The organism is Helicobacter sp. (assembly GCF_022511165.1).
Lineage (GTDB): Bacteria > Campylobacterota > Campylobacteria > Campylobacterales > Helicobacteraceae > Helicobacter_C.
In genome coordinates this window covers 1-44377 of sequence record NZ_JAFLSB010000012.1, presented here as the reverse complement: position 1 = coordinate 44377, position 44377 = coordinate 1, and the positions used below count along the sequence as shown (strand labels likewise).

Here is a 44377-nt window from a genome sequence, read left to right as displayed (position 1 = left end):
TTTGCTTCATATTTTCAAAACATAAATTATGTAAATTTGTGCTATTTACTTGCTTGAGGATACTTAGGATTTGTGATATTAAAATGCACATTGATTTTATCTTGTGGCATTACAAAGTCTTGAATGATAGTGGGTTTTTGCCCTTTTCATCCATAAAAAATTCATATATGTTGCCTTTTCTCTCTTTGATTTTAATGATAGCATTTAATTATCTTACTCCTTATTTTGCTATAAATATTATTTGTAATGCAATATCTTTATTTTATATTTACCTGATTCTAGGGCAATAGATTATCCCTCTAAAATAAATTTGCGCTACAGATTCTAAAACAATATTTTATATGCTATGGCATAATATGCCATTTTTACCAAAGGAGCATTATGAATCCCCTGCTTCGTGCTTATGGGCTTTCTCATAGCTTTGAAACCACACTTTATACAAATGTCAATCTCCAAATCAATGAAGGAGAAAGCATAGCGATTTTAGGTGTAAGTGGCAGTGGCAAATCTAGCCTTCTTAATAATCTCTCTACACTCCTCCCCCCCAAAAGTGGGCGCGTGGGGCTAATGGATAAAGACAATATCTATGCTCTAAGCAGTAAAGAGCAGCTTTTACTGCGGAGATTGCATATTGGCATTGTGTTTCAAGCGCATTATCTTTTTCGAGGATTTAGCGGTATAGAAAATCTCAAAGTTGCTTCAATACTCTCTGGTGAGCGCATAGACAAAGCCCTTTTAGAATCTTTTGGGATTGATAAAGTCATTCATCAGCCTATTGGCTCATTGAGTGGCGGACAGCAACAAAGGCTCTCAATCGCGCGTGTATTAACTAAAAAGCCAAAAATTATTTTTGCCGATGAGCCAACAGGGAATCTTGACAAGCAAACTGCCTTGCAGGTAATGGAGATTCTCTTTTCCTATATCCATACCAATAAAGCCGCACTTATTCTTGCCACACACGACCAAGATATTGCCGCTTCTTGTAATAGAATCTATAATCTTTATGACAAAGCCTTGCACGAAGTGCGCAGATAGTATGACAATATCACAAAATATTTTGAGATTTATTATTATAATTATGCTAGAATCTCTCATATAATCACACACGACACAACATAAAGGAATATTTATGCAAGAAGTTGTCAATTCACTTGAGCAGTGGGGCTATATCCTTTTGTTTGCCTACTCATTAGGAGGCGGATATGTGGGATTGCTTACGGCAGGAGTGATGAGTGCATTAGACAAAATGGATCTTTTGACATCAATTTTTGTCGCAGGAGCAGGAAATATCGTAGGTAGCTCGATTTTAGCCTATCTTGCGCGTTATCAAAAAAATGAGCTTATAGGGTATTTGCGCAATCATAAACGCAAAATCGCCCTCTCTCAAATATGGCTCAAAAAATATGGCTCGTGGCTGATTTTTTTTAGCAAATATCTCTATGGTATCAAAACCATCGTGCCTCTTGCTATTGGTTTTAGTCGTTTGAATCTAAAAACATTTTTTGTGCTTAATGGCATTGCTTGTGTTTTATGGGCGATTCTTGTGGGCATAGGTGGATATTATGCAAGCAGTGGTGTGATTGCATTACTTGAAAAAATCAATGCACATTCTTATATGATGCCTATTGTTTTACTCTGCCTTGGTGCAATCATATACCTTATCATTGCTCAAGTTTCTAAAAGAGTAAAAAAGAGTTTATAAGAATCTGCTTTTCATCTTTATGCTACAATTTACGCTCATATTTCGCATAAATAGAATAAGCGAAGGGAGATAATGAGCTTTTTTAGCATTGAATTTAGTATCATATTGCTTATATTTTTTATATTTTATTGGCTGATTCAATCGCTTATATTGCGCAATCTTGCCCTTTTGGGATTTAATTATCTCATTATCTCTCTTTTTAGTCCATATTTTGCACTCATTGTCTTTATCTATACTTGTCTTGTATATTTTCTCGCCCTTTTCATTGATACTATTCGCATACGTTTTGTATTTCTTGTGTGCGTATGTTTTGCGCTTTTATTTTTATGTTTTTTCAAATATTATGCACATATCAAAGATGAATTTGATGCCCTCCTTAGCCTTTTTGGATTTGATTTTCTTGAGGTTGATATTATCTTTCCTCTAGGTATTAGCTTTTATACCTTTGCGTCAATCACTTATTTGCGTTCAGTATATGAGGAGGGCAAGAATCTTGTGCGAGAGGGTGATTATGAAGAAGGTAATCCTGCACTAGAGAGTTTTGTAGCCCTAGCAACTTATCTTTCTTTTTTTGCGACTTTTGTTGCTGGTCCTATTATGAGAAGTCAAAATTTTTTTACACAATACCACACAAAGCGCACTTTTGGCTCAATAGATCTCATCATCGCCCTCTTGCTTTTTGGGCTTATTAAAAAAACGCTCATTGCAAATTATTTAGGCATCTACTCCGAGCCAATTTTAAGCGCACCTTTTGAATACCACGCGCTTGAACTTTTAAATGCGATTTTTGCTTACAGCATAGAATTATATTGTGATTTTAGTGGATATGTGAATCTCGTGTGTGCCTTTGGGCTTATGCTTGGATTCACATTGCCACCAAATTTTAATATGCCCTATGCGGCAAAAAATCTTAAAGATTTTTGGAATAGGTGGCATATTAGTCTCTCTACTTTCATACGTGATTATATTTATATCCCGCTTGGTGGGAACAAAAAGGGCGTGCTTTGTACACAACTTTTTGTGCTTATTGCTTTTTCTCTTTCTGGCTTATGGCACGGCAATACTTTGACATTTTTGCTTTGGGGAATCTTACACGGCTTAGGCATTGTATGGCTTAATATCCTAAAAATTGTTGAAATTGATTTGCAAGAGTTGCCCTTTTTTGGCTCATTTTGCACTTTTTTATATGTAAGTTTTTGTTGGATTTTCTTTTATTATCACTCGCTTGATGAAGTGCGTAGTTTCTTTGTAGCCTTTTCTCAAGGCTTTAATACACCTGCACCTTTATATGCGTGGCTCTCTCTTGGCGGATTCTTTGTGTGGTTTTTATGCTATCCGCTTATGAAGGGAAGCCTAGAGCTTACACAAAAAGCCCTAAGCCTTATCCCGTGGCTTCTTAAGCCCTTTGTGCTTGCCATAATACTCACTTTACTTATGGTGATAATGCCTTCAGGCATACCTCATTTTATTTATGCGAGTTTTTAATGCAGCAGGCGAAATTTGCTTTCATCATCTTTGCTACACTTTTGCAGCTTGTCGTGATTTTGCATAGCTCAATTCTTACTTATGTGGAGCAGCAATACCATAACTTCATAGAATCTAGCCACCCTCTCATACGAATGTTTAGCCGCATTTACCAAGCAAGTATGCTCCAAAATAATATGGTGTTTGCTTATACTGATAGCACTATGGAATATTTGCAGAATCTTTTTGATGATACTTTTACTCAAGCGCAAAAATTCCTCCATATCGCCCAAGAAGCCCCACTTCCTACACCCACAAAGCCAAAAACGCCAGAATCTCCAAAAAAAACACATCTTAAGCCCACGCGCAAACCCCCTCATACAGGCATAGATTCTACACCCCCAAATGCAGATAAAATCCAAGAATCCCACATTAAAATGCTTACAGAGCAAAAGAATGCACAAGAAAATAAAATATCTTTAGAAGCAAATAAAGATAATAAAACTGCATCTCAAAGCACACAAGAGCAAAATACAAGTTCTTTTTTTACGCACAATATCCCCACAGTACAAATACCACAAAATCAAAGCCCTACGCAAGCATCACCACAGGAGCTACCCAAAAGCGCTCAAACACAGACAAAAGAGACAGAGCAAGAGCTCATAGTAGAGAGCTACACGCCTATTAAAGAAGTGAGTAATCCACGCATACATATTGATGAATATTCATCTGTTTTGCTTGTAGGAGATTCAATGATGCAAGGCGTTGCTCCCTATATTCTTAAAACATTTAAAAAGGTGCATTTACAGGGTATAAACCTTAGCAAACACAGCACCGGCTTAACTCACAAACATTATTTTGATTGGGCGAATGCCATTGAGGAAGCTTTTAATAAAAATGATAATATTGCTCTTGTAGTGGTGCTTTTGGGCGCAAATGATCCTTGGACGATGAAGAAAAATATTGCTTTTAAAAGTAAAAAATGGGAAGAAATCTATACACAACGTATAGAGGAGATTCTCCAAATCGCCCAATATCACGGCGCACGCGTGGCGTGGTATGAAGTGCCATCTGTGCGTGAAAAATCACTGAATGATAAAATTATGTATCTTAATAGCCTCTATGAACGTGAAGTGAGCAATAATAGCGAATTTTTCCTCCAAAGCAATGGCATTGTTACGCAGGGAGGGAAATATTCAGCTTTTATCAAAAATGAAAATGGCAAGAGTGTGCAAGTGCGTATTGATGATGGTGTGCATTTTACACCACTTGGCTATCAAATAATGGCAAATATTTTTCTTAACGCACTTGTTGTGCGCCCACAAGATCTTGTATTAGAGGAAGCACAATGAAGCATTTTGTTATATGGCTCTGTATAGGATTTGTGAGTATGCAGGGAGCAGATTATCCGCTTAAAGCCATCGGCATTGCTTTAAGTAATCCTGGTCAAAGCTCAAGTATCCCAAATGAGAGTAAAAAACTTTTAGAATCCACAAGCGGGATTAAAAATTATGGCAAGCCCCTCTCTCCTGCCTTTCAAGCAAAGCTTCGCTCAAAACAACATCTTGTGATACGCATCTTAGGAGATTCTCACATTGCCGGAGATTTTCTCTCGCATCGATTGCGAGGGTTATTTTTTCAAAACTATACTTTTGGCTTAGTCTATCCTCTCTATCCTAGCTATCATCAACACATCGGGCTTAAGTATGAAAGTGAAAATTTTGAGATTCTAAACTCCCGCTTAAATGAAATTAATGAATATCCGCTAGGAGGTATCATAGCCAAGCCCACCGCACTCCCTGCGCATATCACACTTACACCTAGAAACAACGCATTTGGAGCCTTAACTAAAATCATTTTTAAAGCCCCAAATAAAGAAAAGGCAATAATGATTGAAGATCATACAAAACAAAAATTTATCATTAATGCCAAACGTCCAAATTCGTGGCAGATTCTCACACTTAAGCTCCAATATCCTATTAGCATTGAAGCACTTAATGAAAAAGTGCTTTTTGGTGGATTTTTTATCACACAAGAAGAAAATCATCATAATATTATTGAGAATCTTGGCATCAATGGAGCGCGTTCTGATTTATGGCTCAAATGGGATAAGGAGCTTTTTATGCAGCAAATGCGCATACTTCCTGCGGATTTGTATGTGCTATGCTATGGCTCAAATGATGCTCTTTATGATAATTTTGATGAAGAGGCGTTCATAAAAAATTATGGCAAATTGATTGATAGCATAAGAAAGGCTAACCCACAAGCGCATATTTTGCTTCTTTCTCCTCCGCCTGTGGTTAAAAAAGTTGCAAATGCCACAAAGCGCAGAAAAGCCGCGTATAAGGGCGCTAAAAATGCCAAAGCCACACAAGAAGCGATTATTAAACTTGCCAAACAAAAGCATATTTTGCTTTTTAGTATGGAGGATTTTATACAAGAGAGCGGGGGAAAAGCCAAATGGGAGAAAGCAAATCTTGCTAAACCTGATGTGCATTTGCTTCCAAATGGTTATAAACTCATTGCCGATAAGCTCTATTATGAGCTAGGAAAGCTTGAATAGATGAACTATTATCTTACTATCGCTTTAAATTATTCACGGTTTGAAGCATAGAATCTGCTGTTTGGATACTCTTAGAATTTGCCTCATATGCTCTTTGTCCGGTAATAAGATCTGTCATTTCTTCCACCAATTTTACATTGCTTAATTCTAAGAATCCTTGTCGTAACTGCCCAAAACCATCAAGTCCGGGTACTCCTGCTACCGGATCACCTGAAGCATTGGTATTAATAAATAAATTATCACCTAAAGAATGCAAGCCCGCGGGATTAATAAAGGTTACAATTTCAATTTGCCCAAGCACATTCGCTTCTGTTTGATTGCCCTCTATCACACTCACCGTGCCATCTGTGCCAATATTTATTTGCGTAGTCCCCTCTGGAATAGTAAGCTCTGGTATCAGGCGATAGCCCTCTGCATTCACTACATTACCATCATTATCAAGCTTGAAACTTCCTGCGCGCGTGTAGGCGATATTGCCATCGGGTAATTCAATTTGAAAGAATCCATTGCCTGTAATAGCAATATCGAGGTTATTTTCAGTCTCCTTTGGATGTCCTTGAGAAAACATCTTTTGTATCGCCACAGGGCGCACACCAATACCCACCTCAATACCTGTGGGAGAGATAGTCGTCTCACTTGTGCTTGTTCCTGCATATTGCAACACTTGATAAAATAAATCTGCAAATTCCGCCCTTTGCTTCTTATAGCCTGTTGTATTGACATTGGCGATATTATTTGATGTGTTGTCAATCTGGAGTTGCTGCCCTAACATACCTGTGGTAGCAGTGTAAAGAGACCTCATCATAATGCTATCCTTTGAAATAAAATGTGCAAACCTGTGCGTTTTTATGCACAAAATTAAGCAAAAGTAATTCCATAAATAAATGATAAGATTTTCTAAGCTCATTCAAGCTACAATGTGTTTGTATGATTTGAGAATCTTTAAAGGGAGAGAATGCTTCTTACTACACTTTATATTATCGCCATTACTGCTGAAGGAATGACTGGCGCACTTGCAGCAGGGAAGCATAAAATGGATCTCTTTGGCGTAATGTTTATCGCACTTGTTACGGCTATTGGTGGTGGTTCAATCCGCGATATTTTGCTTGAGCATTATCCGCTTACTTGGGTGGCTCACCCTTATTATGTTGTGCTTATTTGTGTAGCGGCTCTGCTTACGACAAAAATGCCTCGCGTAGTTGCACGAAGTGAAATGGTATTTTTAACACTTGATGCGATTGGACTTGTAACTTTTAGTATTTTAGGCGCACAAGTAGCAATCGATAAGGAATATGGATTTATCATTGCAGTGAGCGCAGCCGTAATCACAGGCGTATTTGGTGGAATCTTGCGCGATATTTTATGTATGCGCATTCCTCTTGTGTTTCAAAAAGAGATTTATGCGGGCATCGCACTCCTTGCAGGGGCAATTTATTATATACTCATAGAATATGCACATTTAGATATAACACTTGTAACGCTTATTACTTTAGTTATTGGTGTGAGTATGAGACTTTTGGCGATTTTTTATAAGCTATCTTTGCCCGTTTTTGATTATGAAGATGAAAAGAAAGGATAGCTTGTATGCACATTTTTAGATTCTTTTTATACAATGGCAATTTTAGTTTGTTTGATAAGGATAAGCGATGAGTTCCATAGCCCTAGCCTTAAAGTATCGACCTACCTGCTTTAGCGACTTAGTGGGGCAAAATGCTATATCTCAAACACTCTCTCTTGCACTTGATAATAAGCATCTCTCCCACGCTTATCTTTTTAGTGGTTTGCGTGGAAGCGGGAAAACAAGCTCTGCTCGCATTTTTGCACGCGCTTTGCAATGTGAGAGCGGACCTACAAGCACGCCTTGTGGGAATTGTGCGAGTTGCGTAGCGGCATTGCAGAATAAACATATGGACATTATCGAAATGGACGCAGCAAGCTCAAGAGGAATCGATGATATTAAGCGCGTCATTGAGCAGACAAAATACAGCCCAAGCTTTGCGCGATATAAGATTTTTATTATTGATGAGGTGCATATGTTAAGCAAAGAGGCTTTTAATGCACTGCTTAAAACCCTCGAAGAGCCGCCAGAATTTGTGAAGTTTATCCTCGCTACGACTGATCCGCTTAAGCTCCCTGCAACAATTCTAAGTCGCACACAGCATTTTAGATTTAAGCAAATCTCCCATAGGCTTGTTGTAGAACATATTAGTAATATTTTAAATAAAGAGGGCGTGAGCTATGAGGCAGAGGCTCTTAATATTATTGCGCGAAGCGGAGCGGGAAGTTTGCGCGATACACTTACTTTGCTTGATCAAGCGATTATTTTTTGTAAGAATCATATCGAGGTTGCGGGGGTAAGTGATATGCTTGGCATAGTTGATCCCCAAGTATTGAGTGATTATTTTTATAGCATTGTGCATAAAGATTCACAAAAAACACAGCAGATTTTGAATCTTTTTTTTGAATATGAATGTGAGATGATTCTTGATGAGATGATGTTGTTTTTAAAAGATAAGCTCTTGCAAAAAAATATAGATTTTCCTCCTTTGCTGCTTGATCGCTTTGCGCGCATTCTTACAGAATCTAAAACCCTCCTTAACCTCAATACCGAGGGGAGCTTTGTGCTGCTGCTTTGTGCGCTTAAAATGCAAGAGGCAATGAAAGTTAAAGACATACAATCAATGATAGAGGAGCTTGAAAATGAGCTTTTTACTTCTCAAGGGGCAACGCCTCATAGCACGCAGCACCAACAACCTTTGAATCCACATACCTCTTCTCACGCACCAAATGCCAATGTAAATATGCCACATACACAAAGCGCATCATCACAAGAAAAAAATCCACCCACACAAACGCTCAATGCAAAAATTCAATTTAGCAATCTCATCGCTAAAATCAAAGACCGCAATGCCGAGCTTGGGGTGATTTTTGAGCGCAATGTGCATTTTGTGAGTTTTACACAAGAAGATTGTACTTTGCGTTGGCAGAGTATCGCTCAAGGCAAGGATAAAGAATTTTTAAAAGAATATGGCAAAATCATTCGCCCTTTAGTTGCCTCTGTCTTTGGTGAAAATGTGCATATTGAGCAGGTGAGCAAAGAGGACACGACAAGCCCTGCACAAGAGGAAGCACAAGATTCTCCACTTCACACACAAGAAAATTTACAACCCGATGTATATGCTCATAAACCATCTATACAAGCATCTATAAACCCTGAATCTAGCTCATCTAGCGCAACATTGAATACACAATCAAGCACTCAAGATTCTCCATTGCAACCTCTGCAATCAAATCTAGATTCTTCCCCACAAGATAAACAAAACTTTCTAGCGCAAAATCGTGATTTGATTAAGGCAATCAATGAGAGCGTGGGGATTAAAGAAGTGCGCCAAAGGATTAGTGATGAGTGAATTTAAGCTCAAAGAAAATGAGCTAGAGAGCTTATGTCGTCTCCTTAAGGATTCATTGCATAATGGAGATATTGTGCTTTTACAAGGCAGTATAGGGAGCGGTAAGACTACATTTGTGCGTTATTTTGTAGAATCTTTTGGGCAAGAAGCGCAAGTATCTTCTCCTACCTTTAGCCTTGCTCTCTCCTATGAAAATGCGCAATATGGGAGTATTCATCATTATGATATATACCGCAAAGATGTGCAAGAAATGCTTGAATTGGGTTTGCTTGATATGCTTATGCGTGAGGGGGTGCATTTCATAGAATGGGGTGAAGAGAAGCTCAAAAATCTTTTAGCACATAATGGCTTTAAGGTTGCCACTATTACCATTACGCCTACTCCCACACATCATAGAATCTATGAGGTTTGTTTATGAATAAACTCAAAGCTGAACATTTAAGCAAACATATCAAAAAAACAAAAATCGTGCAAGATATTTCCCTTGAAGTCAATAGCGGTGAGGTCGTGGGGCTTTTAGGACCAAATGGTGCAGGAAAAACAACTACATTTTATATGATATGTGGCTTATTGCACCCAAGTGATGGCAAAGTAATACTTAATCATACTGATATTACTCATCTTCCCTTGCATCAACGCTCAAACTTAGGTATCGGCTACCTCCCCCAAGAATCAAGTATTTTTAAAGATTTGAGTGTGGAAGAAAACCTAATGTTAGCTGCAGAAATTAGCATTAAAAATGTCAAGGATAGGCATATTAAAGTCGAAAATATGCTTTTAGAATTTAATATCGAGCCAATCCGTGCTAGAAAAGGGATTAGTCTAAGTGGTGGGGAGCGCAGACGCGTAGAGATTGCAAGAGCATTAGTCAAAGATCCAAAATTTGTGCTGCTTGATGAACCTTTTGCGGGGGTAGATCCGCGTGCAGTCAATGATATACAAAATATTATTTTAAAGCTTACCGAGCTTGATATTGGCGTGCTTATTACTGACCACAATGTGCGCGAAACACTTTCTGTATGCTCACGCACCTATGTGATTAAAAGCGGCTCACTCCTTGCGAGTGGTAATGCGGAGGAGATTTATGCCAATGAGCTTGTTAAAAAATATTACTTGGGGGAACATTTTAAAGTATGAGTGTGGGTGGTAAATTAAAAAGTAATCTCAATGTCAAAGCGCGGCTTTCTACCACGCTTAAGAGTTGGCTACCTATCTTGCAAAGTGGGCTTACCGAGCTTGAAGAAACGCTTAATACCATAGCAGAGGAGAATCCTTATGCTAATGTGCAAAGTCAAATGCTAGGCGCTCTCCCTAGTAAAACACAAACCTATAAAAAGGGTATGCGTGGCACTCAAAATGAGAGTTTTGAATCCCAGCATATCAGTGAGCAGAGCCTCTATGAGGTACTTGAAGAACAAATTGATTCTCGGCTTTTCCCCACTGAATCTTCTCGTCAAATTGCTTTTAAAATTGTAGAGAATCTCAATGATGAGGGCTTCTTAGATGTAGCTGTGGGAGAGATTGCCCTAGAATTGGGTATTGATGAAAGTGAGGTTGAGCGCGTAAGAAAAAGATTCGCGTATTTAGAGCCTTATGGTGTGGGAGCAAAAGATATTGGGGAATCTTTTCTTTTTCAGCTTGATAATACCGAGCTAGAGGGGCAAAGCTATGAACTTGCTGTGCGTATTATCCACGATTTGCATCGCCATAGCAAATACAAAAATCACCCTGCTTATAATGAAGTGATGAAAACAATTAAGACTTTTAAAAATCCCCCAGCGATTGATTTTAGCGCAAGAGAAAGTGAAGTTATACCTGATATTTTTATTTTTGAGCGCGCCAAGAGCGATAGTCTTAAAAATGGCACTTATGAGCTTGAAGTCTCTATTAATGATAGCTATTATCCTAAGATTCTTATTCAAGAGCAGCTTAAAAACATCACAGACAAAGACGGGGCAGAGTTTCTTAAAACAAAGCTCAAGGAGGCAAAAGACCTTGTTGATGCCCTTGATATGCGTAAGGCAACGATTCTAAAAATCGCCATTGCTTTGCGCGAAAATCAATATGATTTTTTTATGGGCGGGGAGATTCGCCCAATGAAACTTAAAGACATCGCCCAAGATTTAGGCTATGCCCCAAGCACTATCTCACGCGCAATCGCAAATAAATACCTTGAATGCGATAGGGGTATTTTCCCTATAAAAAGTTTCTTTACCGCTGCCATTGATGGAGATACATCAAATGCTTCAATTAAAGATTTTATTTTAAACCTTGTAAAAAATGAGGATAGAAAGAAGCCTTTGAGTGATTTAAAGATTCTAAAAATCGTGGAGGAAAAATTTGAGCTTAAAATGGTGCGCCGCACTATTACTAAATACCGCCAACAACTGCATATTGCAAGCTCTAATGAACGCAAAAGGCTCTATGAAATCAGTGTGTGAATCTTTAACATTTTTAAGTTTAAAAGACATTTTGTAATATACATTTCACACATAACTCACGCTTTTTATGTAAAATTATGATAATTAATATTGTTTTATGAAAGGATACTTGCAATGAAACTTCATCGTAAATTATGGATGCAAATTCATCTTTATTTAAGCCTCTTTTTTCTCCCTGCTGCGCTCATTTATGCTATTACCGGCGCACTTTATATCTTTGAAATTCGTCAAAATGCCGGTGCAACTATCACAGAAATAGCTCTTGATTCTATGCCACAAAAAGGGGAGGAGCAAGCATTTATCATTCAAACCCTGCAAGAGCATCAACTCAAGGTGCCAAGCGATATAACCTTGCGCACAATAAAGGGCACTTTGAATATGGGAAATATCAAATATAGTGTAATGCTCACAAAAGATAGGAATGATAAGCCCATTTTGCGTGCAGTGGATAGAAGTCTTTATGGAGTGCTAATGATGATGCACAAAAGCGGGGGGAATAAATTTGAGCTAGGGGGATTTAAATTTACATTTTTTGATTTTATTGCTGTATGCTTTGGTTTTTCAATGCTTATTTTTTATCTCTCTGGCTTAATCATCACCTCATTTTGCAAGGGCAAACGCAAAAGTGGCTTTGGCGTAATGGCTGCAGGGTTTATTGTTACAATCGTAGCGATATATTTTAGTGTGTAGGGGGTTTAAGAGCGATAAAAGAGTTTGCGGCTAGGCTAGAAATTTAAAAAGGCAAAAAAGTTTTAAGGTATCTAAAAATCTCAAAAATAAAAAAGATTCTATAATCGCATTTTGCAAAAGCATCGCTTTTTTGCTTTTATCATTCTAAAGAGCATTATCTTAATGTTTTTTGTTACAGATAAGCAGCACATAGTTTAAACAGGTTTGTTTCTGCTTTAATTTATAGAATCTTGTAAATATTTAAAGTCCCTCAAAAATCTCTTCTAAACTTTGGCGCACATAGCGCACTTCATCTTGGCTAATCACATAAGGGGGCATAAAGTAAAGTGTATTGCCAAGTGGGCGTAGAAGCAAACCTTTTTGCAATGCCTTTTGAAATACAAAAAGCCCTGCACGAGGGATTTTTGTATCTTTTATATCAAAGGCATAAATCATACCCTTTTGCCTAAAATTCCCCAAAAATGTAAATGCTTTTAACGATTCAAATTCTTTTGCAATATACTCGCTCAAATGCTTGTTTTTTACTATGATATGCTCTTTTTCAAAAATATCAAGCACCGCATTTGCCGCCGCACACGCAAGAGCGTTGCCAGTGTAGGAATGAGAGTGCAAAAAGGCTTTTTGGGATTCATAGGGTGCATAAAAAGCATTATAAATCTCATCACTTGTTGCCACCACAGATAGCGGTAAGAATCCACCCGTGATACCTTTAGAAAGGCAGATAAAATCCGGCTTTTGCTTGCATTGCTCCATCGCAAAAAGGCTACCGCTGCGTCCAAAACCCACGGCAATTTCATCAAAAATTACCTGCACCCCAAAATGATGACAGAGTGCGATTGCCTCATCAATAAATGCTGCACTATACATATTCATATTGCCCGCACATTGCACAAGTGGCTCGAGGATAAAAGCACAAATGCGCTCCCCTTGTGAGTGAAGAATCTGCCTTAAAGATTCTATTTCTTTGCTATAGTCTGCTTTCTCATAATCTCTTATGCTCGTGTGTGTATTTGCTAGAGGCACAGCAGTGGTGAGGCAATGTAAAAGTAGCGGCTCATAGGTGTGCTTATATAATGCCACATCGCCCACACTCAAAGCCCCTAGAGTCTCGCCGTGATAGGCATTATTGAGAGCAAGAAAAGTATCACGTTTTTGTCCATTATTAAGATGATAATGAAAGCTCATTTTGAGGGCTACTTCGATAGCACTTGAGCCATTATCTGCATAGAAGCATTTATTAAAATGCCCTCCTAAAAGCGCACAAAGCCTTTGTGAGAGTTTGATAATTGGCTCGTGTGAGAATCCTGCTAAAATAATATGAGCTAACTCATCGACTTGTTTTTTTATCGCATTGGCAATATATTCATTGCAATGTCCAAAGAGATTGACCCACCACGAGCTTACACAATCCATATATTTTGCGCCATCAAAATCATAAAGATACATTCCATTTGCTTTTTGGATAGGGATTAAAGGCACACTCTCGTGGTCTTTCATTTGTGTGCAAGGGTGCCAAATATGCTCTAAATCAAGTTTTTTTAAATCATTTGCTTTCATTATTTGGCTCACTTTCTTTTAAGAGGTGGCTAATGATACTTTAAGTTTTTATAAATAATGATAAAATACCCCAAAGAAGTTGAGCTATAAAAAAATAAAAAAGAATGGATAAAAACAAGTGGATATTGATTCTCTATTAGAGCATTTAAAAAGCCAAAATAATTTTCGCACACTCTTGCCTTTGCACCATAGTGGCGTGTTTGTGTATGAGAAGAACACAAAGCTTTTAAATCTTGCGAGCAATGATTATTTGGGCTTAAATGTCAATAGTGCATTAAAAGAGCAGTTTTTACATTCTTTACAATCACAAGATATATTTTTTTCAAGTAGCTCTTCGCGACTTTTAAGTGGGAATTTTGAAATATATGAGCAGTGTGAGCTTACTTTAAGCAATCTCTATCACAAATCCGCCCTGCTCTTTAATAGCGGCTACCACGCAAATATTTCTTGTATCCAAGCCCTTTGCAGTATTCCTCACACATTTTTTGTGATTGATCGCCTTATTCACGCAAGTGTGATTGATGGATTGAGATTAGGCAAGGCGCGTTTTAAAAGCTTTAGCCATAATAATATGCAGGAGTTAGAGCAGATTTTAAGCCAAAATGCTGCGCGTTTTAGGCATATCATCGTTGTGAGTGAGGGAGTATTTAGTATGGAGGGGGATTTTGCGCCCCTAAAAAAGCTTGTATCACTCAAAAATCAATTTAAAAATATGCAAATTTACCTTGATGAGGCTCATAGTGTGGGCATTATAGGAGAGAATGGTTTAGGTTTGGCTGCACATTTAGATGTATTAGAATCAATTGATTTTTTGATTCTTACCTTTGGCAAGGCAATCGCCTCTATGGGTGCGTGTATGCTCTGCAATGCACAAATGAGGCATTTTTTTATTAATGTTGCGCGTGGGTTTATATTTTCTACTGCCTTGCCTCCAATCAATGTCGCCTTTAGCCATTTTATTTTCACACAACTTAGCAGATTCCACAAAGAGCGTGAATATGTGCAAAACTTATCGCGCTCCATCAAAGAGCATTTACAGAAAAAGGGCTATGAGGTGCTTGGGGAAAATCATATCCTCTCTCTTATTTGTGGAGAAAATGCACAGGCTTTAGATTTGAGTGCAAGGCTTAAAAAGCGCGGTATTTTTGCCCCTGCAATTAAAGAGCCAAGTGTGCCAAAACACACTGCGCGAGTGAGATTCTCCCTCCATAGCGCATTAAAGCAGGAGCATATAGAATCTCTGCTTGGGGCATTGGTATGAAATATGTGTTTTTGCATACACATAAGCAAAGCCAAAAGTGCATTCTCTTTTTTGGTGGATTTGGGAGCAGAGCAGAGCAGTTTGCGCATTTAGATGCCCAATGCAATGTGATACTTGTGTATGATTATAGGGATTTTAAACTTCCCCAAAGTTTTTATCGCGCTATGAGTGCATTTAGCGAGGTTATACTTATTGCTTTTTCAATGGGCGTGAGTATCGCCCCCTTTTTTGTCTCTTCTTTATCTTTATCAAAAAAAATTGCCATTAATGGCACAAATGTGGGAATTGATAGAGTGTTTGGTATCCACCCTGCGATTTTTAAAAAGAGCATAGCACATTTTGATTGGCTTACTTTTCAAAAAGCTCTTGTGGGGGGAGAGGAGAAAAAACTTGCCCATTTTTTGACAAAACAGCCCAAAAATGAGGAGTTACAAGAGGAATTGCAAAGTATTTTTGATTTTCTCTTCCTTGCTCATACCAAAACAAATAATGCGCATTTTATCTATGATGATGCGCTTTTATCAAGCAATGATACTATTTTTCCCTTGAATGCCGCGCAGCAATTTTTTGCTTCTTTTAGTCCTTCAACGCGCATTCACATTATACAAGGGGCGCATTTTGTCTTTTTTGATTTTTGCTCGTGGGAAGAGCTATGCTGTATTTAGAGAGTTTTTATAAAGCAAGAAAAACTTATGCGCAAAATGCTATTGTACAAAAGCATATGCGCCATAAACTGATTGAGATTCTGCATTTAAACCATCGTGTGCATTTTGGGCATATTTTTGAATTTGGTGCAGGGGGTGGCGAATTTACTACGCTTCTTTGTAAGATGCTTCAATTTGAATCTTATATCAGCAATGACATTCATAATTATGGCTCAAGTGATGAACGCGTGGAGTTTATGTGCTTTGATATGAATACGCTTTTAGAGCAGCATATAGCTAAAAAAAGCTTTGATTTGATTGTTTCAAATGCAACATTGCAATGGTTAGACTTTGAGCGCACACTTTGCGCACTCAAGCAGATTCTCGCTCCCAATGGACTTTGTTTATTAAGCAGCTTTGGGGAGCAAAATTGTTATGAGGCTAAAGCTATCACACATTATGGGTTAGAGTATTTTAGTCTAGGTGCTATGCGCGAAATTATTACAAAGCATTTTGAGATTATTCTCTTGCAAGAAGAGCTTTTTCCCTTGCAATTTAAAAGCGCACTTGATGTGTTTAGGCATTTTCAATTAAGCGGTGTCAATGCACTAAGCAAGAAAGGGTATATGGGTAAAAGAATATTGCGTGAGTATGAGCAAACATTTAATAACAGACTTACCTATCACCCTATATATATGCTTTTATGCCATAAATAATCTACCACCGCAGGGTTTTTTTATAAATCACAAGCACACTCGCTCCTATATAGAGCACACATAAAAAGCATAAACTCATAAAGTAGCCCCACACACTTCCAAAGCTTGCTCCCATTTGATTAAGCTGCAAAAGCCCATTGATGCCGTGATAAGCAGGCAAAAAACTAATAAGATAATTTGCCCAAGGCGCAATTTGAGCTGGAGGCCACATAAAGCCAAGTAAAAATACAAGCGGCATAGAAGCAAGCATAATAATTTGCGTAGAAAGGGCGCGTTTGGGTAAAATAGAGCCAAAAAACACGCCAAATGCAGCAGTTGATAAAATAAAGGCTATGCTAAAAAGCCAAAAATCAAGGATAGAAGCCCCCACATACACTCCATAAAATTCATAAGCAAAACCAAAATAAAACGCATAAAGCAGCACATAAATGCTAAAAAAGACTAATATTTTAGAGCAAACTAAAAGCAAGGGATTTGCGCTTGAGTAGTGATTGCGCACTCCTTGTGTAAATTGCTGATTCTGTGTGCCACCAATAATTCCTGCCCCCGCAACAAGTGTTTGATGAAGGATAAAAATAAGTATAGGAGCGAGAGTATAATTAATATAGCCCATTGAGGGATTAAAAAGTGGAATAAGATGAGGTTGCAAGATTTCTTTTTCGTGTGTTTGAAACTTTGTTTTGAGATGATCATTAAAGGCTTCAAGGCATTCTGTTGCTGCATTGGCAATTGCTCCATAAATAAGCAGATATGAAGCATTTGCCATAATGGCTACAACAGGAGGCACGCGTTGGTAGAGATGTTTTTCAAAATCATAGGGAATAGTGATAATGCCATAGATTTGATGTGATTCTATAAGCTCTTGCGCCTTTTTGGGGCTATGAAGAACCTCTATAATCTCTAAGTGTGGCGAAGAGCGTATAAATGAGATAAGCTCCCTCGAAGAATATGTATTATCATAATCAATAATAGCGATTTTTTGCGCACTGACGACATCAGCATAATAAGGTGTGGGGTATAAAAAAAGATAAAAAAGCGATCCCCCAAAGATAATAATCATTGCTGATACGGAGGTAAAAATATTTTTTGCTTCAAGCACAAAAGTAGCATAAAAGGCTTTCACAATGCAATATCCTTAATATCACCGATACGCAAAAATTCATTATAAATGCCAAGAATGAGCATTTGGCGATTGATTTTAAGCGCGGGGTTTGCATCATTAACAAGCACTGATTCAAAAAATGCTTCAAGTGGATTTTTGAGCGCAAAAAGGGCTTGTATATGCTCTTGCGCATCTTTAAAACTCTGTGTTTTGAGATTTTTAAGCGCAGCATAAAGTGTTTTTTCTTCTTTAGCTTGAAGTAAGCTTTCATTAATGGGTGTGGGGCTAAGGGTATCTTCTAAAATATTTGCCACCCTTTTAAAGAGGCGCACAAGTGCTTCTTTATCGCTTTTTTCAAAAAAGACACTTAGGCTTTGAGCATTGGAGATAATGCTATAAAGATTGCGTATCTTTTGGTTATCTACACGAGCATTAAGCACACAAGTGATAAGTGAGGGATTGACTTTTAAAAATCCCTCAAGTCGTTCCAAAAAGAAAGATTCTATTTGTCCCAAATCGCTTGGCTTATATCCTGCTGCTTGGTAGATTCTAGGCAAATGTGTGCTTAAATCAAAGCATAATCCATAATGGGCGATGATTTTTAACACCCCATTTGCTGCACGTCTTAGCGCAAAAGGATCTTTTGAACCTGTGGGGATTTTATTGATACTAAAGAGGGCGCAAATATTATCAAGTTTTATGCTTAGAGCCACAATCGCACTTAAAATATCGCTTGGCAAGGCAGAATCTTCGCCTGTGGGGAGATACTGCTCTTTGATACTTAAAGCCACAAGTGGGTGCATACCAAATTTTTGCGCATAGTAATAGCCCATAATGCCTTGTAGTTCTGTAAATTCATATACCATTTGCGTGAGCAAGTCCGCCTTTGCATAAGTAATAGCATTGTCTAAAATGCTTTGGGATTGGCTCAAAGGCAAAGTGAGCTTAGAGGCAAAAGATTCTAAAAGAATATGCGCGATAATGCCCTCTCGTTTAGATTTATCAAGCAAAGAACCCAGTCCTTCAACAAAAAGAATCTGCGAGAGATTCTGGGGTTTAAAGCCTTCTTTTATATCATTTTCATAGAAAAATACCGCATCGCTTAATCGCGCCTTAAGCACTTTTTGATTGCCTTGCACGATAGGGGCAAGATTTTGAGTTGTGCTATTTGCCACGAGTATAAAGCCATTATGTAATGCCTCGTGTGTATAAGTAGCAAAATATCGTTGGTTTTCTTTCATCGAGGTAATAATCACCTCCGGGGGCAGATGTAAAAATGCTTTATCAAAGCTCCCATAGGCGGCGCGTGGGTATTCGGTAATGGCTACAATTTCTTCAAGCAAAGCCTTATCGATTTCTACTTTGATATGATGTGTGGATTCTATATCTGTGATTTGAGAGAGAATCATCGCCTTACGCTCTTCTTGGTCTAAAATTACCTTGCCATTTTTGAGAATCTCAAAGTAATCTTTGGGAGATTTAATCATCACAGGCGCAAAACTCACATCTCTATGAACAAAAGTTTGAGCCTTGCTTTGCACATTAAATGCACTTACTTTCACATCTTCTTCCCCCAAAAGCACACAAATATTGCGCACCGGGCGGATAAAAGGCTCTCTCACATCGCCCCAAAACATACTTTTACCAAAATGGAGCGATTGAAGCCATTGTGTAAGTATATTACCAAGTAAGGTATTTGTCGGCACACCTTTTTGAGTATAGGCATAATACAGCACTTCTTTATTGTCTTTTTGTTTTGTGGATAAGGGTGTATCAAGGCTTAGATGATTTTTTTTATAAAAACTCTCTCCCGCTTTGCTTAAACCTTGTGTTTTATCGCCATTTATAAAAGCAATATGGAGTGGAGGACCATAAGATTCTATTAAGCTATCTTGAGTAGCGGTAGGGAAATGCTCTTCATACAGCACAAGTCGGCGAGGAGTGTAATAGAATGTGGGATTAGAGTGAATCCCAAAGCTTTGCGCACTTTTTTGCCATTTTGCTTTTATATTGGGTAATTCTTTGAGCAAAGGGAGGGCAGGAAGCTCTTCGGTGAGAATCTCAATGAGCAAGGGTAAATGTGGCACTTTCAAGAATATTCCTTTGATTTTTAGATATGATTGCGTGATTGTAACGCAGAGTTATTAAAAAGTGATTTAACATCGCTCATAGATTTGATGAATTTAAGGGGAAGAGGGCGTGAAAATTTTGATAAAAGCCGTGTGTGCTATGCTGCTAAGTGGCGTGATTTTACCCGCTCTTGCTTTACCGCTGCATAAGATTGAAGGCAAATGTGTGCAACCCAAAGATTTTAATAAAAATCAAAAAAATGTGATTCTTAAAGCCTTTAGATATGGTGCAAAAAGTGGCTTTGGCTATACAATGGCGGCTATTGCGTGGAAAGAATCGTGCGCGGGTGAGTATCGTGTGAATTTTGCTGATCCTTCAGCCGGTATCTATCACGCGCATATTCCGGGCATTATCAAAAAACATAAGCAAAAAGATTCAAATTTTATGCGCAATATGGTAGGAGAGCTTTTAATGCGTGATGATGATTTCGCCTCTCAAACGGCACTTGATGAGCTTAATTATTGGCAAAAGGTGCGCAATGGGAATTGGTATGAGGTGATAAAATCCTATAACAAAGGGTTTAGTTGGGAAAAAGATAAAGAACGTAACAAAATGGCACAGGAGTATTTTGAAGATGTATTTGCGCGTGTAAAGGCTCTACAAGAGTATATGCCTAGATTCAATCCTGCTGCTGCAAGGGCTGCTAAGAAAGATTATGCGATTGATTTCTTAAAAAATACGCGTTTGCAGACACAAAACTTAGAGATTCAAAACGCAATGCGTGAAACACAAGAAGCAAATAAAGATAAAAATACAAAAAATACCAACTCATTAAAGCAAAAAGAGAATTTTGTGATTTTAGAAGAGTAGATAAAATTAATTTACCCCGCCAAATCGTCTTTTGCGCCCTAAAAATTCACTAAGCATATTATCAAGTTCATCAGTGCGTAAATCAGGCCACAATGTGGGTGTGAAAAATAATTCCGCATAGCTTGATTGCCATAGTAAAAAATTTGATATACGTTTTTCGCCTCCTGTGCGTATGAGCATATCCACATCAGGCAAGGTAGCGGTATCGAGGTTGGCATTAATAAGCGCACTCATTTGCTTTGGTGTGAGTGCGATAAGCTCATTGTGGCTTAATGTATGAGCAATTTTAATAAAACTACGCGAGAGTTCATCGTGTGAGCCATAATTAAGCGCAAGAATCTGCGTGAGATTGGTGTGATTTTGTGTGATATGCTCTAATTCAAAAATAGCATTTTTAAGAGCAGTATTAAAAATGCTAATATCCCCTATCACGCGGAATCTAATGTTATTTTTAATATACATTGATTTTTCATTATGCAGATATTTTTCTAAAAGCCCCATCAAAAAATCCACTTCTATTTTTGGGCGCTTCCAATTTTCTGTTGAAAACGCATAGAGTGTGAGATAGGGAATCTGCTTAGAGGCACACCATTGTGTTACATCACGCACAATTTTCACACCTTCTCTATGCCCTTGTGTGCGCTTTTTGCTTTGTTTTGTTGCCCAGCGTCCATTGCCGTCCATTATGATAGCAATGTGCCGTGGAGAAGGAGGATTCATTATGTTTCTTTCGATGTGTTTTGCTTAGGCAAGGCGCGTAAAAATCGTGCAGGATTACCGATGTAGAATCCACTTTGTGTAATATCTTTTGTAACAACTGCTCCGGCACCAATGACTACATCATCACAAATAGATACAGGCAAAATTGTTGCATTTGAGCCAATACAGACACGATTCCCAATATATGTTTCTTTCCACTTTTGCTTGTTTGATGCGGGTGCGCCATCTGCAAAGCTATCATTAATAAACATCACGCCGTGTCCTATGAAACAATCTTTTCCAATGCGCACACAAGAGCAAATAAAGCTATGAGACTGCACACGCGTGCGTTTGCCAATGCTTACATCACATTGAATCTCACAAAATGGTCCCACAAATACATCATCTTCTAAAATACAGCCATAAAGATTGCTTGGAGCGATAAGCACTACATTTGCGCCCTCTTTTACATCACGCACTTGAGAATCTATAATTTTCATTTTAGCCCCTTAATTTTTGAATCTTATCTTGCAAGGATTTGAGTTCTAGGGCATAGTTTTCAATTTGAGAAAAAGTCTCTTGTGAGTGGAGTGTGAAGTCATTAGGAATAGGGAGTTGCTCTAAATCAGAAGGGCTAAGATTGCCTAGATTGCGTTCATAGAGCTTAGCAAGTATATTTTGCCCTTGTGTAGAAAAAAGATAGCAGTAAATCCCTATGGCAACTTGCGCATTGGGAGCTCGCACAATGATAATGCCTGCATTTGCTACGACTTTATGTTCTTGTATGCTTGGGGCTAGAATCGTAAATTTGGGGGCTGTGCCACGAATAGAAATAGCTATATCATAGGGCTTAAGGCTATATCTGTGAATCTTATGCACATCGCCCTTAAACCTTTGCGTAGAAAACTCATAGCAGAATCCAAAATCAGTAAAATCAGCAATACCCAAATCAAAATAGGTAATTTTTTCATCTTTGCTTCCGCCATACACACGCTGTCCTCGAAATATTTGCACATCAAGCGCACCAAGGGGTGTATGGTTATTTTGTGGTTGTTTGGTGGGCTTTTGCACATACGCGCTCACGCTTAAATCGTGGGGATTAATTTGGTGCAGAGGCGTGAGGGAGGAATACTCCCCTACGCGCTTATGACGATAAATATCAAGTAATTCATCAAGATGAATAATGCGGTTGTATTTGCCATCTTTGCGATAAAAATGCGGCGAGTTGGCATTGATATGCAAAATGGCGTGATTGTTTTGTGAAAGCACCATAATGAAAAAATCGTGTGTTTGATGCGGGAAGATATTTTTAGGGAGCTCGATGATAGATTCTATTAATCCCTCTTCGCATAATCTCTCCCGCAATTTTCCTTCAAGTGAGGTTTTCAGCAAGGTTTGTGTGCGCAAAATAAACACGCCTTTATCTTTAAGATAATACAAAGAGTGAATAAGAAAAAGAAGCTCTGGGTGGGTTTTAATAAGCGATTCATAAGTGGAAAATCGCTTGTCTTCTTTTAAAAATTGTGTGCCTATGTGGCTATCAAGAGGTGGATTGCAAATGATTTTATCAAACTTTTGATGCTTGAATTGCTCATTTGTGAGAATATTGTTTAAAAGCAAATGATTTGAGTTTAAATCCAAAATTTTGCAAATAATCTTTGCGATACGCGCCAATGAACCCTCTAGCTCCTCACCATAGAGTTCGATATGATGAGCGGTGTTGGCGATTGCAAAAAACAAACTCCCCATACCATAGCAGGGGTTATACACACTTTGAGATGGTTTAATATCAAGTAAGCCTACAAGGAGTTCATTGACTTCAAGTGGCGTAGAATAGGAAAAAAGCTTATGTGTAGTCTTTTTTTGCGTAATAATATGCAAAAATTCCTCAATTGTGCGATTTGAGGCATCGTTTGCTGCAATAACTTTGAGAATCTTAAGGAGATTGGAGTGAGGATTAAGCGGGATATACAGCTCCTCGCCAAGTGCATCTTTGAGCGCATTTGCATATTCCTCATAAATAGGCTTTCGCTTTGCCGCTAAGGCGATAAGAGATTCTATAAAAGCAGGAGAGTGTCGCTTGAGCCAAAACATCTCAAGCATAATGCCTATGCAATCAAGCATATCAGTATGATAACATTTAATATACTCAAAGCAATTAAGCAATTCTTTTATGCTTTGCTTCTCTCCCTGCATATTTTCCCTCAATATATATTTTTTAAGCTCGCACGGCAAGTTTTGTAATCGCTTCTGCGTTGAGGTCGTCCATATGGCTTTTCATTACTTTAGAATACATATCCACGAGACGATTTGTTTCAATGAGTGAGCTCATCTCACGCACAGCATTGACATTGCTTTTTTCGATAAATCCTTGCGCAAGGAGTGGATCACGCACAATTTCTCTTTCATCTTCTCTTTCTGCGGGGTATTCATAAAGATTTTGTCCCACTTTTTTCAAATATCGCGGATTCTCAAATGCTACTACTGCAAGTGCGCCGATGTTAATTTGTTCGGCAATGGCATCATTATTGAGATTTCTTGCATAAAGATTGCCTGAAGCATCAGCTTCAAGATTTAAACCTGCAGAGATTTGAATCCCATTTTGTTCCTCTTGCTCTTCTTCTAGTCCATTACGACTAAGCACTAAATGCCCACTTTTATTGACAATGTATCCTTCACTATCAAGGCTAAAGCTTCCATCGCGTGTATAGCGGATTCCATCGGGAGTTTTGATAACAAAATACGCATTTTCTTTTTGCAGGGCAAAATCAAGTGAATTATCTGTTTGAGCGAGGCTCCCTACACTTCTATCGGTGTATTCTTCACTGATGATAGGCACACGATCCATTGTGCGATTAAGAAACTTAGCAGCTTTACGCGTATGATCTTCTATGGGAAGCTGCTCTTTATGTGTTTCATAGAGTCGCAAATAATCACCTATAACCACATCATCGCGTTTAAATCCTGCGGTGTTGAGGTTGGCTAGATTATTTGAGATAAGATCAAGGCGGTTGAATTGTGTTACCATACCGCCTGTGGTGTTATAATATCCGCTTTGCATAATATCCCCTTATATAAAATACAAGAGCCTAAAAGCAAAAGATATTCCCCCCAAAGCCTCTTTATTTTTTGAGGAAGTTATTAAGGAGATTCTGCGCGCCATCTTTGATTTTATCATCTTTAATATATTTATCAAGGGCTTGTTCTACGCCTTTTGTAATCGCCTTTCCTGCTTCAGCTTTAATCAGCTCGTTTGCGTCAATGCTAAGAGTGGGCGAAGAGAGCTGATTGCGCGCCTTGAGATAGATATATTTGTCTTTAATTTGGAACTTCAGGTCGGCATTAATCGTGCTTTTATCTGTATCAATACTCGCGCCTTGTGCGGAAATAGTGGTGTTAGCACTTTTTAACCCAATATCTGTAGTGATAAGATTCTTATTAATTACCACATTAAGCCCAGCGTTTTCATACGCCTCCTTTGTAATATCAGTTTTAAGATATTTTTGTGCTAATTCAGTTACTTGATTAGGCATTAGCTTTCCATTACTAAGTATAGCCTTGAGTGTGCCTTTTTCTGTCAAGGTATCATAATTCAAGTCACCATTCATATCTGAACTAAAGACTTCGGGCAGTTGCGCCATTTTGAAAAGCTTAAGGGTATTAACATTCTTAAGTGCTGCAGTAAGCGTGTTGTTATTAAGTATGGCGTTGATACTACCCCCGAGTGATTGGGTATTAAAATCCGCATAGGTGGTTTCATCTGTGAGCTTTGCTACCCCTGTGGCTTTAAAGTCTCCCGCGAGTTCTATACCTGTGGCAAATTTAAGCTTTTTGAGATTGGGGATACTCGCTTCATAGGGGACATTCACCGCAAAATCATTAAGATTAATGCTTGTTTTATCTAAATTCACTTGCGCAATATCAGAAGTAAGCTTAGAGTTTGCCTCGCCTACGCCTTCTTTGAGTGCTACATTTGATGTGATGGTGAAGTTTGTATTTGGCATATCCATATCCATTTCTTGCTTCATCACGGCATTGCTTGTTATGCCAGAGAGTGTGAGGGCAGTGTTAGTTGAAATACCTTTATCAAAATCACTCAATACTGAATCAAGATTAAGATTCATTGTGGCATAGCGTGGCATATAAATCATCCACAATAGCGTATCAAGGCGCATATTTTTGATATGGGCTTCTGCATTTTGTGGAGCAAGGTCTGCAAGAAGTGCGCTAAAGGTTGTTTGAGAGCTTGCGAGATTAGAGCTTCCCTTGACTTCTAAAGATTCCATTCCGCCTGTGATATCTACTTGAGCTTCAAAGTTTCCGCGTATAGGCATTCCTGCGAGTGGCGTAAAAGCGGAGAGGTCGCTAAGATTTATATTCACATCTGTTTTTGTGGTGAGATCTGTAATGAGTGTTTGTCCGCTAGAATGGATATTGCCGATATTGGCATTAAAATTGAAATCGTGATTGAGCTTATCCATATCAAAAATAGCATTAAGAGTAATGACAAAAGTTGTTTTTGGCACATCAACTTCAAAATCTTTTTTGATAAGTTCGCTATCAACCAAACCTTGGGCGATATTTAAAAGGGCATTTCCATTGAAATTCATATCGGTATCGCCTTTAATATCAGCCTCAAGATTGAGTGCACCACTTGCATAGGGCTTCATACCCGCCATAGCCAAAATTTCTTTGATTTGCAAATCTTTGATGTGTGCTATGATTGAAGTAGGGGCAAAATCTTGCAAAAGCACACGAATGTCAGTGAAAGATTTAGCAATATCACTTGTTGTATTGACTTCTATATGGTTGAGTGCGCCTTTTGCAGTGGTATTAATGACAAATCCTCCCTGCAAGGGCGTATCTACAAGCTCTCCTAATACCGATATATCTTTTGCATCAACCTTAAGTGCTACATCAAGCGTTTGAGAAAAAAGTGAAAAATCGCCCCCAAGTGTGATAGCAACCGCATCGCCGTGTGTGATAAGCACATCAATGCTTGAAAAACCAAGTGAAAACTTTTCTACATCAAGTTTTAGCGGAGCGTATTTATCAACTTGTGATTGCAATATGCTTTTTACTAGCATATTGCCCGGTGGCGTAAAAACCACTATGATAATAAGCAGCAATATAGCGCAGATGATTCCAAGAATCCACAACAAAACCTTCTTCATTCACTTTTCTCCTTGTTTTTATGATTTATGTTATTTTAGAATATTTCTCTTATGAATAAATATTCTAAAAGTGCCTAAAATAAGACATTTAAGATATTTTAGGCATATCAAGCTGCCTATTCCTACTTGCAATAAAAATTAGCACAAAAATACTTGGCACAATGAGTTTGAGCCACAATGGTATAGGTGCAGCTTCTCCTGCGGCGTAGCTGTGCATTCCAGAGAGATAGTAATTCACTCCAAAATATGTCATAAGCACCGAGAAAAAGCCAAGCACTGATGCACTTGCAAAAATAAAGGGGAAGTTGCGCGTAAATACAAAACGCAGATGCAGAATGATTGCATACACGCCAATGCTAATAAGCGCCCAAGTTTCTTTAGAATCCCAGCCCCAATATCGCCCCCACGATTCATTTGCCCATACACCGCCTAAGAAATTACCCACGGTAAGCAAAAATAAGCCTAGAATCATCGCCATTTCATTAAGCGCACTAAGTGAGAGGATAGAGCTTATGATATTTTGCCTTGATACATCTTTAATGGGCAAAAGTGGGCTTCTTAGGATAAACATTAAAAGTGTAATCAGTCCTAACATAAAGCAAAGTCCCAAAAATCCATAACTTGCTGTAATAACAGAGACGTGGATATTGAGCCAATAGGACTTAAGCACAGGCACGAGATTGCCAATTTGTGGATCCATAGAACCAAGATGTGCGACAAAAAGTGTGATACCTGCCAAAAAGCTTGCGGCACAAAGCGCAAGATTTGAGCGTCTAAAAAAGATTACACCAGAAACAATCGCCGCCCACGCAATATAGAGCATTGATTCATAGGCATTGCTCCACGGGGCGTGTCCGCTCACATACCAACGCAAAATCAACGCAGCCGTGTGAATGATAAAAAGCACAAGGAACAGGGCATAAAAGACTTTATACAAGAGTGAGTGTAAGGGTTTATTTTTAAGAATAGCGCTTAGCACAAGAATAAACAATACGATGCTAATAAGCAAATAAGGGAAAGTAAGTTGAGAGAAGGGATTGTAGGTATTGAGCAAAATTTCAGAATCTATTTTTGAGTTTGATATAATCACAGATGCGCCGTGTTCTTGTTGATATTGCTGTATGGCTTGTATAGCCTGCAAAGCTTTGTCCCATTGATTGTTTTCAAGCCCAAGTTGCACACCATCTACAAAATTTTTATATATTTCTAAAAGTTTGGTTGCCTTTGCCATATCTTCTTGTGCGACAGCAGCACCTATGGCATCAAGCGGAGAAAACCATTGGTTATTTTCAGCCTTATCATCGGGGAAGATTCGAAGAGCATATCCTTTGTTATAGATAAGAAAGGCATAATTAATGCGCTCATCAACACTTATCACATCTTTTTCAAATACATCTCGCAAAGCAGGGCTTTTGAGATTTGCTTCTTCAACATAGTTTTGTAAGAGATATTGTCCATCAAAAAAGACATCAGCAAAAGCAATATATTTTTGATCCTCACTCACACCCAAAATCTCACGCAATTTAGGACTTTTAGTCGCTATCATTTGTAAGTGCTGCATTTCATCGGGGAAAAAGAGCATACCTAAAAAGACTTGTGTAGAATCAAATCCCCAAAATCGTGATTGCTGCGTGATTTTTTGGATATATTCATTAGCAAGTGTATGAACAGGTTTTATGCGTCCGCCAAAATCTTGCATCAAGATTCTATCAAATGCTCCGCTTATTGCCTCAAAGCTTTCTATGGCGCTTTTGAGGGCTTCTTCATTCTTTTGGGGTAGGGGGGCTTGGGGCGGTTCTTGTGAGGTTTGAGATAAAGTAGAATCTTGTTGTGCGTGAAGGCTATATGGCAAAGTAAGCGTTGCTAGGGCAATACATAGCCCAAGACAAAAGGTTTGTTGCGTTTTGAGGAATCTCCCCAATGCTTGAAAACGTCCATTTTTATCAAAAAGTAGCCAAATTACACCAAGTATTAGCATAGCATAGCCTATGTAGGTGGGATTCTTGCCGGGGTCTCTATTTACAGAGAGGATTGAGCCTTGCTCGTCCATATCATAAGAGGATTGGAAAAAGCGATACCCGCCATAATCAAGCACATTGTTCATAAAGATTCGAAAAGGCATAGGGGGATTTTGCCCATCAAGCACTTCTACTTGCGAAGCGTATGAGGCAGGAGAATTTGAGCCCGGATAGCGCTCAAGCTCAAATTTTTGCAGTTTTATACTAAAAGGGAGTTGGATATGGTCAGTCCCCCACGCCAAAAAAATACGATAGCCATTAGATTCAAGCATTGTAATGGTATCTTTTGTGGGTGCTTCATCACCCCTTCTCAAAATAAATGTATCAAAAGTATCATCTAAAAAGCTCACTTGGGCATTGAGTTTAAATATATTTGCATTGTTCTCAATCTCGTTTGTGTGAATATGTAAGGTTTTGTCAAAAAGACTGATATTTTGATTGATAGATTGATTTATTTTATCATTAATATAAGTTGGAATCTGCGCATACTCTACATTGCCTTGAGGGTCTTTAACGTGTATAAAAATATAATGCTCATTGGTTCTAATGAGATTTGCACTCTCCCCCTCGCGTAAGCTCATAATACCCTCAAAACCAAAATATCGCGTGATTCCCGCGCCAATAATAATCACAATAAAAGAGGAATGCAGCAGTAAAGAAGCATATTTCTTTCTCTCCCACGCTTTTGAAGTAATAAAGCACCCAATGAGAGAGGCTGCAAGCCATATATGCACGATTTCAAACCAAAAGGCATCATATACATAGTATCGTGCAGCCATTGTGCCATCAAACTTTTCAATAAAAGTTGCAATCGCACAAGCAATCGCATATATGCCTATGAGTACAAGAACAACCTTTATTGAGCAAAAAAGATTCTTTAAGATGTTCATTAAAGCTCCTTGTTTATATCCATAATGATTTGTTTTTCATCTTTGCCTTTCCACGCGCCATTTGCCATATAGGTATAGAGTTTTAGCATTTGATCTTTGGGGAGATAACCGGGTAATTCATAAATACTTTTGCCTTCTCTATCCACAAAAACAAGCGTAGGTGTGGGGCGCATAGGGGATTTGACATAAAATTCCATAAGGTTAAAAGTAGGGATAGTTTGGGTATCCTCACCTTTATGAAGAATATGCTTTTTGGTGTAGCTTGTGTTGATATAGTCGGGTAAAAAATGCGCCTGAAGCATTGATTTGAGCGCATTATCATTTGCAATATCATCTTTAAGTTTATCACAATAGAGGCAATTATTTTTAGCAAAAATAAAGAGAGTGAGTTTATTATCCGCATCTTGTGTATAGAGATGTTTGGTATCTAAAAATACATCTTCTAGTCCAGCATAGCTTGATTTATCCCTATTTTCAGCTTGTTCAATGAGATGAGATTTATCTTTTGTGTGAGTTGAAATTTTTACTTGCTCATCATCACAACCACAGAGTAAAACAATAAAAGTAGCAAAAATCCCTTGCATAACGATTTTTTTCATTTATATTCCTTCTTGAATGATATGTATAATGGTGCGGGCAAAACTATCGCTATCATTAAAACATTTACACACACGATATTCCGGCACCCCTAGCTTTTGAGCCACCCCTGCATAGAGAATTTTAAGCTCATATTCAGTCTCGGAATTATCGAGGGTGAATGAGAGTGGATATACAATCATTTTATGATTCTTGTATTGGGTAATACATTGCTCCGTGCTTGGTCCTAGCCATTTCATAGGTCCAACTTTTGATTGATAGCCTAAAATCATTTTTTTAAAAACAATGCCTCTTTGGGCGAGGGCAGATTCTAAAACGGTTTTATTCTCTTTGCATTGTTCCTCATAAGGATCGCCCTTATCCACTCGCGCTTGTGGGAGTCCGTGTGCCGATAAAAGAAGTATAAAATCTTTGGGATCATCTTTGCCTAAGCATTCCTGCACACTCTGCACGATACAATCAATATAATGCGGGTGAGTATGATAATGTGAAATTTCTTTCAATGTGGGGCTAAAAGCAAGCTGCTCTAATGCCGCTCTTGCATCAAGGAGAGAGGAGTGAATGGTGGAAAAAGAAAATTGTGGATAAAGGCTAAAAAACACTATGGATTCTATGTTTTGCCGTTGCAAATCTTGTAAGACATTATAAGCAAAAGGCGGTGTGTAGCGCATCGCATAAGTATAGAGCCGCTCTGAATCAAAAGCATTGAGTTTATTGACAAGCTTAAGAGTATGTTCAAAAAGAGGAGATTTGCCACCGATAAGTTCATAATTTTTTTTTACATCTTCTAGGCGTTTATGAGTGATAAAACTCGCTAACATCTTTCTTACAAAGTTGCTTTTTATATCCAAAATCAAAGGGTCATTAAAGATATTTTTTAAAAAGTTCTCAACTTCAAAAAGACTATTTGGTGCGCCCATATTAAGCAAGATGACAGCTTGTGATTTGATAGGGTATCCTTTCGTTCATACTTTGGGTTAAAAATTTTAAGTGATAATAAACTACTAAAGTTAATCATCAATCAAGGAGGAATGATGCAGGAATTTGACTCTCTTACCTTGCAAGAAACCTATATGAGCCTTTTACTCTATCATAAAATTTTTGCCTATTTTTTCGCTCTTCCTTTTGTTTTGAATCTTCTTGTGCTTTTTTTTGGCTCACGCAATCTTGTGGCAATGAATAAAAAAATATGGTTTATTGCACCTATTACCTTTTTTCTCCTCTCTGTGGCGGTGCTAAGTGGCGTGAATCTATGGGCATTTGGGCATATTGAGCTAAGTCTTAGTCTCATTGGAATGATTACTTTTTGTCTTTTTGTGTTGGTGGGGGAGATATTTCGTATAAAGATTCTAAAAGTCGCTAGACGCACTAATCTTGCCGCAATGCAAAGTTATGTGAGATTTTCCAAAATACTTTACATACTTGATTTAGTCTTTTTTGCCTTACTTTTGTGGTTTGCCTAATGCAATTTTTGTATCATCAAAATGCTGGAGAATCCCCTCTTAAGCTCAGTGATGAAGATTTTAATTATCTTTTTAAAGTGCGCAGATTCCAAATTGGCGATAAGCTAAATATGCGTAATCTGCAAGATAAATGCCTTTATGTCTATACCATAGCACAGGTGCAAAAAAAATATGCGATTGTAGAGCTAGATTTTGGCAAAAAAAGCACAGATTCCTTGCTTCCCATAAGCACCTTATCAAATAAATCCTATCAAGATTCTCCACTTTTTTTTCATTTGCTTTGGGCAGTGATTGAGCCAAAAATCATCGAAAAAACACTTCCTATGCTTAATGAGCTAGGCGTGGGGCGCATTAGCTTTTTTTATGCGCAATTTTCGCAACGACAATTTAAGCTTTCACTTGAGAGAATGCGCAAAATTCTTATACAATCCTGTCAGCAATGCGGACGAGATTCGTTAATGGAGCTTGAAGTATATAAGAGTTTTGATGAGATATATAAGCTTTATGCACCCTTTTATGCCTTTGATTTTGGTGGGGAAGATATATGCACTTTTAAGCCCAAATCACTAGAATCTTTTGAAAACTTAGGTGAGATTTTCTATAAAAAAGCAGAAAATGAAATAAGGATAATGGTTGGAGCAGAGGGAGGATTTAGCTCACAAGAGCGAACACAATGTGATAAGATTCTAAGTTTAAATCATAGTGGTATTTTGCGTAGCGAGAGTGCGTGTGTATTTCTTGCAAGTATAGTAAAACTTTGGCAGCAATCATCAAAACAAAAGGAGCAGAAATGAAAATAGCAATCATAGGCTTGGGGCTTATGGGTGGCTCTATGGGGCTAGCACTCAAAGAGCTTAAGCAAATCAATAACACACCTATCACGCGCATTTTGGGTTATGATAATAATCCCATACACGCCCAACAAGCTTTGAATCTAGGCTTGGTTGATGAATGTGTGGAATTAAATGAGGTATGGCAATGCGATGTTGTATTTTTGAGTGTGCCTGTTGATGGTATTATTGAGCTTATAAACACTCTTAAGCCTGATATGATAGGGCAAAAGACAACACTCATTGATGTGGGTGGGGCAAAGGTGCAAATCCTCTCAAGCCTTCCCTCTTGGTTAAGGGCAAATTTTGTTGGTGCGCACCCTATGTGCGGCACGGAATTTTTTGGACCAAAAGCAGCCTTTGGTGAGCTTTATAAAAATGGCATTGTTATTCTTACAGATGTGGGGCAAAGTGGCACATATCAAGTTGAGATTGCAAAAGATATTTTTATTGGCATTGGAATGAAGATTCTTAAAATGTCCTCCGTAGAACACGATAAACATATTGCACTTATTTCACATATGCCACATATTATTAGTTATGCCCTTGCTAATGCGACTTTAGCTCAAGAAGATCCACAAACCATTCTCGCACTTGTTGGAGGAGGATTCCGCTCAATGAGCAGAATCTCAAAAAGCTCACCATTAATGTGGAAAGATGTTTTTAAGCAAAATAAAGCCAATGTGCTTGAAGCAATGGCGCATTTTCAAGCTAAATTTGATGAGGCAAAGCATCTCTTAGAAAATGATGATTATAATGGGCTTGAAGCATTTATGGCTCACGCGAATACCTTGCAGAAATTTTTATAAGCCTTTGTGGGTTAGCGCATTTTGCGCGGAATTTGTTGGTATGTTAGATAAGTTTTAATATAATCGCGCGTTTATGTTGTATTTTATTTTAGCAAGATTCAAGGGATTTAATGAAAAAAATCTTTTTATGCGTGCTTTTATGTTTTAATCTATTATATGCTAAAGAGATTGGCGAAGTAAAAGAAATAAGATATGAAGGCTTGAATGCTATTTCAAATGTCCTTGCCGATGAGATTGTGGGCATTAAGAGCGGAGATAAGCCTGATATTGCCAAAATTGATAAGGCAGTGGTTGCGCTTTACTCACAAGGCTATTTTGAAGATGTATATGCGGACTTTAAGCAAGGGATTTTGACTTTTTATGTGAGGCAGAAGCCAAAAATAGCAAGTGTGGAGATTAAAGGCTATGGAAGTGAGCAAGAGAAAGAAACACTTTATTCTCAAATAGGCATTAAAAAGGGTGATAGTTATGATGAGACAAAACTTTCACGCGCAAAAACCATTATACGCACGATTTTAGAATATCAGGGCTATTATGGCACGGTGGTGGAGACTACTATTGATAAAGTCGGCGATGATAGCGCGTATGCGATTATTTTTAATGTCAATCAAGGCGAGAATATTATTATCAAAAATGCCACTTATGACGGGCGAGAAAAGCTTAAAGTCAAAGAGTTAGAGGAGCTAAGCGCAAATAGGCAAAAGCAATTTATGGGTTGGCTATGGGGGCGCAATAATGGCAAGCTCAAATTAGCGGATTTAGAATATGATAATGCAAGAATCCAAGATGCCTATATGCGCAAAGGATTCTTAGATGCGAGCGTTTCTCAAGCCTTTTTGGATGCGAATTTTAGCGATTATAGCGCAAATTTATATTACAAAATTAGCGAGGGGGAGAGGTATAAGGTTTCTGGTATTTCTATTATCTTGCAAGTGCCTGTGATTGAAGAAACGGAGCTAAGGAAGATTCTTAAAGTCAAAAAAAATACATATTTTAATATCGAGGAAGTGCGCGAAGATGTGGAAAATATCCGCCAAAAAATTGCTGATTTGGGCTATGCTTTTGTGCGCGTGAATCCTGATTTAGACAAAGATGCACAAAATGCAGAAGTCAAGGTGCTATATATCATACAAGTAGGACAGAAAGTTAAGATTAATGATGTGATTATTTCTGGAAATACACGCACCGCCGATAGAATCATACGGCGTGAACTGCTTTTGGCACCGGGCGATACCTACAAACTCTCCTTTCTTAAAGAATCTGAAAACGCATTAAGAAGGCTTGGTTATTTTAATAAAGTGCAAATTGATGAGCGAAGAGTGAGCGAAGATTCTATGGATTTGCTTGTGAGTCTTGAGGAGGCACGCACAGGCGAGTTGATGTTTGGTTTAGGCTATGGGAGCTATGATAAGCTAATGGTTAATGCTTCTATTAGAGAACGCAATCTTTTTGGCACCGGGCAAAGTGGGCAGCTTTATGCGGATTGGAGCTATCGTAGGCAATTAGTCAATCTCACTTTGAGTAACCCTCGCGTGCTTGATTCCCAATATAGCCTTTCTGCAAGTGTGTTTCACTCTTTGTATTGGAATTGGGACTATAGGGAGCAAACCACAGGAAGCACGATTACCGCGGGGCGATTGCTCACAAATACTTTGAGGGCTTCTCTTGGCTATACGATTTCTACTACGCGTGTGGTGGATTTTTACGATAGTACTTTAGAGCAAATCTATAAAACCTATCTTACCATTGATAGACCGCTGAAATCTGCTATTTCTCCGGGCATTTACTTTGATAACACTGATGATTACTATTTCCCTAAAAATGGGGCGATTATCTCGGCGTATGTGGAATATGCTGGGGTTGGTGGAGATGAAAAATATACCAAAGTTTATGGCAAAATGGCATTGTATTATCATCTCAAATCCCTCTTTGGGATTGATTTGATTGCACGTTATAAAACACAGGCGGGGGCGATTTTTGAGCACGGCTATGTGCCTATTACCTCAAAGTTTTATATGGGGGGTATTTCAAGCGTGAGAGGCTATCAAGTCAGCTCACTTACCCCTAGAGACCCTAGCGGGAGGATTCGTATCGGGGGGAATTATATGATGACGCATTCTGTGGAATTAAGCTATGGCATATTAGAGAAAGCACAAATGCGTTTAGCCCTTTTTGCAGATTATGGAATGATAGGAATGAATGATTTGAGTGATACCACACGCTCTTCTTGGGGTGCAGCGATTGAATGGATAAGTCCTATGGGACCTATTGTGCTTGTATTCCCTCAACCCATCAATCCTCAGCCTAATGACAGAACATCACGTTTTGAATTCACAATGGGAACGAGATTCTAAGATTTCATATTAAAGGAGCAAGAATGAGCAATGCACCACAAACACAGCGCATAAGTGATGAAGAGATTTTGGATTTAATGAAAAACGCATCTTTGCGTGAGCTAGGAATGAGGGCGAGTGCGATAAAAACGCATCTTCACCCTGAAAATATTACAACCTTTGTCATTGATAGAAACATCAATTACACCAATATTTGTTGGGTGGATTGCAAGTTTTGCGCTTTCAAACGCAAAGTAGGTGAAGATGGCGTATATATTTTGAGTTTTGAAGAAATTGATAAAAAAATTGATGAACTTCTAGCTATTGGTGGCACGCAGATTCTCTTTCAAGGTGGGGTGCATCCTAAACTCAAAATAGAATGGTATGAAGAGCTTGTCTCACATATCGCACAAAAATACCCTATGATTACCATTCACGGCTTTTCAGCGATTGAAGTGAATTATATTGCAAAAGTATCTAAAATCTCTATTCCAGAAGTGTTGCAAAGACTGCAAAAAGCAGGGCTTTCCTCCATACCCGGAGCAGGAGCTGAAATTTTAAGCGATAGAGTAAGAGATATTATTGCGCCTAAAAAGCTTGATACTAAAGAATGGTTAGAAGTGCATAGGGAGGCGCATCGTATTGGTATGAAAAGCACGGCTACAATGATGTTTGGCAGTGTTGAAGATGATGAGGATATTGTCGCACATTGGCGAGTATTGCGTGATTTGCAAGATGAATTTGGTGGGTTTAGGGCGTTTATTTTATGGAGTTTTCAGCCAGATAATACTCCCTTACAAAAAGAAATGCCACACATCCATAAAGCCTCTTCAAATCGATATTTGCGCCTTTTGGCTTGTAGTAGAATCTATCTTGATAATTTTAAGAATATCCAAAGCTCTTGGGTTACGCAAGGCTCATATATCGGGCAACTCGCTTTGCTTTTTGGTGCAAATGATTTAGGGAGTACAATGATGGAGGAAAATGTTGTCTCTTCCGCGGGTGTGTGTAATTCTATGAATGCCCAAGAGATGATAACGCTTATAAAAGATATTGGTTCACTCCCTGCTAAGCGCAATACGGCTTATGAGATTTTGGAGCGATATGAATGAGGCGTGTTTGTGTATATTTTGCGATGTTGATATTATGTGTAGGAGATGCTATGGGTGCGCAGAATAAAAATGGGGTAGAGCTAAAGAATTATGATATGAGCAAAGCGCAAAAGAATACAAACAAAGTGGAGTATATTAACATACACAATGTGCAGGTGCCATTTATTTTTGAGCAAAACACACATCTCCCTGTGGGCAGCATAGAGCTTGTATTTATGGGAGGGAGTGCGGATAGTGAGATTGCAGGACTTGCTTCTATAAGTGCAAGGATTCTTAATGAAGGCACAAAAGAGCTAGGGAGTGTGGCATTTGCAGATAAATTAGAGAGCAAGGCTATCGATTTGTATGCAAGTGCGGGACTGCAGACTTTGAGATTTGATATATCTTATTTGAAGGAGTTTGAAGATGAGAGTTTGCGCCTTCTTGCAATGCTTTTAAGTGGTCCAAATCTTACCCAAGAGAGTCTTGAAAAAGTGAGGGCTTTAAGTCTTAGCAAGCTTGCACGAGATGAGAGCGATTTTGATGATGTAGCAGAAAAAAATCTCAATAAGATTCTTTTTAAAGGCACACCTTTAGCGATTCCTTTGAGTGGAGATAAGGCAAGTGTAGAATCTATAAAGCTTAAAGATGTTGAAGATTTTTTAGCACGCAATCTTGTTCTTAATCGTCTTATTATTGTTGCTGGTGGAGATATGCAAGAAGAAAAAATAAAAGCAAAACTCACCCATACCCTGCAGTCTCTCCCCCTTGGAGAAGCAAAGCAAAAGCTGCATTTTGAAGTGGCAAAGCAGGCAGATTCTATGGTTGTGCAAAAAAGCACAGAACAAGCCTTTATTTATTTTGGCGCACCCTTTGATGTGAAAGATAAAGAGAAAAATTATATTGCAAAAGTAATGAGTTTTATACTCGGTGGGAGTGGCTTTGGCTCACGCATAATGGAAGAAGTGCGCGTCAAAAGAGGACTTGCTTATTCGGCTTCTTTATATATTAGTGTGGGTGGTGCAGCGGATTATGCGAGTGGGCATTTGCAAACAAAACTTGAAAATAAAGATGAGGCAATAAATGTCGTTAAAGAAGTAGTCAATAATTTTATTGCAAAGGGTGCAACAGAGGAGGAATTAAGTGCGGCAAAGGCATTTTTGCTCGGCAGTGAGCCATTGCGAGAGGAAAAACTCACTTCGCGCTTAAATACAAAATTTATGAATTATTTTAAGGGATTGCCCTTAGATTATCATAAAAAAGAGCTTGAACAAATAAGCAAACTTACCTTAGCAGAGCTTAATGCCTACATCACATCGCATAAAGAAATATTACAAATGAGTTTTAGCATAGTGGAATCTTTGCCAAACTGATGCGCTCTATGGCTTCAATCACTCGCAACACGTGGGCTTTATCGTTTTTAGATTCTTTATTTTTACCCCTAATACAAGCAGCAAAATGAGCAATAGAATTATCAAGTGGCATACTTTGGGGCAAGGTGGGACTAAACTGCTCACCAAGCTTATATTCAATCATTTTTTGATAGAGGCTTGTTTTATCAAAAGTATCTTTTATCACTACACCGGTATCAAAAAGCGTGATTTTATCGCGTTTTGTCTCATCATAAATAGCTGTTTTTTTGCTCCCACCAATAATCATCTCACGCACTTTAATAGGGCTTAACCACGAGAGATTAAGCGTAATGATGATGCCATTATGTAAGCGGAGATTGATATTAGCAAGAGCATCATTTGGATAATTGAGATATTTTGCCCCAAAAGTAGAAACTTCCTCAATATGTAGCCCCACAAGATAATCAATAATGCTTAAATCGTGAATCGCCAAATCCCAAATCACATCGACATTGCTTTGAAAAAGCCCCAAATTAATGCGCCGCGCGTTAATATAAACAATCTCCCCAAAGCTTTGTATGTGGGATTTAAGATACATAATTGCAGGGGAGTGCAAAAAAATATGGTCGCAATAGAGTTGCACATTTTGTGAATCTGCCAACTCATAGAGCGCCCTTGCTTGTGAGCTTTGCGTGGTAAGAGGCTTTTCTACAAAGGTGTGTTTGGCAGATTCTAAGGCAGCTTTGGCAAGAGCAAAATGTGTGTGCGGAGGCGTGATGATAAAAATTGCCTCAATCTTGCTATCGTGCAAAATTGCCTCATAGCTCTCATATATGATAAGAGATGGCTTGATGTGTTTTTGCAAGGCTTTTGGTGGATTTTGGAGCAAGGCTTGATAATCTTGTAAAGCTTCTTGTTGTGCATTTTTGTCATTATCAAAAATACTAACAAGACAAAAATGTGTGCTATGAAACAAGGCTTTTGCGACATTGCGTCCCCAATAACCATAACCAATCATTGCGCATTGTATCACAAAAGAATCCTTAAGGTGCGTTGAATAGAATCTGCAAGGCTTATAAGGTAAAAGCGGAGCAGATTGCTTGTGATTATAAGCAAATATATTAAATGAGTGCTTGTGTGTGGCTATTTGGGAGATTGGGGCTTAAGGTTTGGAGGTAAGGATTCTTAGGGTATAATCGCAAAAATATGCAGAATTAAAACATATAGAATAAATGGTAGAAATGATATAAAAAATATTTTAAGGACGCAAAAAGGGAAATGAAAAAAGAAAATATGATATTAGGGCAGGTGAGCAAGGAAGCGCTTTTGTGTGCAAAAGAAAATCTAAAGATGCGCAAAGCAAGCATAGATTTTGATACATTAGGGCGCACATTAGCTTATAGTCCGTATTTACCGCGCATAAGGGCTGATTTTTTTGCGCGTCAAATGCAAAATGAAGCACAAAATGATGTATCACAAATAAAGACATCAATATCCAAAGAACAAACACAGCATTATACTTCCTTTGCATCATCTTGCCCACAAGATTCACATTATCTCCCTAAAATAGCAAAAAGAATAATTTTAGAATCTCATATAGAGGGGAGTTCTTTGCTTTATGAATGTGCAAAGCTTGAAGAAAATGCGCCGGGCAATTTTGATGCTTATATGCTTGATTTTATCCCTCAATATACCTCTTCGCGTGCGCATTTGCAAGAGCATATGCTTCTTTTAGAATCTATTTCACTTTTGCGCCGACATAGCACTTTGCCTATTATCTATGCAGATATATTTCTAGAATCTTATCAAATTCTAGAATCCGCTCTCTTTGGTGCGGATATGCTGTTTATCCCTGCTGCGCCCATAGAGGGCAAAACACTCAAAGAATTATTGCATTTTGCGTGGCGACTTGAATGCGATGTGATAGTTGCAGTAAGTAACAAAGATGAATTAAAAAAGGCAATTTTTAGTGGCGCAACTATGCTTTTTATCCCTCAAGATTATTTTAAAGAACTGCTCTCTCTTGTGCCAAATACACAAATTATTGCCACTAATCACCCTGATGAATATGGGGTTGATGTATGGATTAGAGATTAAAAATCATAAATTAAGTTAAGCTTAACTGATATTTAGCTTTAATACAAAATTTTATCGTAGTTTTATCGCAACATATATTTTTTAGGAGTAGAAAATGGCTTTGATGATTAATAATGAATGTATTGCTTGTGATTCTTGTGCGGAGGAATGCCCTAATGGTGCGATTGAGGAGGGGGATCCTATTTATAGTATTGACCCAGATATATGCACTGAATGCGTAGGGAGCTATGATGAGCCAAGTTGTTTATCTGTATGCCCAGTAGATGCGATTGTGCCTGATCCTGATAATATTGAGAGCATCGAGGAGCTAAAGTATAAGTTTGAAATGTTTCAAAAAGGGGAATAATGTCAAAAATTACTTCTGTTATTGACATTGGCTCAAATTCTGCTCGTATGGCAATCTACCGCAAAACCTCGCGTTTTGCTTTTCATTTGATTTACGAAACCAAAAGCAAAGTGCGTATTTCGGAGGGTTGCTATCAATCTGGGGGGGTTTTAGGCAAAGCCCCAATGGATCGTGCTATTTGCGCCCTTAAAGAATTCGTCCAAATCGCCAAAGCTCATAAAAGTCGCAAAATCTTTTGTGTAGCGACTTCTGCATTACGTGATGCGCCAAATGCGTCTGTATTTGTGGAGAGGGCAAGGCGGGAGTGTGCGCTTTCAGTAAAAGTGATTGATGGCAAAAAGGAGGCACTTTATGGGGGTATAGCCTGTGCTAATCTCTCACATTACAAAGATGGAATCACGATTGATATAGGCGGTGGTAGCACGGAATGCGCGCTGATACAAGAGGGGAAGATTATTGATTTGATTTCGCTTGATATTGGGACTATTCGCCTCAAAGAACTTTTTTTTGATAAAAAAAATAACATAAAAGGGGCGGTTGCTTTCATACAAAATCAACTCAAAAATATTCCTCCGCATTTTAAGCATCATCGTGTTTTTGGCGTGGGAGGCACAATACGCGCTTTGGCAAAAATGATTATGAAGAATAAAAAATATGCGATTGAGGAAATACACGGCTATGAAATTGATGTTATGCAAAATATGAAATTTTTTGAAAAAGTATCATATACGCCATTAGATAAACTTGCAGATATTGGTGTGCCACCAGATAGAATCGATAATATTCGTAGTGGCGCGCTGATTTTGCAGATGTTTCTTGCACATTTTCATACAAAAGAGATTGTGGCAAGTGGTGTAGGTGTGCGTGAGGGTGTGTATTTGAGCGATTTGCTGCGCGGACATAAAAATACTTTTCCTAAGGGCATTAATCCCTCCATTGGCGCGATAGAAGATCGTTTTATGCTTGATAAGAGATATGCGGAGATGACTCGCAGAGAATCTTTGAAGATTTTTGATGCTCTTTTTCCTATGCACAAGCTTGATGAGCAGTGCAAAAAACTCCTTCATATTGCTTCATATCTCTCAAGCATTGGGCGGATTCTTAATTTTTATAATGCAGGGCATCACGGGTCGTATTTTTTGCTTAATGCCCTAGAGTATGGATTCTCGCACACAGAGCGAATGAGTGTTTGTTTGCTTGTAGAATATAGCGGAAAAAAGATTCCGCAAGATGAAAGCATTAGGCATATAAGTGATATGATGCCAAAGTTACTTAGTTTGCAGTGGCTTAGCTTTATGCTTGCCCTTGCAGAGACGATTTGTCGCAGTGAAGGGAATGCGCAGATTCGTTATGAATACATTAAGCCTAAAACTTTAAAAATTTACACAAGCACAGATTTGTATCTTGCACGAGAAAATATCACAAAACTTCATCAGCCTGAGCCTTTGCATATCGAGTTTGTCCGAATCTAGGGGAAAATGAAGTGAAAGCACAGCACCCCCCTATAAATATTGCTTTCTTGCGCCTTTCAAGCTTGGGTGATGTGATTGTTGGAGCGTGCGTTCTTCCTTTTGTAAAAGCATATTTACAACAGATATATCCACAAGGTGTGTGTTTGCATTGGATTGTAGATAGTATGTTTGCTGCGATATTAGAGAATAGCCCTTGCATTGATAATCTTATAAGCATTAATCTTAAAAAGGGTGGTATCAGCGCACTTCCACAGATTAGACAGCAGCTTAAAGATATGCAATCTTGTGATAAACTTATTGATATGCAGGGGCTAATCAAATCCGCCCTTTGTGGAGCAATGCTTAAAAAAAATGAATTTTGGGGTTTTGCTTGGGATTCTATCAAAGAGCCTGTGGCAAGTGTGTGCTACACACATAAGGTGCATATACCTTATAGTGAGCATATTTTAAAGCGCAACCTCACGCTTGTAAGTGCTGCACTTGGGATAGAACAAGAAGAGAGCGAGACATTTTACGCTTCTCGTGCCAAAGCTTTTGGTGTGAGCAAGGAAGCACAAGAGCAAATTGAACATATCTTGGTAGAATTAAAGGCGCAAGCAGAAGCACACAAGGGGCATTGCCTGTATGTATTACTTGTGCTTGAGGCGAGTTTAGAATCTAAAAGCTACCCGCCAGATTTATTTGTGCAAGTTATTCAAGAACTTTTAGATACAAATCCCTATGTGCGCTTTTTGCTCCTACATCATAGCACAAATAAGGCGCATTATATCAAGGAGCAATTTGCTATGCAAGAGCGCGTGATTCTCTTGCCTCTGCTCTCAATGGATATACTTAAGGCTTTGATGCAAAAAGTGGATTTAGTTATTGGCGGGGATACGGGTGTTACGCATTTAGCGTGGGCAATGCAAAGAGCCTCTCTTAGCCTCTATGGTAATACCCCCCCTCAAAGATTCGCGCTCAATAGTCCCTATAATCGCTTTTTATACGGGAGCGAGAATCCAAGCTATAAAAAAGATGATTTTTCTATTGCACATATCAACCCAAGTGCGATTTGTGCGAGTGCAAGGGATATACTCAAAGCTATAAGCGAGGGCAAAAAATGAATTTTTGGGCAAAAATCGTTCAAATCATAGCCAATACTTTAGGATTCTATCTTGCTAAAATGCCTCACTGGTTGTTTTTGTGGCATATTAAGTCTTTGGCTTTTGTGATGAGAATTTTTGATAGGAGGAGATTTAAAGACGCACAGGCAAATTTGGATTTTGTATATGGTGAAGAAATGAGCAAGGAACAAAAATGCCATATCATAAAGACTTGCTATGATAATTTTGCGTTTGTTATACTTGAGACTATACGATTACCTTTTATTCCTCAAGAGAAATACGAGCCGCTTTTTTCTTTTGTTGATGAGCATTATTTCTTAGACACATTAGAAAAAGATAAGGGCGCGGTTCTTGTTTCGGCACATTATGGATATTGGGAAGCTATGGCAAGCATTTTACCTCCTCGCTATAAGTGGTGCAATACAGCTTCTTTAGGGCGCTTAACACCTTTTAATGCGATTAATCAAATGATTATTGCAAGGAGAGAATTACAAAAAGTCAAATTTATTGATAAAAAGGGTGCCTTTAAGCATTTGTTGAAGCTTTATAGCAGTGATAATGCAGTTGCGGGGATTCTTATTGATCAGAATATTTCTGAAAACGAGGGGATATGGGTTGATTTTTTTGGTAAGAAAGCCACACATACGACTATTGCCTCTGTGCTTTCAAGACGTTTTGATGTGGGGATTGTGCCGGTGATGATTAGTATCAATAAAGATTACAAAAGCTTTGAGGTGCGTTTTTATCCGCCCATTTATTGTGCTAAGAGCAAAGAGAGCGCAGTGGATATACAAGAAGCGACACAGGCTCAAGCATATATTATAGAGCAAGCCATAAGAGCTAAGCCTGAAGATTGGTTTTGGTTTCATAAACGTTGGAAATCAGCCTACAAACATATCTACTCTTAAGCCTACTTTAAGCCCTGATTATGTAGTATTTCACTCCCATTTGATGAGCTTCTGTCTATTCTTGTAGGTTTTTCGCTATTTGAGGTTTTTGTTTTTTTCACACACTAAAACCATACACTTATGCCTAAAAACTATCAATAAAGATAAAAGTATTCTTATGGCTGTTCTTTATCAATATAATCAATGTTTATTAGCTTTTAAGAGAGCTTAGAGTTATTTGGCTGATTATATTTGGTATGATCTTTGACATCCAAGCAGAAAAGAAGTGTTTTATTTCTTTGATACAAGAGAGAATAAAAACTTGTTTTCTTAGTTTAATTCTTACAACTCAATATGACTTTGAGTGGATTTTGTTTTTATAATTTTATAAACATAAAATCTACAAACTCTAGTCTTTGTGATAGAAAAACACTAAGAGAAGGACAAACTTTAACTTTAAGAAGAGCTGACTTTAATACATACCAAATGTATATAGAGTTTGCTTTATTTATGGAGTTATGCCATTAGTTTATTCTCCATAAATGGAGTTTATAAACTTTTTTGTTTAACTCCTTGTTTAGAGAGTTTGTGCCATTATGATTTTATTTTGGCTCAAGCTTCTCTAATACTTTTTGGAGAGTTTGCTTCTACTATTGAATGCAACTCTCCATTTTCTTTTGGAGAGTTTGATCCTGGCTCAGAGTGAACGCTGGCGGCGTGCCTAAT

At 38.2% G+C, this 44377-nt stretch carries 39 protein-coding genes; 26 read left to right on the top strand and 13 right to left on the bottom strand.

Translation table 11 applies throughout. The features are described from left to right. Window positions 1-390: 390 nt before the first annotated feature. The 5 genes from J1E28_RS03110 to J1E28_RS03090 all read left to right on the top strand — a co-directional run bounded on the left by J1E28_RS03110 (window position 391) and on the right by J1E28_RS03090 (window position 5729). Complete coding sequence (locus J1E28_RS03110) at window positions 391-1035, top strand: ATP-binding cassette domain-containing protein (protein ID WP_291026545.1); 645 nt, start codon at window positions 391-393, stop codon at window positions 1033-1035. A gap of 94 nt (window positions 1036-1129) precedes the next feature. Beyond that, complete coding sequence (locus tag J1E28_RS03105; protein ID WP_291026538.1) at window positions 1130-1702, top strand: DedA family protein; 573 nt, start codon at window positions 1130-1132, stop codon at window positions 1700-1702. Window positions 1703-1774: 72 nt separating this feature from the next. Beyond that, the gene (locus J1E28_RS03100) at window positions 1775-3187 is read left to right on the top strand and encodes an MBOAT family O-acyltransferase (RefSeq protein ID WP_291026535.1); all 1413 of its coding nucleotides are present in this window, start codon (window positions 1775-1777) and stop codon (window positions 3185-3187) included. Further along, window positions 3187-4518 (top strand): DUF459 domain-containing protein, encoded by a 1332-nt coding sequence (locus J1E28_RS03095; protein WP_291026533.1) that lies wholly within the window; start codon window positions 3187-3189, stop codon window positions 4516-4518. Before J1E28_RS03100 ends, J1E28_RS03095 begins: the two co-directional genes overlap by 1 nt. After that, window positions 4515-5729 carry a GDSL-type esterase/lipase family protein gene (locus J1E28_RS03090; RefSeq protein WP_291026530.1) on the top strand — a complete coding sequence of 405 codons (1215 nt, stop codon included), beginning with the start codon at window positions 4515-4517 and terminating at the stop codon, window positions 5727-5729. The genes J1E28_RS03095 and J1E28_RS03090 overlap by 4 nt, the downstream gene beginning before the upstream one ends. A gap of 16 nt (window positions 5730-5745) precedes the next feature. Here the strand turns inward: J1E28_RS03090 and flgG are convergent, their stop codons facing one another. Beyond that, a complete protein-coding gene (gene flgG, locus J1E28_RS03085; RefSeq protein ID WP_291026528.1) occupies window positions 5746-6534 on the bottom strand; it encodes a flagellar basal-body rod protein FlgG in 789 nt (262 codons plus the stop codon). Between the two features lie 150 nt (window positions 6535-6684). Between flgG and J1E28_RS03080 the strand changes: the two genes are divergently transcribed. The 6 genes from J1E28_RS03080 (at window position 6685) to J1E28_RS03055 (ending at window position 12270) form a co-directional block, all read left to right on the top strand. Beyond that, window positions 6685-7308 (top strand): trimeric intracellular cation channel family protein, encoded by a 624-nt coding sequence (locus tag J1E28_RS03080; RefSeq protein WP_291026525.1) that lies wholly within the window; start codon window positions 6685-6687, stop codon window positions 7306-7308. A 67-nt stretch (window positions 7309-7375) separates the two neighbouring features. Continuing rightward, window positions 7376-9139: a DNA polymerase III subunit gamma/tau gene (locus J1E28_RS03075; protein WP_291026523.1), complete on the top strand. Its 1764-nt coding sequence runs from the start codon at window positions 7376-7378 to the stop codon at window positions 9137-9139. Next, complete coding sequence (gene tsaE, locus J1E28_RS03070) at window positions 9132-9557, top strand: tRNA (adenosine(37)-N6)-threonylcarbamoyltransferase complex ATPase subunit type 1 TsaE (RefSeq protein ID WP_291026520.1); 426 nt, start codon at window positions 9132-9134, stop codon at window positions 9555-9557. The genes J1E28_RS03075 and tsaE overlap by 8 nt, the downstream gene beginning before the upstream one ends. Next, entirely contained in the window at window positions 9554-10276 is a 723-nt protein-coding gene (gene lptB / locus J1E28_RS03065; protein WP_291026518.1) for an LPS export ABC transporter ATP-binding protein, read from the top strand. Before tsaE ends, lptB begins: the two co-directional genes overlap by 4 nt. After that, on the top strand, window positions 10273-11580 hold the full coding sequence (locus J1E28_RS03060) for an RNA polymerase factor sigma-54 (RefSeq protein WP_291026516.1): 1308 nt from the start codon (window positions 10273-10275) through the stop codon (window positions 11578-11580). The genes lptB and J1E28_RS03060 overlap by 4 nt, the downstream gene beginning before the upstream one ends. Before the next feature lie 114 nt (window positions 11581-11694). After that, entirely contained in the window at window positions 11695-12270 is a 576-nt protein-coding gene (locus J1E28_RS03055; protein ID WP_291026514.1) for a hypothetical protein, read from the top strand. 240 nt (window positions 12271-12510) lie between these two features. Here J1E28_RS03055 and J1E28_RS03050 read toward each other — a convergent pair whose 3' ends face one another. Further along, the gene (locus J1E28_RS03050) at window positions 12511-13827 is read right to left on the bottom strand and encodes an adenosylmethionine--8-amino-7-oxononanoate transaminase (protein ID WP_291026511.1); all 1317 of its coding nucleotides are present in this window, start codon (window positions 13825-13827) and stop codon (window positions 12511-12513) included. Window positions 13828-13945: 118 nt separating this feature from the next. Between J1E28_RS03050 and J1E28_RS03045 the strand changes: the two genes are divergently transcribed. The 3 genes from J1E28_RS03045 to J1E28_RS03035 are packed head-to-tail and all read left to right on the top strand — an operon-like array spanning window position 13946 to window position 16448. Beyond that, window positions 13946-15088, top strand: coding sequence for an 8-amino-7-oxononanoate synthase (locus J1E28_RS03045; protein ID WP_291026509.1), 1143 nt, complete (start codon window positions 13946-13948; stop codon window positions 15086-15088). Continuing rightward, window positions 15085-15753: a pimeloyl-ACP methyl esterase BioG family protein gene (locus J1E28_RS03040; RefSeq protein WP_291026506.1), complete on the top strand. Its 669-nt coding sequence runs from the start codon at window positions 15085-15087 to the stop codon at window positions 15751-15753. The genes J1E28_RS03045 and J1E28_RS03040 overlap by 4 nt, the downstream gene beginning before the upstream one ends. Beyond that, window positions 15741-16448 (top strand): methyltransferase domain-containing protein, encoded by a 708-nt coding sequence (locus J1E28_RS03035; RefSeq protein WP_291026503.1) that lies wholly within the window; start codon window positions 15741-15743, stop codon window positions 16446-16448. The genes J1E28_RS03040 and J1E28_RS03035 overlap by 13 nt, the downstream gene beginning before the upstream one ends. A 1-nt stretch (window position 16449) precedes the next feature. Here J1E28_RS03035 and J1E28_RS03030 read toward each other — a convergent pair whose 3' ends face one another. Beyond that, the gene (locus J1E28_RS03030; RefSeq protein WP_291026500.1) at window positions 16450-17571 is read right to left on the bottom strand and encodes an ABC transporter permease; all 1122 of its coding nucleotides are present in this window, start codon (window positions 17569-17571) and stop codon (window positions 16450-16452) included. Beyond that, a complete protein-coding gene (gene glyS / locus J1E28_RS03025; protein WP_291026542.1) occupies window positions 17568-19637 on the bottom strand; it encodes a glycine--tRNA ligase subunit beta in 2070 nt (689 codons plus the stop codon). Before glyS ends, J1E28_RS03030 begins: the two co-directional genes overlap by 4 nt. A gap of 112 nt (window positions 19638-19749) precedes the next feature. Between glyS and J1E28_RS03020 the strand changes: the two genes are divergently transcribed. Beyond that, window positions 19750-20490 carry a hypothetical protein gene (locus J1E28_RS03020; RefSeq protein ID WP_291026497.1) on the top strand — a complete coding sequence of 247 codons (741 nt, stop codon included), beginning with the start codon at window positions 19750-19752 and terminating at the stop codon, window positions 20488-20490. A gap of 6 nt (window positions 20491-20496) precedes the next feature. Here J1E28_RS03020 and J1E28_RS03015 read toward each other — a convergent pair whose 3' ends face one another. The 8 genes from J1E28_RS03015 to hemH all read right to left on the bottom strand — a co-directional run bounded on the left by J1E28_RS03015 (window position 20497) and on the right by hemH (window position 30800). Beyond that, a complete protein-coding gene (locus tag J1E28_RS03015) occupies window positions 20497-21210 on the bottom strand; it encodes a di-trans,poly-cis-decaprenylcistransferase (RefSeq protein ID WP_291026494.1) in 714 nt (237 codons plus the stop codon). Continuing rightward, window positions 21210-21689 carry an acyltransferase gene (locus J1E28_RS03010; RefSeq protein WP_291026490.1) on the bottom strand — a complete coding sequence of 160 codons (480 nt, stop codon included), beginning with the start codon at window positions 21687-21689 and terminating at the stop codon, window positions 21210-21212. Before J1E28_RS03010 ends, J1E28_RS03015 begins: the two co-directional genes overlap by 1 nt. A 1-nt stretch (window position 21690) precedes the next feature. Further along, on the bottom strand, window positions 21691-23385 hold the full coding sequence (locus tag J1E28_RS03005; RefSeq protein ID WP_291026487.1) for an N-6 DNA methylase: 1695 nt from the start codon (window positions 23383-23385) through the stop codon (window positions 21691-21693). 22 nt (window positions 23386-23407) lie between these two features. Further along, window positions 23408-24250, bottom strand: coding sequence for a flagellar hook-basal body protein (locus J1E28_RS03000; protein WP_291026484.1), 843 nt, complete (start codon window positions 24248-24250; stop codon window positions 23408-23410). A 61-nt stretch (window positions 24251-24311) separates the two neighbouring features. Then, window positions 24312-26363 carry a hypothetical protein gene (locus J1E28_RS02995; RefSeq protein WP_291026481.1) on the bottom strand — a complete coding sequence of 684 codons (2052 nt, stop codon included), beginning with the start codon at window positions 26361-26363 and terminating at the stop codon, window positions 24312-24314. 88 nt (window positions 26364-26451) lie between these two features. After that, window positions 26452-29271 (bottom strand): cytochrome c biogenesis protein CcsA, encoded by a 2820-nt coding sequence (ccsA, locus tag J1E28_RS02990; RefSeq protein ID WP_291026479.1) that lies wholly within the window; start codon window positions 29269-29271, stop codon window positions 26452-26454. Further along, window positions 29271-29870, bottom strand: a complete 600-nt coding sequence (locus tag J1E28_RS02985; RefSeq protein WP_291026477.1) for a thioredoxin fold domain-containing protein — start codon at window positions 29868-29870, stop codon at window positions 29271-29273. The genes ccsA and J1E28_RS02985 overlap by 1 nt, the downstream gene beginning before the upstream one ends. Continuing rightward, a complete protein-coding gene (gene hemH, locus J1E28_RS02980; RefSeq protein WP_291026539.1) occupies window positions 29871-30800 on the bottom strand; it encodes a ferrochelatase in 930 nt (309 codons plus the stop codon). 102 nt (window positions 30801-30902) lie between these two features. Here hemH and J1E28_RS02975 point away from each other — a divergent pair, with 102 nt between their 5' ends. From J1E28_RS02975 to J1E28_RS02950, 6 genes are all read left to right on the top strand, one after another. Beyond that, a complete protein-coding gene (locus J1E28_RS02975; RefSeq protein ID WP_291026475.1) occupies window positions 30903-31331 on the top strand; it encodes a hypothetical protein in 429 nt (142 codons plus the stop codon). Further along, the gene (locus J1E28_RS02970; protein ID WP_291026474.1) at window positions 31331-32125 is read left to right on the top strand and encodes a 16S rRNA (uracil(1498)-N(3))-methyltransferase; all 795 of its coding nucleotides are present in this window, start codon (window positions 31331-31333) and stop codon (window positions 32123-32125) included. The genes J1E28_RS02975 and J1E28_RS02970 overlap by 1 nt, the downstream gene beginning before the upstream one ends. Continuing rightward, window positions 32122-32970: a prephenate dehydrogenase gene (locus tag J1E28_RS02965; RefSeq protein ID WP_291026473.1), complete on the top strand. Its 849-nt coding sequence runs from the start codon at window positions 32122-32124 to the stop codon at window positions 32968-32970. Before J1E28_RS02970 ends, J1E28_RS02965 begins: the two co-directional genes overlap by 4 nt. Window positions 32971-33080: 110 nt before the next feature. Beyond that, complete coding sequence (bamA, locus tag J1E28_RS02960) at window positions 33081-35324, top strand: outer membrane protein assembly factor BamA (protein WP_291026472.1); 2244 nt, start codon at window positions 33081-33083, stop codon at window positions 35322-35324. Window positions 35325-35347: 23 nt separating this feature from the next. After that, on the top strand, window positions 35348-36415 hold the full coding sequence (locus J1E28_RS02955; RefSeq protein WP_291026471.1) for a dehypoxanthine futalosine cyclase: 1068 nt from the start codon (window positions 35348-35350) through the stop codon (window positions 36413-36415). A 50-nt stretch (window positions 36416-36465) separates the two neighbouring features. Then, window positions 36466-37767 (top strand): pitrilysin family protein, encoded by a 1302-nt coding sequence (locus J1E28_RS02950; RefSeq protein WP_291026470.1) that lies wholly within the window; start codon window positions 36466-36468, stop codon window positions 37765-37767. Here J1E28_RS02950 and J1E28_RS02945 read toward each other — a convergent pair. Beyond that, window positions 37739-38779 carry a Gfo/Idh/MocA family oxidoreductase gene (locus J1E28_RS02945; RefSeq protein ID WP_291026469.1) on the bottom strand — a complete coding sequence of 347 codons (1041 nt, stop codon included), beginning with the start codon at window positions 38777-38779 and terminating at the stop codon, window positions 37739-37741. The genes J1E28_RS02950 and J1E28_RS02945 overlap by 29 nt on opposite strands. Window positions 38780-39024: 245 nt before the next feature. Here J1E28_RS02945 and J1E28_RS02940 point away from each other — a divergent pair, with 245 nt between their 5' ends. The 5 genes from J1E28_RS02940 to J1E28_RS02920 all read left to right on the top strand — a co-directional run bounded on the left by J1E28_RS02940 (window position 39025) and on the right by J1E28_RS02920 (window position 43672). Next, window positions 39025-39843: an indole-3-glycerol phosphate synthase gene (locus tag J1E28_RS02940; RefSeq protein WP_291026468.1), complete on the top strand. Its 819-nt coding sequence runs from the start codon at window positions 39025-39027 to the stop codon at window positions 39841-39843. Window positions 39844-39937: 94 nt separating this feature from the next. After that, a complete protein-coding gene (locus J1E28_RS02935; protein ID WP_291026467.1) occupies window positions 39938-40189 on the top strand; it encodes a YfhL family 4Fe-4S dicluster ferredoxin in 252 nt (83 codons plus the stop codon). Beyond that, window positions 40189-41661 carry a Ppx/GppA phosphatase family protein gene (locus J1E28_RS02930; protein WP_291026466.1) on the top strand — a complete coding sequence of 491 codons (1473 nt, stop codon included), beginning with the start codon at window positions 40189-40191 and terminating at the stop codon, window positions 41659-41661. The genes J1E28_RS02935 and J1E28_RS02930 overlap by 1 nt, the downstream gene beginning before the upstream one ends. A gap of 11 nt (window positions 41662-41672) precedes the next feature. After that, a complete protein-coding gene (gene waaC, locus J1E28_RS02925; RefSeq protein WP_291026465.1) occupies window positions 41673-42764 on the top strand; it encodes a lipopolysaccharide heptosyltransferase I in 1092 nt (363 codons plus the stop codon). After that, entirely contained in the window at window positions 42761-43672 is a 912-nt protein-coding gene (locus tag J1E28_RS02920; protein ID WP_291026464.1) for a lipid A biosynthesis lauroyl acyltransferase, read from the top strand. Before waaC ends, J1E28_RS02920 begins: the two co-directional genes overlap by 4 nt. The last annotated feature ends 705 nt before the right edge of the window (window positions 43673-44377 follow it).

Coding starts and splice junctions, on each gene's coding strand:
- J1E28_RS03105 (WP_291026538.1), top strand. CDS start 1,130: ATGCAAGAAGTTGTCAATTCACTTGAGCAGTGGGGCTATATCCTTTTG.
- J1E28_RS03100 (WP_291026535.1), top strand. CDS start 1,775: ATGAGCTTTTTTAGCATTGAATTTAGTATCATATTGCTTATATTTTTT.
- J1E28_RS03095 (WP_291026533.1), top strand. CDS start 3,187: ATGCAGCAGGCGAAATTTGCTTTCATCATCTTTGCTACACTTTTGCAG.
- J1E28_RS03090 (WP_291026530.1), top strand. CDS start 4,515: ATGAAGCATTTTGTTATATGGCTCTGTATAGGATTTGTGAGTATGCAG.
- flgG (WP_291026528.1), bottom strand. CDS start 6,534: ATGATGAGGTCTCTTTACACTGCTACCACAGGTATGTTAGGGCAGCAA.
- J1E28_RS03080 (WP_291026525.1), top strand. CDS start 6,685: ATGCTTCTTACTACACTTTATATTATCGCCATTACTGCTGAAGGAATG.
- J1E28_RS03075 (WP_291026523.1), top strand. CDS start 7,376: ATGAGTTCCATAGCCCTAGCCTTAAAGTATCGACCTACCTGCTTTAGC.
- tsaE (WP_291026520.1), top strand. CDS start 9,132: ATGAGTGAATTTAAGCTCAAAGAAAATGAGCTAGAGAGCTTATGTCGT.
- lptB (WP_291026518.1), top strand. CDS start 9,554: ATGAATAAACTCAAAGCTGAACATTTAAGCAAACATATCAAAAAAACA.
- J1E28_RS03060 (WP_291026516.1), top strand. CDS start 10,273: ATGAGTGTGGGTGGTAAATTAAAAAGTAATCTCAATGTCAAAGCGCGG.
- J1E28_RS03055 (WP_291026514.1), top strand. CDS start 11,695: ATGAAACTTCATCGTAAATTATGGATGCAAATTCATCTTTATTTAAGC.
- J1E28_RS03050 (WP_291026511.1), bottom strand. CDS start 13,827: ATGAAAGCAAATGATTTAAAAAAACTTGATTTAGAGCATATTTGGCAC.
- J1E28_RS03040 (WP_291026506.1), top strand. CDS start 15,085: ATGAAATATGTGTTTTTGCATACACATAAGCAAAGCCAAAAGTGCATT.
- J1E28_RS03035 (WP_291026503.1), top strand. CDS start 15,741: ATGCTGTATTTAGAGAGTTTTTATAAAGCAAGAAAAACTTATGCGCAA.
- J1E28_RS03015 (WP_291026494.1), bottom strand. CDS start 21,210: ATGAATCCTCCTTCTCCACGGCACATTGCTATCATAATGGACGGCAAT.
- J1E28_RS03010 (WP_291026490.1), bottom strand. CDS start 21,689: ATGAAAATTATAGATTCTCAAGTGCGTGATGTAAAAGAGGGCGCAAAT.
- J1E28_RS03005 (WP_291026487.1), bottom strand. CDS start 23,385: ATGCAGGGAGAGAAGCAAAGCATAAAAGAATTGCTTAATTGCTTTGAG.
- J1E28_RS03000 (WP_291026484.1), bottom strand. CDS start 24,250: ATGCAAAGCGGATATTATAACACCACAGGCGGTATGGTAACACAATTC.
- J1E28_RS02995 (WP_291026481.1), bottom strand. CDS start 26,363: ATGAAGAAGGTTTTGTTGTGGATTCTTGGAATCATCTGCGCTATATTG.
- ccsA (WP_291026479.1), bottom strand. CDS start 29,271: ATGAACATCTTAAAGAATCTTTTTTGCTCAATAAAGGTTGTTCTTGTA.
- J1E28_RS02985 (WP_291026477.1), bottom strand. CDS start 29,870: ATGAAAAAAATCGTTATGCAAGGGATTTTTGCTACTTTTATTGTTTTA.
- J1E28_RS02975 (WP_291026475.1), top strand. CDS start 30,903: ATGCAGGAATTTGACTCTCTTACCTTGCAAGAAACCTATATGAGCCTT.
- J1E28_RS02970 (WP_291026474.1), top strand. CDS start 31,331: ATGCAATTTTTGTATCATCAAAATGCTGGAGAATCCCCTCTTAAGCTC.
- J1E28_RS02965 (WP_291026473.1), top strand. CDS start 32,122: ATGAAAATAGCAATCATAGGCTTGGGGCTTATGGGTGGCTCTATGGGG.
- bamA (WP_291026472.1), top strand. CDS start 33,081: ATGAAAAAAATCTTTTTATGCGTGCTTTTATGTTTTAATCTATTATAT.
- J1E28_RS02955 (WP_291026471.1), top strand. CDS start 35,348: ATGAGCAATGCACCACAAACACAGCGCATAAGTGATGAAGAGATTTTG.
- J1E28_RS02950 (WP_291026470.1), top strand. CDS start 36,466: ATGGGTGCGCAGAATAAAAATGGGGTAGAGCTAAAGAATTATGATATG.
- J1E28_RS02940 (WP_291026468.1), top strand. CDS start 39,025: ATGAAAAAAGAAAATATGATATTAGGGCAGGTGAGCAAGGAAGCGCTT.
- J1E28_RS02935 (WP_291026467.1), top strand. CDS start 39,938: ATGGCTTTGATGATTAATAATGAATGTATTGCTTGTGATTCTTGTGCG.
- J1E28_RS02930 (WP_291026466.1), top strand. CDS start 40,189: ATGTCAAAAATTACTTCTGTTATTGACATTGGCTCAAATTCTGCTCGT.
- J1E28_RS02920 (WP_291026464.1), top strand. CDS start 42,761: ATGAATTTTTGGGCAAAAATCGTTCAAATCATAGCCAATACTTTAGGA.